The 57,185-nt window shown below is 59.9% G+C and carries 54 protein-coding genes (2 of these 54 running past the window's edge); 18 read left to right on the plus strand and 36 right to left on the minus strand.

All coding sequences use genetic code 11. The features are described 5' to 3' along the window. From AC1D11_RS13110 to AC1D11_RS13210, 21 genes are all read right to left on the minus strand, one after another. Window positions 1–980: the 5' portion of a phytanoyl-CoA dioxygenase family protein gene (locus tag AC1D11_RS13110; RefSeq protein WP_477651452.1), read on the minus strand. It extends 37 nt beyond the left edge of the window; 980 of the gene's 1,017 nt are visible here — the first part of the coding sequence; its start codon is at window positions 978–980; its stop codon lies off the left edge, out of view. After that, entirely contained in the window at window positions 977–2,422 is a 1,446-nt protein-coding gene (locus AC1D11_RS13115; RefSeq protein WP_477651453.1) for an ABC transporter ATP-binding protein, read from the minus strand. The genes AC1D11_RS13110 and AC1D11_RS13115 overlap by 4 nt, the downstream gene beginning before the upstream one ends. Next, on the minus strand, window positions 2,419–3,189 hold the full coding sequence (locus tag AC1D11_RS13120; protein ID WP_477651397.1) for an ABC transporter permease: 771 nt from the start codon (window positions 3,187–3,189) through the stop codon (window positions 2,419–2,421). Before AC1D11_RS13120 ends, AC1D11_RS13115 begins: the two co-directional genes overlap by 4 nt. A gap of 65 nt (window positions 3,190–3,254) precedes the next feature. Next, window positions 3,255–4,418 (minus strand): hypothetical protein, encoded by a 1,164-nt coding sequence (locus AC1D11_RS13125; RefSeq protein WP_477650756.1) that lies wholly within the window; start codon window positions 4,416–4,418, stop codon window positions 3,255–3,257. A gap of 7 nt (window positions 4,419–4,425) precedes the next feature. Beyond that, entirely contained in the window at window positions 4,426–5,379 is a 954-nt protein-coding gene (locus AC1D11_RS13130; protein ID WP_477651396.1) for a Gfo/Idh/MocA family oxidoreductase, read from the minus strand. A gap of 24 nt (window positions 5,380–5,403) precedes the next feature. Then, window positions 5,404–6,369: a Gfo/Idh/MocA family oxidoreductase gene (locus AC1D11_RS13135; RefSeq protein WP_477651395.1), complete on the minus strand. Its 966-nt coding sequence runs from the start codon at window positions 6,367–6,369 to the stop codon at window positions 5,404–5,406. Then, window positions 6,362–7,018, minus strand: coding sequence for an imidazole glycerol phosphate synthase subunit HisH (gene hisH / locus AC1D11_RS13140; RefSeq protein WP_477650452.1), 657 nt, complete (start codon window positions 7,016–7,018; stop codon window positions 6,362–6,364). Before hisH ends, AC1D11_RS13135 begins: the two co-directional genes overlap by 8 nt. After that, window positions 7,011–7,799: an imidazole glycerol phosphate synthase subunit HisF gene (hisF, locus tag AC1D11_RS13145; RefSeq protein WP_477651394.1), complete on the minus strand. Its 789-nt coding sequence runs from the start codon at window positions 7,797–7,799 to the stop codon at window positions 7,011–7,013. Before hisF ends, hisH begins: the two co-directional genes overlap by 8 nt. 4 nt (window positions 7,800–7,803) lie before the next feature. Continuing rightward, a complete protein-coding gene (locus AC1D11_RS13150) occupies window positions 7,804–9,126 on the minus strand; it encodes an N-acetyl sugar amidotransferase (protein ID WP_477651454.1) in 1,323 nt (440 codons plus the stop codon). Next, window positions 9,110–9,817: an acylneuraminate cytidylyltransferase family protein gene (locus AC1D11_RS13155; RefSeq protein WP_477651283.1), complete on the minus strand. Its 708-nt coding sequence runs from the start codon at window positions 9,815–9,817 to the stop codon at window positions 9,110–9,112. Before AC1D11_RS13155 ends, AC1D11_RS13150 begins: the two co-directional genes overlap by 17 nt. After that, window positions 9,810–10,868, minus strand: a complete 1,059-nt coding sequence (locus AC1D11_RS13160; protein ID WP_477651455.1) for a nucleotidyltransferase family protein — start codon at window positions 10,866–10,868, stop codon at window positions 9,810–9,812. Before AC1D11_RS13160 ends, AC1D11_RS13155 begins: the two co-directional genes overlap by 8 nt. Then, on the minus strand, window positions 10,865–11,539 hold the full coding sequence (locus tag AC1D11_RS13165) for an acetyltransferase (protein ID WP_477650813.1): 675 nt from the start codon (window positions 11,537–11,539) through the stop codon (window positions 10,865–10,867). Before AC1D11_RS13165 ends, AC1D11_RS13160 begins: the two co-directional genes overlap by 4 nt. Continuing rightward, the gene (gene neuB, locus AC1D11_RS13170; protein ID WP_477651280.1) at window positions 11,511–12,578 is read right to left on the minus strand and encodes an N-acetylneuraminate synthase; all 1,068 of its coding nucleotides are present in this window, start codon (window positions 12,576–12,578) and stop codon (window positions 11,511–11,513) included. The genes AC1D11_RS13165 and neuB overlap by 29 nt, the downstream gene beginning before the upstream one ends. Before the next feature lies 1 nt (window position 12,579). Beyond that, complete coding sequence (gene neuC / locus AC1D11_RS13175; protein WP_477650441.1) at window positions 12,580–13,749, minus strand: UDP-N-acetylglucosamine 2-epimerase; 1,170 nt, start codon at window positions 13,747–13,749, stop codon at window positions 12,580–12,582. Beyond that, a complete protein-coding gene (locus tag AC1D11_RS13180) occupies window positions 13,746–14,933 on the minus strand; it encodes a LegC family aminotransferase (RefSeq protein WP_477651279.1) in 1,188 nt (395 codons plus the stop codon). Before AC1D11_RS13180 ends, neuC begins: the two co-directional genes overlap by 4 nt. 1 nt (window position 14,934) lies before the next feature. Continuing rightward, window positions 14,935–15,936, minus strand: a complete 1,002-nt coding sequence (locus AC1D11_RS13185) for an NAD-dependent 4,6-dehydratase LegB (RefSeq protein WP_477651458.1) — start codon at window positions 15,934–15,936, stop codon at window positions 14,935–14,937. 99 nt (window positions 15,937–16,035) lie between these two features. Then, window positions 16,036–16,590, minus strand: a complete 555-nt coding sequence (gene rfbC, locus AC1D11_RS13190; protein ID WP_477650482.1) for a dTDP-4-dehydrorhamnose 3,5-epimerase — start codon at window positions 16,588–16,590, stop codon at window positions 16,036–16,038. Continuing rightward, a complete protein-coding gene (gene rfbA, locus AC1D11_RS13195; protein WP_477651278.1) occupies window positions 16,587–17,474 on the minus strand; it encodes a glucose-1-phosphate thymidylyltransferase RfbA in 888 nt (295 codons plus the stop codon). Before rfbA ends, rfbC begins: the two co-directional genes overlap by 4 nt. Continuing rightward, window positions 17,471–18,385 carry a dTDP-4-dehydrorhamnose reductase gene (rfbD, locus tag AC1D11_RS13200; RefSeq protein ID WP_477650484.1) on the minus strand — a complete coding sequence of 305 codons (915 nt, stop codon included), beginning with the start codon at window positions 18,383–18,385 and terminating at the stop codon, window positions 17,471–17,473. The genes rfbA and rfbD overlap by 4 nt, the downstream gene beginning before the upstream one ends. After that, on the minus strand, window positions 18,382–19,461 hold the full coding sequence (rfbB, locus tag AC1D11_RS13205) for a dTDP-glucose 4,6-dehydratase (protein WP_477651277.1): 1,080 nt from the start codon (window positions 19,459–19,461) through the stop codon (window positions 18,382–18,384). The genes rfbD and rfbB overlap by 4 nt, the downstream gene beginning before the upstream one ends. A 109-nt stretch (window positions 19,462–19,570) precedes the next feature. After that, the gene (locus AC1D11_RS13210) at window positions 19,571–21,556 is read right to left on the minus strand and encodes an SDR family oxidoreductase (protein WP_477647459.1); all 1,986 of its coding nucleotides are present in this window, start codon (window positions 21,554–21,556) and stop codon (window positions 19,571–19,573) included. Between the two features lie 263 nt (window positions 21,557–21,819). Here AC1D11_RS13210 and AC1D11_RS13215 point away from each other — a divergent pair, with 263 nt between their 5' ends. The 4 genes from AC1D11_RS13215 (at window position 21,820) to AC1D11_RS13230 (ending at window position 25,458) form a co-directional block, all read left to right on the plus strand. Continuing rightward, entirely contained in the window at window positions 21,820–22,323 is a 504-nt protein-coding gene (locus AC1D11_RS13215) for a phasin family protein (RefSeq protein WP_477647460.1), read from the plus strand. Between the two features lie 237 nt (window positions 22,324–22,560). Then, window positions 22,561–23,832, plus strand: coding sequence for a patatin-like phospholipase family protein (locus tag AC1D11_RS13220; protein WP_477647461.1), 1,272 nt, complete (start codon window positions 22,561–22,563; stop codon window positions 23,830–23,832). A 133-nt stretch (window positions 23,833–23,965) separates the two neighbouring features. Further along, window positions 23,966–24,625, plus strand: a complete 660-nt coding sequence (locus AC1D11_RS13225; RefSeq protein ID WP_477647462.1) for a TetR/AcrR family transcriptional regulator — start codon at window positions 23,966–23,968, stop codon at window positions 24,623–24,625. A gap of 59 nt (window positions 24,626–24,684) precedes the next feature. Beyond that, the gene (locus tag AC1D11_RS13230) at window positions 24,685–25,458 is read left to right on the plus strand and encodes a tetratricopeptide repeat protein (protein WP_477647463.1); all 774 of its coding nucleotides are present in this window, start codon (window positions 24,685–24,687) and stop codon (window positions 25,456–25,458) included. Window positions 25,459–25,797: 339 nt separating this feature from the next. Here AC1D11_RS13230 and AC1D11_RS13235 read toward each other — a convergent pair whose 3' ends face one another. The 4 genes from AC1D11_RS13235 to AC1D11_RS13250 form a co-directional block, all read right to left on the minus strand. Further along, window positions 25,798–26,538, minus strand: coding sequence for an HAD-IB family hydrolase (locus tag AC1D11_RS13235; RefSeq protein ID WP_477647464.1), 741 nt, complete (start codon window positions 26,536–26,538; stop codon window positions 25,798–25,800). Beyond that, entirely contained in the window at window positions 26,472–28,010 is a 1,539-nt protein-coding gene (locus AC1D11_RS13240; protein ID WP_477647465.1) for an ArnT family glycosyltransferase, read from the minus strand. The genes AC1D11_RS13235 and AC1D11_RS13240 overlap by 67 nt, the downstream gene beginning before the upstream one ends. 74 nt (window positions 28,011–28,084) lie before the next feature. After that, a complete protein-coding gene (locus tag AC1D11_RS13245) occupies window positions 28,085–29,035 on the minus strand; it encodes a lysylphosphatidylglycerol synthase transmembrane domain-containing protein (protein WP_477651456.1) in 951 nt (316 codons plus the stop codon). Further along, window positions 29,032–29,910: a decaprenyl-phosphate phosphoribosyltransferase gene (locus AC1D11_RS13250; protein ID WP_477647467.1), complete on the minus strand. Its 879-nt coding sequence runs from the start codon at window positions 29,908–29,910 to the stop codon at window positions 29,032–29,034. Before AC1D11_RS13250 ends, AC1D11_RS13245 begins: the two co-directional genes overlap by 4 nt. A 93-nt stretch (window positions 29,911–30,003) precedes the next feature. Between AC1D11_RS13250 and argE the strand changes: the two genes are divergently transcribed. Continuing rightward, the gene (gene argE, locus AC1D11_RS13255; protein WP_477647468.1) at window positions 30,004–31,227 is read left to right on the plus strand and encodes an acetylornithine deacetylase; all 1,224 of its coding nucleotides are present in this window, start codon (window positions 30,004–30,006) and stop codon (window positions 31,225–31,227) included. A gap of 127 nt (window positions 31,228–31,354) precedes the next feature. On the opposite strand, the gene AC1D11_RS13260 is transcribed toward argE, so the two are convergent. Both AC1D11_RS13260 and AC1D11_RS13265 read right to left on the minus strand, forming a co-directional pair. Then, window positions 31,355–32,509 carry an ABC transporter substrate-binding protein gene (locus AC1D11_RS13260; protein WP_477647469.1) on the minus strand — a complete coding sequence of 385 codons (1,155 nt, stop codon included), beginning with the start codon at window positions 32,507–32,509 and terminating at the stop codon, window positions 31,355–31,357. Window positions 32,510–32,678: 169 nt separating this feature from the next. Then, window positions 32,679–33,833 (minus strand): ABC transporter substrate-binding protein, encoded by a 1,155-nt coding sequence (locus AC1D11_RS13265; protein WP_477647470.1) that lies wholly within the window; start codon window positions 33,831–33,833, stop codon window positions 32,679–32,681. A gap of 52 nt (window positions 33,834–33,885) precedes the next feature. Here AC1D11_RS13265 and AC1D11_RS13270 point away from each other — a divergent pair, with 52 nt between their 5' ends. Together AC1D11_RS13270 and AC1D11_RS13275 are read left to right on the plus strand one after the other, a co-directional pair. Then, window positions 33,886–36,015 (plus strand): molybdopterin-containing oxidoreductase family protein, encoded by a 2,130-nt coding sequence (locus AC1D11_RS13270; protein WP_477647471.1) that lies wholly within the window; start codon window positions 33,886–33,888, stop codon window positions 36,013–36,015. A 6-nt stretch (window positions 36,016–36,021) separates the two neighbouring features. Continuing rightward, window positions 36,022–37,161 carry an aminopeptidase gene (locus tag AC1D11_RS13275; protein WP_477647472.1) on the plus strand — a complete coding sequence of 380 codons (1,140 nt, stop codon included), beginning with the start codon at window positions 36,022–36,024 and terminating at the stop codon, window positions 37,159–37,161. Window positions 37,162–37,212: 51 nt separating this feature from the next. On the opposite strand, the gene AC1D11_RS13280 is transcribed toward AC1D11_RS13275, so the two are convergent. From AC1D11_RS13280 to AC1D11_RS13295, 4 genes are all read right to left on the minus strand, one after another. Then, on the minus strand, window positions 37,213–37,683 hold the full coding sequence (locus AC1D11_RS13280) for a GNAT family N-acetyltransferase (RefSeq protein ID WP_477647473.1): 471 nt from the start codon (window positions 37,681–37,683) through the stop codon (window positions 37,213–37,215). After that, a complete protein-coding gene (locus tag AC1D11_RS13285) occupies window positions 37,680–38,486 on the minus strand; it encodes a methyltransferase domain-containing protein (protein ID WP_477647474.1) in 807 nt (268 codons plus the stop codon). The genes AC1D11_RS13280 and AC1D11_RS13285 overlap by 4 nt, the downstream gene beginning before the upstream one ends. 135 nt (window positions 38,487–38,621) lie before the next feature. Continuing rightward, complete coding sequence (locus AC1D11_RS13290; RefSeq protein ID WP_477647475.1) at window positions 38,622–39,695, minus strand: alpha/beta fold hydrolase; 1,074 nt, start codon at window positions 39,693–39,695, stop codon at window positions 38,622–38,624. A 307-nt stretch (window positions 39,696–40,002) separates the two neighbouring features. Further along, window positions 40,003–42,219: an O-linked N-acetylglucosamine transferase, SPINDLY family protein gene (locus tag AC1D11_RS13295; RefSeq protein ID WP_477647476.1), complete on the minus strand. Its 2,217-nt coding sequence runs from the start codon at window positions 42,217–42,219 to the stop codon at window positions 40,003–40,005. Window positions 42,220–42,370: 151 nt separating this feature from the next. On the opposite strand from AC1D11_RS13295, the gene AC1D11_RS13300 reads away from it, so the two are divergent. The 6 genes from AC1D11_RS13300 to AC1D11_RS13325 are packed head-to-tail and all read left to right on the plus strand — an operon-like array spanning window position 42,371 to window position 47,326. Beyond that, window positions 42,371–42,703 (plus strand): polyhydroxyalkanoic acid system family protein, encoded by a 333-nt coding sequence (locus tag AC1D11_RS13300; protein WP_477647477.1) that lies wholly within the window; start codon window positions 42,371–42,373, stop codon window positions 42,701–42,703. Window positions 42,704–42,721: 18 nt separating this feature from the next. Further along, complete coding sequence (locus AC1D11_RS13305) at window positions 42,722–43,669, plus strand: LysR family transcriptional regulator (RefSeq protein ID WP_477647478.1); 948 nt, start codon at window positions 42,722–42,724, stop codon at window positions 43,667–43,669. A gap of 33 nt (window positions 43,670–43,702) precedes the next feature. Then, a complete protein-coding gene (locus AC1D11_RS13310; RefSeq protein ID WP_477647479.1) occupies window positions 43,703–44,956 on the plus strand; it encodes a CaiB/BaiF CoA transferase family protein in 1,254 nt (417 codons plus the stop codon). After that, on the plus strand, window positions 44,953–45,909 hold the full coding sequence (locus AC1D11_RS13315; protein ID WP_477647480.1) for a hydroxymethylglutaryl-CoA lyase: 957 nt from the start codon (window positions 44,953–44,955) through the stop codon (window positions 45,907–45,909). The genes AC1D11_RS13310 and AC1D11_RS13315 overlap by 4 nt, the downstream gene beginning before the upstream one ends. After that, a complete protein-coding gene (locus AC1D11_RS13320; protein ID WP_477647481.1) occupies window positions 45,906–46,298 on the plus strand; it encodes a VOC family protein in 393 nt (130 codons plus the stop codon). The genes AC1D11_RS13315 and AC1D11_RS13320 overlap by 4 nt, the downstream gene beginning before the upstream one ends. Before the next feature lie 53 nt (window positions 46,299–46,351). Next, entirely contained in the window at window positions 46,352–47,326 is a 975-nt protein-coding gene (locus tag AC1D11_RS13325) for a Bug family tripartite tricarboxylate transporter substrate binding protein (RefSeq protein WP_477647482.1), read from the plus strand. 82 nt (window positions 47,327–47,408) lie between these two features. Here the strand turns inward: AC1D11_RS13325 and AC1D11_RS13330 are convergent, their stop codons facing one another. Beyond that, window positions 47,409–47,663 (minus strand): acyl-CoA-binding protein, encoded by a 255-nt coding sequence (locus AC1D11_RS13330; protein ID WP_457281267.1) that lies wholly within the window; start codon window positions 47,661–47,663, stop codon window positions 47,409–47,411. A 142-nt stretch (window positions 47,664–47,805) separates the two neighbouring features. On the opposite strand from AC1D11_RS13330, the gene AC1D11_RS13335 reads away from it, so the two are divergent. Next, a complete protein-coding gene (locus tag AC1D11_RS13335; RefSeq protein WP_477647483.1) occupies window positions 47,806–49,338 on the plus strand; it encodes a wax ester/triacylglycerol synthase family O-acyltransferase in 1,533 nt (510 codons plus the stop codon). A gap of 141 nt (window positions 49,339–49,479) precedes the next feature. Here AC1D11_RS13335 and AC1D11_RS13340 read toward each other — a convergent pair whose 3' ends face one another. Continuing rightward, complete coding sequence (locus AC1D11_RS13340) at window positions 49,480–50,247, minus strand: type III pantothenate kinase (RefSeq protein ID WP_477647484.1); 768 nt, start codon at window positions 50,245–50,247, stop codon at window positions 49,480–49,482. 79 nt (window positions 50,248–50,326) lie between these two features. After that, window positions 50,327–50,995 (minus strand): helix-turn-helix transcriptional regulator, encoded by a 669-nt coding sequence (locus AC1D11_RS13345; protein WP_477647485.1) that lies wholly within the window; start codon window positions 50,993–50,995, stop codon window positions 50,327–50,329. A gap of 90 nt (window positions 50,996–51,085) precedes the next feature. On the opposite strand from AC1D11_RS13345, the gene AC1D11_RS13350 reads away from it, so the two are divergent. Both AC1D11_RS13350 and AC1D11_RS13355 read left to right on the plus strand, forming a co-directional pair. Next, window positions 51,086–52,387, plus strand: a complete 1,302-nt coding sequence (locus AC1D11_RS13350) for a sensor histidine kinase (RefSeq protein WP_477647486.1) — start codon at window positions 51,086–51,088, stop codon at window positions 52,385–52,387. A 47-nt stretch (window positions 52,388–52,434) separates the two neighbouring features. Next, window positions 52,435–53,421 (plus strand): response regulator, encoded by a 987-nt coding sequence (locus tag AC1D11_RS13355; RefSeq protein ID WP_477647487.1) that lies wholly within the window; start codon window positions 52,435–52,437, stop codon window positions 53,419–53,421. A gap of 8 nt (window positions 53,422–53,429) precedes the next feature. On the opposite strand, the gene cqsA is transcribed toward AC1D11_RS13355, so the two are convergent. Both cqsA and AC1D11_RS13365 read right to left on the minus strand, forming a co-directional pair. Further along, on the minus strand, window positions 53,430–54,680 hold the full coding sequence (cqsA, locus tag AC1D11_RS13360) for an alpha-hydroxyketone-type quorum-sensing autoinducer synthase (protein ID WP_477647488.1): 1,251 nt from the start codon (window positions 54,678–54,680) through the stop codon (window positions 53,430–53,432). A gap of 225 nt (window positions 54,681–54,905) precedes the next feature. Further along, window positions 54,906–55,349: a rhodanese-like domain-containing protein gene (locus AC1D11_RS13365; RefSeq protein WP_477647489.1), complete on the minus strand. Its 444-nt coding sequence runs from the start codon at window positions 55,347–55,349 to the stop codon at window positions 54,906–54,908. 201 nt (window positions 55,350–55,550) lie between these two features. Here AC1D11_RS13365 and AC1D11_RS13370 point away from each other — a divergent pair, with 201 nt between their 5' ends. Together AC1D11_RS13370 and AC1D11_RS13375 are read left to right on the plus strand one after the other, a co-directional pair. Then, window positions 55,551–56,441, plus strand: coding sequence for a PPK2 family polyphosphate kinase (locus AC1D11_RS13370; RefSeq protein ID WP_477647490.1), 891 nt, complete (start codon window positions 55,551–55,553; stop codon window positions 56,439–56,441). Between the two features lie 151 nt (window positions 56,442–56,592). Beyond that, window positions 56,593–57,185, plus strand: partial view of a TRAP transporter substrate-binding protein gene (locus AC1D11_RS13375; protein ID WP_477647491.1) — the 5' portion only. The gene runs 517 nt beyond the window's last position; 593 of the gene's 1,110 nt are visible here — the first part of the coding sequence; its start codon is at window positions 56,593–56,595; its stop codon lies beyond the right edge, outside the window.

The following is a 57,185-nucleotide window of genomic DNA, read 5'->3' on the forward strand; positions in this document are numbered from 1 at the left end:
GCATCCGCGAATCTTCGCTCGAGGCGCGCCAATCGAAATGTCCAATGGTGCTTGGACGACTCGCGCTTGGCGAGCATGCGTTCGATCAAGGTATCGCCGTTTTTCTGATCAAGATGCTCGGCGTCATAACCGCCGGCGCTGAAACGAACTTGTGGAGGCAATAGCGCCAAAATTTCCGCCGATGGCTTGATCACCTTATCGGGGAATGCAAAAGAAGTCGGGTAAGCACCCAACATAACTTTAATACCAGTTCTTCCGTGAATGTTGGGCTCGCGCCCATGCCAAACATCATTAATAAAGATATAAAAATCGCCCTTTACGCCATAAGCGCCCGTTTCCCTGTTGACTACAACGCGACGAGCGAGCAGCCGGCTAAAGATGTTCCATCTTAGAAACAGAGACAGGCCAGGCACACCAAGTTTCTTCGTATATGGTGGACCGAACAAAGCACTCCAGCGCGGGCAAAATGGAAAGTGATGGGATCCTCGTACAAAAGAGGTTGCGCCATTACCTGGTCCAGGAACGTCCTCCAGGAAGATCGCTATGCCCAATTCGCCGGGGCTATCACGGTGCCATTCGTGAGGATTGGAGGCGACACCATAGGAAGGCCGAGGATCGGGCTCACCCGTCAGCCGTTGCACGTTATACCCGCGAAATTTTATCTTAGGCCCCGCCAGCTTTCTCAATACCTCACTGACATCGGCATCGGACAATATTTCTTCGACCATTGCGTCCAAAGTTGGGCTTTTGGCGTAGGCGTCGAGAAGAATGTGAGTTGGTTTTGTCAAGATACTGACGCATTCGCCGCTCCGACTCCAAGGTTCACTTATATTCAGTATGGCGCGCTGTTCCAGGTCGTTCGAAAAGAGAGTCGCCACTTCCTGCTTGGCCTGCTCAACCTTCGAAATTGGAAAAAACCCCTTGAACGTATAAAACCCCTCTGATTCGAGCTCTTGGATTGCTTCGGCATACGCATTCATATGACACTCCAATCTTTGACAGAGGCTGCCTGCGAGTATTTTGCCGACCACCTCAAGCGCGGTCGCAGGGGATAGTCGGGCCATTCGCGCACCCAATCTCCCCGTACAGCTCCTGTCGATTTATCATCGACTACCGTGAATGTCACCACATCTGGAACCGCTATATTGAATTGCGTAGTGGGATTGGTGCAAACCACAATTTCCACTCGATACAGCCCTTCATTGAGAAATTCCGGGGGCAATACACACGTTTCCTGGTGATAACCCGCAGACCGAATCTCGCACGCCTCCTCGATCAGGTTATCCATTGAAACAAGAAGCCTATGTCCGGTTAATGTCGAGAGGTAAACGTGGACATTCAGCTTCCACACTGGCCTGATAACTTCAAAGCCGACAACAATCGCGATTTCCTCATTAACAGTAAAGGTAGTTTTCATCACCCCGGAAACATCTGCGACGGCGATGCGGCGCAACATTACCGATTCATCGCCAAAAATAGGAGTCGATGCGCCTTCCCAGACTTTTTCGGATGAAGCTGTTTGCTCCAATACGTAGTCAGCAATGGCCTCATTGACTGTTCGTAATCCGTTATTTCGGTCAACTGCACTCACCGCCCCCTTCGCATCTTCCGATGTATCCAGTGGCATTAGATGCGCCGTGGCGAGTTGCCCGTGTGATAGCTCAAGTGCCTTGTTGCAAAGCTTGGAGATCGCATTCATGTCATGACTCACGAACAACAATGTGCGCCCCTGTCCCGAAACCTGCAGCATCTTATCCAGACACTTCTTCTGGAAACCCGCATCGCCGACCGCGAGCACTTCGTCCACAATCAGAATTTCTGACTCAAGATGCGCAGCCACGGAGAACGCCAACCGCATGTACATGCCCGACGAATATCGTTTAATCGGCGTATCTATCTGACGGCCCAGTTCCGAGAAGTCGACAATTTCGTCGAATATCTTGCGCACCCCTCGCGCCGACATACCGTTGATCTGGGCATTAAGAAAAATATTCTCACGTCCGGAAAGGTCTGGATGAAAACCGGTTCCAACTTCAAGCAAACTGATCAACCGGCCGTTGATGCGGACAACACCCTCACTAGGCGGTGTGATGCGAGACATGATCTTCAGCAGTGTGCTTTTGCCCGATCCGTTTTTTCCTACCACGCCGACGCGATCACCCTGCTCGATCGAAAAAGACAAATCCTTCAGTGCCCAAAACTCGCCGTCCGGGCAGCCCATAAACTGCTCGGGTGAAAGCACAAGGTTTGTATTAGGGGCCGCCGCATTGGTTTGAGCGGCCTTGTCTTCGCGCTTTGACTTCGACGCAAGAAATGGGAATTTGTCTTCTAGCAGCTCATAAAGGCTGTTTGCCGCCGGCTTGATCGCCGAGCCGATTCGGTAGCGTTTGGAAAGATTTTCCACCTGGACGGCATAAGTCATAACGCGTCCACCGTATCCTTGCCTTTATACACAAACACAGCAGATCCCGCGAATAACACCAAGGCGGCAATTAGCAGCGCTACGCCAAGCGACAACCAGTCGACCCCATGGCCATTAAGCGCGGCCCGGTAAGCCGTGATCACCACCGCGAAAGGATTGATCTGAAAGATCCAGCGTGCCCACTCAGGCGCCACCGTCACGGGATACATAATTGGATTCGCAAAATAGTAGAGTTGAATCAACAGCGGAATCATGTGCTTCACGTCCCGGTATCGCGCGTTGTAAGGCGCCAGCAAAAGTCCCAACCCCAGGGCCCAAGCCATTTGTATAAACAGCAGGAGCGGCATCAACAATACAAACTCCCAGCTCAACAACGAATAATAGGCGGCGAATATTAAAGACACCCCATACCCGACCAAGAAGTCAACGGTGCCATTGAGCGCATAAGAAGCACCGATGACGAGTCGCGGAAAATAAATCTTACTGATAAGTCCAGCCTGCGCCTCCAACGAAGATGTGGCTTGACTAAATACCGAAATGAATGCGTACCAAGGAACGATCGCAACCAAATAAAAAAGCAGATAGGGGAGACCGTCAGATGGAATTTTGACCATCATCCCAAACACAAAAGTCATGACACCTACGGTGATCAAAGGTGTCATCAAAACCCACAACGGACCAAAAATGGTCTGAAAATACTTGACTTTGAGATCACGCGAAGAAAACGCCCACACCAATCCTCGATATGCCCATAACTCTTGCAGCATGCCGAAGATTGTGAGAGGCGCATTGGCAGATATCACAGTTACTCTTGTCAACGAAAACTCCCAATTCAGGTTAAGCGAGCGACTTCCATCTCGGACAGATACAAATCATTGCTGCTCTTCATCCATACATGGCTGGACGGCGGAAAATGCCTGTCAATCATCAAATCGTGCATTGCGTGCAGCACCCCTTCGCGCTTCAAGTAGGTCAGGGAGACCGAAGCATAAGCAAACGAGATTATCCTTGCCTTTGGCCATATCCCGGCAAGTACTTCGATCGGAAATTCAGTAAGAATCTCGGGCAGCAGTTCGACTCGATTGTTCCGAGCGCTTTGCTCTGCGATCTTCAAGATTTTATGTCGAGTGGCAGCCGAATGTCCCTTGATCAAAAGCGCAGAGTCCAATGGAAGGAATTCGGCCAAAACATCGGCGTAGAGTTCCAGCTCGTTGGCCTCATCACAAAACCGCGACTCGGCGAAAGAGCCAACAAGCAGGATGGCGTCAGGTTGACGCGACAAGCTGACATCCCGGCCAGACACGACCTTGCCCAGAGCCTCGATCACTTGCTCAACTGTCTCTCGCGCCACCCTGAGTTGCGTTTTGCCCGGTAAAAAATCGAAACCAGGGTCATTTGGCAAGATCAGGACCGCAAAGCGCGCATCCAGCCTGCGATACCGAGGGCCGAGAACACGCCGACGGCGGTATCGCACAAGTAGGTTACGCAACCATGTTGCCGGCGCTTTGAGTACGAGTCCAACGTCACAGGGGTAAGTGATTGACTCAAAATATGCATTGCTATAAACCAATCCCCAAGCATCGCCGAAGCATATACGCTCAGCATCTGGACAGGCCCTCATAAGCATCTGTGCGGAAAAATCTGCGCTTATGTCGTGCGAGAAAAAAACATCCCGCACCGGCATATGTAGGTGCTGCTCTCGAAAATATTTAACCTTGTCCTCCACTCGCCTGCTGCTGGACAGCACGCCTGCAGTTTCCTCACGCGAGAAGAAAACAAGAAAGGTACCGGGAATGGCAGCCAGAAGTGTTTGGAAGGTCTGACGCCGCAACTCCCGCGCCGCAGCATCCACGGATGGCGCGCACCACACCACCACCATCACGGGGTCGTCTTGTGGCTGTTCTTTCGCTTGCCGATAAGTGCGAACCGCCGCAAGGGCAGGGATGAGCTGCGACGGATAGTAGAGACAAACTATACTGGCGAACTGGGTGGCCACCCCTGCCTCAACCGGCTTGTCCGCGGATCTTCAAATACCAGTCCAGCATCTTTACCTGCTCGCTTGAATCCGGTAGTAGCGTCGATCCACCCTGAAGAAATTCCCTGGTCTGCTTTAGAAGGCCGGGCTTGAAATTTTGGTCGTCGGCATCGTCAATGTCGACGAATTCCACCGCAACGCTTCCGATCTTTTGTATTTGAAGTTTTTCGAGAGGCTTGAAAATCAGCCGATGCCGACGCGTTAGCACTTCCAGCACCCATCGGCCAGGCGACTCCCAGTTCGCTTGATAGGAGAACAGCGCGCCGGAGGCCGTCTTCCCCGCACCCGAGAAAATGGACGCGGAGGGATGCCACGATACCCCTCCCGCAGTGAATGCAGCAAGTTCTACCGGCGCGCCGCCAAGATGAAAAGCCAAGTCGATCACATGCGTCGAGTTTGAAAGCAACCATTGCTCCTTGACTCCCTCCTCTTTTTCGATCGACGAGATTACGTGGCCCCACTCCGTAAATTCGAAATTGAAGGAGGTAACACCTCCATCTTCAGCGATGATCCGCCTAGCCGCGCTAACTGAGGCGTAAAACCGACGGTTATACCCCACAGACAGCGATGCACCGGCTCGCTGCGCATTCAAATGAACAGCGCGAATGTCTGCTGCGTCGAACCCCCCTGGCTTCTCGACCAGCAGCGACTTCACCCCGTGGTCAATGAGCAAAGAAGCAACTGCACCCACCCATTTTTCGCCGACCGCCACGATTGCATGGTGTGGCAACTTACCATCGTTCGCGGCCAGCCAGGCTTCAATTCCGCCAGCATGTACATTGAGGCCAGTTTCCGCCCGGAATTTAGCCGCCGAAGGCGCACCTCGCCCAACTATCACAGGAGTTATGCCGAGAGCGCGTAAAACCTTGGCGTACTCGACAGCCATCGGTCCAGAACCTACCAATAAAACATCGCTATTCATTTGCTACCGCCTCATCAGGATGAATCATGTGAACTGGAAGGTTGCAGCTTTCGGTGTTTCGATTTGCACCACGGCCAGCAACGGCTCAAGAAGTGCCAGATGAAGCTTTGCCGATACCGAATAGGGAGCCAACCCGCATTCGCCTGTCGCCAGCAAGGAATCCACAACACCGGCAGTAATTTGACTCTGATACGGAATTGGCGCAGCTTCCTCCAGCCAGGTCCATCCAGTAGCGTCCGACGAAGACCAAAGCTTTCCCTCAGACTCCCTGACAATATAACGTTGCGCAGCATTGAATATCTCGACAACTACGGGCGCGTTTCCATTTGGGTAGCATTCAACTTCGAGGCGGCTACCATCGGCAAACCGGGCAATCAGCGTGCCATTGAATTCCAGAAAACCGGCTCGTTTGCTTGCGATCGGCGTCTTGCCCAGGCCGTCTGTATCGAGCTCATAATCCGTGCAGCCCGTTAAATGGCAGACGTGATCGATATAGTGAATCGCGTTGGTCACGAGCCCAAACTGACTACCCGTGACCCGATAAGAAACCGGTGCACCCTGGAAGTTCGCCCGGATTTTTTCATATGCAGGCATGACCCTCATGGGGCAATTAACCCACGCGCGCGTTGCAGATCGGTCCAGCAGGCTGGCGACGGTGGCATAGTCTTCGCGAACGTCGAAAAGCAATTTCTCGAGCACAGCGAATTTAACTTGCGACATGCTCAACAGCTCCTGGACGACCTTGCGACGAACGTTGGAACTCGTTGCAACAATCACGATGTCGGTAGGCTCCCCGCCGGTCACCTTGGGCAGAAAATTTATCTGGTGAGTGTCGTTTTTTCCAAGGGCCTCGTAGCGCTCCCGCGCGACGGCAAGAGAGGCCGGTGAAGGATCAATGACTTCAATACGCAGCGGCGTTTTGACAGCCTGTAAGGCCTGCAAATGGCGACTGCCGAGTTGGCCCGCACCGATGATTTTTACGCTATGCAAACGAAATCTCCAAAAAACCCTTAATAATTTTCAGGCCGACGCCACCGCTTTTCTCAGGGTGAAACTGACAACCATAGACATTGTCTCTCTGCACCGCTGCCGAGATCAGACTTTTCCCATAACAAGTGTCCGCTAATCGACTTTCAGGACGCGCCGGCACGGCGGTAAACGAATGCACGAAGTAGCAATTTTCCCCAGGGGTGACTTCGCTGAGGATGGTGTCTTTCCAACTGGCGCGCCCACCAGGAAGCTGAAGCTCACTCCAGCCAATATGGGGAATCTTCATATCCCTCCCCGCCGCGTCCTGTGGAATTGCAACTGGCTCGATAGTGCCCTCAATAATATCCAAGCCCTCATGCTCTCCGAACTCAGTGCTTTTGGTAAAGAGCATTTGCATGCCAAGGCAGATGCCAAGAAGCGGACGACCTCCTCGTGCGTATGCTCGCAGCGGCTCTACCAGGCGGCGATCCCGCAACCCTTGCATTCCATTAGAAAAAGCACCAACTCCTGGCAGTACCAGCGTTTCCGCGCTGGCGATATCTGAAGGCTTGTCAGTCAGAAGCACCGACACATCAAAATGCTCTATCGCCCGCGTGACACTGAAAATATTACCGATGCCGTAATCGACGATGGTCACAACTTTAGCCATGAGCGATCACCTCTCCTGGAGAAAAGCGACGCACCGAGATTCCGGATTTCTCTGCATATGCTCTGATCTGTGGAAGCTCAAGACGGCGATAGTGGAGTACGTCAGCCATCGCGACAGCATCGGCTAGCCCATCGTCACATACCTGCTTGAAATGCTCAACCGTCCCCATGCCACCGCTTGCAATCACCGGAATCGGGCACGCGGCCGATACCGCTCGAACCAGTGCCACATCAAACCCTTTTCGCGTGCCCTCGCGATCCACTGATGTCAACAATATCTCGCCCGCCCCTCTCGATACGGCTTCTTGCGCCCACGTCACCACATCGAGACCCGTGCGTTCGCGGCCGTTGTCGGTAAAAACCTCCCAAGAGGACGACGCTATCTGCTTGGCCTCTATCGAGACAACCATGCATTGCGAGCCGAATACTCTAGACACTTCGGTAATCAGCTCCGGCCGTTTGACAGCGGCTGTATTGATTGCAACCTTGTCGGCGCCTGCGCGAAGCAATTCGCGCACGTCATCGACCGAGCGGACGCCGCCACCAACGGTCAGAGGTATGAATACGTCTCTGGCTGTGCGGCTAACAATTTCTTTCAGGCTATTGCGGCCATAGAGACTCGCGACGATGTCGATATAGATGAGTTCATCCGCCCCCTGCTCGTAGTAATGACGGGCATGGGACTGGGGATCACCAACGACACGTAACCCCTCAAGATGAATGCCCTTGATAAGATTGGGGCCCTTGATGTCGAGCCGTGGAATGAGTCGGATGCGCCCCATCCGCTCAATCCCCTTGCCAGACCTGATGACGTAAAGCCCATTTCCCGTTTTCAAACTTCCACAGATGGGGCGAGCGAAAAGTGTCCGCGAGATGCATGAAATAGTCCCTGTCCATGACGGGCTGTTCAAACATCCGCGAGGCTTCCGGGAATTCAGCGGCGGGAATGCTGAGATAACGGAATATCTCATCCGAGAAGCGCTCCGGATATTCACCGTCAAACCGCTTGGCCAACGCAACACCCTCTTCCCGTGTGATGTCGCCTGAACGAATTTCCTGCGCAGCATCGTAGGTAGCTCGGCCAATACCGAATTTCACAAACGTCGTGTAGTAATGAAAATCATCGATGCGATCGTCAATACTGTTGTACTTGCTATAAGTGCCTGGTGTGCGCTCGGGTGATGCCTGAAACCCTCCGTGCTCGACGGAATAGTAATAGCAGCTCTGCGGATGCCATTTGAGGTAATAGCCCAAATAGTGAACCTCTACCTTTTGCTCTTCGATCTGCGCGGGATTAGCCGGCAAATACGGCTGAAGCTCGTTCTCGTCAACACCAAACTCGCTTTTCAGGTCGGCCAATGAAGTGCCACCAAGAAATATCTTGGATTTGTCATCCGAAGTGAAATAGGACCAGTCGCGCTTGGCACTTTGGGTATCAGCAATTGGATTGCCATATTCGGCTTCGTTTTCCCCGTAGAACACAAGCGGAATTTTGTGCAGCAGTGCCATTTTGGGAGCGAGCGCTTTTTGCCCGAACATGAAGGGCTGGAACGGATGGAACAGATTTTCCACTGCTAGACGCGTGATCAGACGGTGGATTTTCCCGTTAGGCGTGCAAAGGAAATTATCGAAACCCGCATGCAACCAGCTTTGAAAATTTTTCCAACCCCAATCGGTATAGATGTGCGGGGCCCAGGTCACTGTCAGCGGGTGCATGCCGTATTTGAACTTCAGCATGTGCGCCGCATAGAAGCTGTCTTTACCGCCGGAGCCAGGTACCACGCAATCATAGGAGCCGTCCTTGCTCCGATGCCGGTCGCAAAGCTCCATAAGTTGCTTCTCGCGCAACGACCAGTCAATTTTGGTGTTCTTCTCCTCCGCCAGTTTGCAGGCATCGCAAACTCCATTTTCATCGAAATGAATCGTCTTTTTCTTGCTGTCTTTGGTGTGCCCGTATTCGACGGCGGAGTTAGGGCGCTGGTTCGAAATAATGCACTTCTTGCAAAACGCCACGTCGTAAGGAAGGCCATACCGGGTGTCTGCCGGATCCGGCACATCGCGTGTAAACGCGTCAATATCGAACAAACGGCGCTTAGGATAGCGAAACATTCTTGAAATCCCCCAAAAAAATTTGCAGCTGGATGAAGTCGGACTCGGTATCGATGTCCAAGGAGCGCTGATTTGGCATAACGTACGCAACAGTTTCGGCACTTAAAAAACTGCGGTTCTGCCTCAGCCAACCTGTTTTTGCCACATAGATGGCACCATTCAGAGAGTATACAGAGGGCAGATCCTGCCGACGAGTCGCCACTTGCGGCGGGAGGATGGGCTCGAGCGTGGAGTTATCTCGCAAAGTGAACATCCAGTAAGGACTTTCTTGCGATGCCGATACCGACACACATGCTGGAGCGTTTTGACCCTTGCACAACTCGATAGCTCGATCGATATCAAGCGCAGACCTCAGCGGCGAGGTAGGCTGAAGGAGAACCACCCACTCGAAGTCCGGAAAACGGTCTAGTGCGTCCACTACCACGTCCATGGAGGTGCTTTCATCTTGGGCCAGTCGGGCCTCTCGCACAAAAGGTACCTCGCATTCATACCGCCGCGCTTGCTCGATGATCGCCTCATCGTCGGACGACAGAATCACGCGATCGATACAAGCCGACTGTTTCGCAGCCTCGATCGTCCAAGCGATCAGCGGCTTACCGCCGACAACGCGAATGTTCTTGCCTGGCACCCCTTTCGATCCGCCACGAGCCGGGATGATCGCCAATGTTCCGCTGGAGGAGAGGTCACTCAAGTTGATCTCCAAGCGCACCCCACTCCCTCTGCGCACGCTCGAATTCCTCGATACGGCCGATATCAAGCCAATACTCGCGAAGGTGATAGGCGGCAGTGGGAGTCTTATCCATCAATAGCTTTTCAAAGAGCGTCGGCATGTCAAAAAAAACATCCGCAGGAATATGGTCGAGCGCTTCAGGCGAAAGGGTATAAATGCCGGCGTTGACATAGAACCGGTGCGTAGGTTTCTCATCGATGGATGTGATCATCGAGCCATCCATTCTCACCACCCCATAAGGAACCTGAAAGTCGTATTCACGTACCGCCATCGTCGCCGTCGCCGCATTTTCGTGATGAAAATTCAGCATGTTTTCGAAACGAACGCGCGTTAGCAAATCAGCATTCATTACAAAAAAAGGCTCTTCCGGTCGGAATGGCAATAGCGACAACGCACCGGCAGTCCCCAGCCGTTTGTCTTCTTCCAGATACTGAATCTCGACGCCCCATTTACTGCCGTCCTGGAAGTGGCTGCGGATGGAGTCGGCGAGGTAATTCACAGAGAGGAATATTTTCCGAAAGCCTTGCTCAGCAAAGCCTTCGACCACATTCTCCAGAATCGGCTTACCGCCGACCGGCAGCATGGGCTTGGGAGTGTTGGCGGTCAGTGGCAACAGACGGGTGCCGAGCCCCCCAGCCATCAGGACGACCCAATTCGGTCGCTCGACTACACCGGACAATTCATCAAGTGTGGCTAACCCTGCAACTCGCAACATGTCGTCAAGCAGGGGCACGTGGTGCAATACTTTGCGCCGCATCAGCGCCAGTAATTCGTTGCGAGGGGTATGAAAAGATGCCGTGGTCGGATGCAAATTCATCACTTCGCATGTAGGCGTAGCAAGTGCGACGCCGCGCAAGATGGCGCGACGGACATCACCGTCGCTCAAAACACCGGCCAGCGTTCCATCCCCGTTAAGCACCAGCGCGAGCTGAAGACCCGAACCATCTATTTTTGCAATTGCGTCCCCCAATAGCGTCTGCGGAGAGACGACTACCGATTTCCAGCTTTTCACTTTGACTTCCTTATTTTTGTGGTCGCGGGATTACCTGCTACAAACTGGCCGCGCGAGACATCGCGTCTTACCACAGCCCCAGCTCCAACCAACGCGCCATCGCCGATGTCGACACCGGGCAATATCGTAGCTCCGGCCCCGATCATCGCGCCTGCACCGACCTTCACACCCCCGCACAAAACTGCACCGGGTCCGACAAAGGCATGCGCCTGGATGACACAATCGTGATCTACGGAGGCGCGAGTATTGATCACCGCATTTGCGCCGATCCTTGCGTGGCATTGCAAAACTGCACCACTCATGACCTGGCAGCCCTCTCCGAGAACGACGTCACGCGCAAGCCAAACAGAGGGGTGCAGTACAGATGAGAAGTCGAAGCCCCGCGCCTTCCATTTCTCGAACATACGTGCGCGGAATTCCGCGCCTGCACCCATACTGATGCCGATACCATTGACCAGAAGAATATCGGAGGGCAGGAACCGCTCGAGAAAATCATCGCCGCCAAGGACGGGAATTCCGAAAATCAGCGAGTCGACAGCCTTTGCCGGATCAATAATCCCCACAACGCCTACACCGGTCGAAAGTAATGCGTCCAGCAAGACGCTGCCATGCCCTCCAGCCCCCAATAAATAGGTGCATCGCTCACTCATCAAGCACCTCGTCGGCGGCATAGCCGCGCGTAGCGGGCTTTCCCTGCATCTTCCAGAAATCGAACGGGGACATGCCGGCCGCCGGCCTTTTGCAGGCAACAGTCAACTTATCCCCCTTCGAAACAGCTTGCGCGGACACTAAGCTTTTGCGCGCAATAGTACGGTTTTTCCATTCCGTCGCCGTCGGTCGCTTGATGCCGTCCCCCATCGCCTGTTCTACGTCTCGGATTGCGGTCACCATTGCGGCCAGCTCGGCGGGTTCCAGGGACGCTTGATGGTCAGGCCCTGGTAGATTGCGGTCCAACGTGAAGTGCTTTTCGATGACCATGGCTCCGCGCGCCACAGCCGCCACTGGAATGTGGATGCCGCTCGTATGGTCCGAATATCCGGTCGTTAACCCAAACGCGAGCCGGATGGTATCCATAGCTCGCAGATTGACTTCGGCGAAAGGAGCGGGATACTCAGTTGTGCAATGCAAAAGCGTAACGCGATCTATCAAAGCCCTCTGTCCGGCGTCTGAGGCGAATGAAGCCTCAAAATCACCCGGCGCAGGAATAGCATGCGATACCTCGCAAAACCCGAAAGCCAAAACTCCCAGCGCGGCCTCAATCTCGGCCAGCGTGGACATACCAGTGGAAAGAATGACGGTTTCAGCGGCACGAGCGATCGCCAGCAGCAAAGGGGCATTTGTAAGGTCTCCGGAAGAGACTTTGATGTCCTTGATGCCAAAGCGCACCGTCAGCAGCTGAAGACTAGTTTCGTCGAACGGGGTAGAAAGAAACCTGACCCCCTTTTCTGCCGAATACGCGATCAACTGGTCGTGATCGTCCTCACTCAGCTCCAGCTTGCGTATCATTTCAAACTGAGATTCTGTCGCGGAAGTGTGGAGCACCTGATACTCTGCCTTTGGCGCTGCCATGGTGACGAGACTTTTGGCGGTGAAGGTCTGGAATTTCACGGCATCCACACCCGCCTTCGCTCCTGCGTCGATCAGTTGTTTGGCCATCTTCATGGAGCCGTTGTGATTAACTCCGGCCTCCGCGATGATAAAAGTAGACATGTCAGTCCTTGATTGCAATATCAAAAAACTCTTTGCGCACCATTGGCACCACTTTCTTGAGGGTGTCCTTGATCTTCCGACCCACGTCCCCCTGCCCATAAACGGAGGTTGTGTTGGAAAGTGTGGCGCGAAAGGCTGGCCCCAGAGCGAAGCGGACGGCTTCTGCGATGCTGTCAGCCGTCTCGGCCGCATCGACAATTGATTCCGCCTTGAGTCGTCCCTTTTGCCGATCTCCGATGTTGACAGTCGCCTTTTGCAGGGCTGGCGCCTCTGTCAATCCGCTGGACGAATTTCCGACGACGACATCGGCCTCACGCATAAGGCTGAGATATTTTTGCTGTCCCAATGAGACAAAGGCACGCCTGCGCTCAGGAACCTCCTGCACAAACTGGTCTATTAACCCGATCAGTGAACGCCCGCCGGTATCCGCATTCGGATAGGTGAGGACGATGGTTGCCTCCGGAAACTCACGGAGAGCCTTAAGCAACTCTAGCATCGCCCCCTCCGGCCCGCTCGCTGAAAGCGTCACCGGGTGGTACGTCACCAGCAGAAGTGGCGACCGAAGCTCAATCTGCAGGGCCGTCTCAAGCGCGGCGCGATTCAACCACGTTATCCCGGTCAGATGATCCAGCCCAGGCGCTCCATAATTAAACACCCTTTCGGGTTGCTCGCCCATCTGGATTACGCGCTGCCGATAGGGGTTCGCTGCCACGAAGTGCCATTGCGCCATTTTTGTGATGGCGTGACGTATCGCATCGTCATACGCACCTTCGGTAACTTCGCCGCCGTGAATATGAGCTATCGGCACTTGAGAGACCAACGCCACCTGCGCCACGGCAAGCATCTCGTAGCGGTCACCCGCTATGACGACCAGATCAGGTCGAAGTCGGTCCAGTACATCAGCGAAACCAATCACCCCCAAACCCATTGATTTGGCGATGGCAGATGAGGTGTCAGCCGACAGCAACATTTCCACTTTGGCATCGATCACAAACCCATCGTGTTCGATCTGGCGATAGGTCAATCCGAATTCGGGGGACAAATGAGCGCCAGTCACGATAAGTTGCAACTCGAGACAGGGATCCTGGCGAATCTCGTTCATCAGGGAGAAAAGCAAACCGTACTCGGCCCTTGTCCCCGTCGCCACGCAGATTTTGCGCAGCAGGCTCATGGCGTCAGCGTAGCCAGTTTCGCGCTGCTAGGTATGTTGATAATACTGGCTTCAAGCACTTCAGCAACCGGCAATTGAGCGCGCGGGCAATCAGCGTACATCGGCAATTTGTGCAACAACGTCCAAACCGGTCGGCAATGGTAGCCCTGCGCGTTAGCCTCGGTCAATAACTGGTCCCGCAGTTGCATATTGGCAGCGTCGAGAACAATCGCATTCAGCCAGAAGTTACTTACACAGCCTTTCTGCTCATCGACAAAATGAAACCCCGCGGCGTTTTCGTACGCAGCCTGATATTTCGCGGCAAGCAGACGTTTATTTGCAAGGAAACCGGCAAGGCTTTCGAGTTGGGCACAACCTAACGCAGCATTGATATTGGGCAGCCGATAGTTAAACGCAACTTCATCGTGAAAAAACTCCCATCGATGCGGTCGCTTGGCTGTGGTGGTGAGGTATTTTGCGCGACGAGCCATCTCCGAGTCATTCGTGACAAGCGCCCCACCGCCGCCAGTCGTCACAATTTTATTGCCGTTAAAACTCAGGGTTCCCACGCAACCAAAAGTACCAGTATGTTGCCCTTGATAACTGCTACCCAGCGACTCCGCCGCATCCTCAACAAAGGGAAGACCAAAACGCCCGGATACATCGAGCAGCCCGGCCAGATCGACAGGCCGCCCGAACGTGTGCATCGGAACAATGGCAGCAATACGTCGACCAGTCTCCTTATTTCGCAGTTCCCCCCCGGAGCGTTCAGCGATTCGCGCCAGGTGCTCCGCAAGTGCTTGCGGCGACAATCCAAGTGTTGTGGCATCACTGTCCACAAAGTGAGGTATTGCACCGCAATGCGACACAGCATTTGCCGTCGCAACGAACGACAACGACGGCACTAGCACTTCGTCGCCCCGCCGGACACCCGCAAGTTGCATCGCCACCTGTAGAGCCGCCGTGCCGTTGACAACGGCAACCGCATGGCGCGCTCCGGCAATCTCAGCCAGACGTCGTTCGAACTCATCGACATATTTGCCGACGGAAGACACCCATCCGGTATCAATGCATTCTTTGACATATGCCCATTCATTGCCACAGAATTCCGGCTCATGCAGCGAAATAGGAGTTGCAGGAGTTCCTAAAACACGGCTCAGGCCGGAAAGGAAAGATGTTGAGATGGATCCGGGCATATTAGGCATGTTAGATGTTGTATCTGTCGGCCTTGTATCGGGAGAGATTGGAGGTCTTGGTGAACCACTCGACGGTCTCAGCAATACCGCGCTTAAAGCCCTCCCGCCCCGCAAAAGCCGGTTGCCAGCCGAACAGGTTTCTGGCTTTGGCATTGTCGGCCCACAACCGCTCGACTTCAGAGTTTTCCGGGCGCATCCGGGCCTCGTCCGTGACTATCTCGATTTCCGTATTCATTACTTCGGCAATAAGTTTCGCCGTATCACCGATCGATATTTCGAAGTTGCTACCGAAATTGATAACCTCACCCAGCCCGCCATCGCTCTCCAACGCGGCGACAAAACCAGATACGGTATCTTTCACGAAGTTGAAATCGCGTGTAGGAGACACCGCTCCAAGCTTGATTTCTTTTCGTCCCGTGGCGATCTGCGTGATGATGGTCGGTATGACAGCACGAGCGGATTGGCGTGGACCATAGGTATTAAATGGTCGGGCAATAACCACCGGAAGATCGAACGACGCGTAATACGAATAGGCAAGTTGATCAGCGCCGATCTTGGAGGCTGAATAGGGCGACTGACCCTGCAGAGGATGGTCCTCGGTAATCGGCACAAATTTCGCCGTTCCGTAAACTTCACTGGTTGAAGTGTGCACCACTCGGCGCACACCCAAGTCTCGAGCGGCCTGCACAACATTCAACGTGCCTTTGACGTTGGTATCGATATAGGTGTCAGGCGAATGGTAGGAATAAGGTATGGCGATCAGCGCAGCGAGATGCAAAACCGCGTCGCAACCCTTCATCGCCATACGGACACCGTTGGGATCCCGTATGTCGCCCGAAAATACCTCGATGTTTCTCAGTATCGAGGCATCGATTTCATCCAACCATCCAAGCGAATTGAACGAGTTGTAAAGAACAAACGCGCGCACTTCGTGCCCGCGTTTGATAAGTTCTTCGGTAAGGTGGGATCCGATAAAACCGTCGGCTCCGGTGACTAGTACTTTTATAACAATCTCCGTTTGCTTGTCGGGGCAATTTTATCAGAGCCATGCAGCCCGGGGCCCGGCGCAAACGCGTGAATTTTCGTAGAACCAGTATGAGGGGGCTGCCCCTCAGGGCCGTTCCCGGAAAGTTTCGGCATCCCTTAGCGATGGTGCCGACGCGTCCTTTGCTGAAAGCACAGGCGGGGATGTGAGCGGCCAGTCGATGCCTACCGATGCGTCATTCCAGGCGACTGAACGCTCGAATTTCGGAGCGTAATAGTCCGTCGACTTGTAAAGAAAGTCTGCTTGCTCGCTCAACACCAGGAAGCCATGCGCGAACCCCGCCGGCACCCATAGCTGGCGGTGGTTGTGCTCGCTCAGCTCAACGCCGGTCCAGCGGCCGAAAGTTGGTGAATATTGCCGTACATCGACCGCCACATCAAATACCGCACCGCTGACGACCCGCACGAGCTTTCCTTGAGGTTGCTTGATCTGGTAATGCAGTCCTCGCAAAACATTTCTGGCAGACCGGGAATGGTTGTCCTGAACGAAATCGACGGTAACGCCAGTCGCGCTGCGGAAATCTCTGGCATTAAAACTTTCGAGAAAAAATCCGCGCCCATCGGAGAAAACCTGCGGTTCGATCACCAGCACGCCAGGCAAATCGGTCTGAATGACATTCATTGTGAAGTGTCTTCCCTGAGTATCCGCAGAAGGTATTGCCCGTAGCCGTTTTTCGACAGCGGCAAGGCAAGGGCTTCGAGCTGAACATCATCAATAAAGTGCTGCCTCCAGGCGATCTCTTCTGGGCACGCTATTTTCAGCCCTTGGCGATGCTCCAGCGTCGAGATGAACTGCCCCGCCTCCAGGAGACTGTCATGCGTTCCGGTGTCTAACCACGCATAGCCACGCTGAAGTATCTTGACGTCGAGTTCAGCCGCACGCATATACGCCTGATTTACAGAGGTGATCTCGAGCTCGCCACGCGCACTGGGCCGAATCGATTTGGCGATATCGACAACACGGCTGTCATAGAAGTACAGCCCTGTCACCGCAAAATTGCTTTTGGGATGTATCGGTTTCTCTTCAAGACTGATTGCCCGACCGTCGCGGTCAAAGGATACAACGCCATAGCGCTCTGGTTCCTGCACGTGGTAGGCAAAAACCGTCGCTCCCGAGGCTTGCGCATCAGCCGCCACAAGCACTTCCGACAGGTTGTGCCCATAAAAAATATTGTCGCCAAGGATCAGTGCACTTGACGAATTGTCAATAAATTTCTCCCCGATCAAGAATGCCTGGGCCAAGCCATCGGGACTGGGCTGCACCGCATACTGCAGGTTCAGCCCCCATTGAGAGCCATCACCAAGCAACTGGACAAAACGCGGGGTGTCTTGAGGTGTACTAATGACGAGGACATCGCGTATGCCAGCCAGCATCAAGGTGCTCAGCGGGTAGTAGATCATGGGTTTGTCGTACACCGGCAGCAATTGCTTGCTGATAGCAAGTGTTGCGGGATGTAGCCGCGTGCCTGAACCTCCGGCGAGAATGATTCCCTTGCGGCTACTCACGATTGCGATCCTGACATTGCTAACTCCTGAAATGTGCGGACAAGGCCGTCCCGCCAGTCAGGCATGACAAGCCCGAACTTCAATGCCAGCTTTCCCGTATCGAGGCGCGAATTATGCGGTCTTACAGCGCCTTGAGGAAAAGCCCCCGTGGGGACGCCGTGGATACTTTCTCTCGTCACCTTGAGCGGCATGTTCATCTCAAGGGCACGACCTACCAACCAATCTGCATAACCATGCCAGGATATTTCGCCCTTGGCCGCCAGATGGTATATCCCAGAGTCACCAGCGCTTGAGCTCTGGATTGCACGGTAAACAGCATGTGCTGTGACATCGGCAATCAAGTCCGCTCCCGTCGGAGCGCCTATTTGATCATCGATCACTTTCAACTGGTCTCGTTCAACCGCCAACTTCAGTATCTTTTTTGCGAAGTTATTGCCGCGCAAACCGTAAACCCAACTTGTCCTGAAGATCAAGTACTTCTCGCAATTGGCACTGATTAGCTGTTCACCATCCAGCTTTGTCTTTCCATAGATATTCAAGGGAGCCGGGATATCGTCCTCTGTCCACGGATCGTTTCCCGCCCCATTAAAAACATAGTCCGTTGAATAGTGAACCAGCCATGCACCGATCCGCTGGGCCTCCCGAGCCAACAACTGTGGCGCCAGTGCATTCACCGCGTGAGCCATATCGCCGTGCAGTTCCGCCTGGTCCACCCCGGTATAAGCCGCCGCATTCACAATAACGTCAGGTCGCAGTCGCCGCACAGTCTCGGCAAGATTGGTCAAGTCGGCCAAGTCGCCACAAAACTCCCTGCTATGGCGATCCAGCGCAACAAGTTTGCCAAGAGGAGCCAAACTTCTTTGCAACTCCCAACCGACCTGTCCATTTTTTCCGAGAAGCAATATCTTCACGATGCAGCACTCGAATTCTGGGAATATTGCCGACCCAACCATTCACGGTAAGCACCGCTTTGCACCCTGGCCACCCATTGCGGGTTTTGCAGGTACCACTGCACCGTCTTGCGTATTCCCGTTTCGAAAGTTTCGGCCGGCTTCCAGCCAAGCTCCTGCTCGAGCTTGCGTGCGTCGATCGCATAGCGCCGGTCATGCCCGGGACGGTCCTTCACGAAGCTGATCTGCGAGTGGTAGCTGCCGCCATCATGGCGCGGGCGCAATTCGTCCAGCAGCGCGCAGACTGTGTGGACAATGTCGATATTGGGCTTTTCGTTCCAGCCGCCAACGTTGTAGGTTTCACCGGGTTTACCGGCCTCCAGCACACGGCGCACTGCGCTGCAGTGGTCTTTGACATACAGCCAGTCGCGCACCTGCTGGCCGTCGCCATAGACCGGCAGCGGCTTGCCGGCAAGCGCGTTGACGATCATCAGCGGGATCAGCTTCTCGGGGAAATGATACGGGCCGTAGTTGTTGCTGCAGTTGGTCGTGACGACCGGCAATCCATAGGTGTGGTGGTAGGCACGCACGAGGTGGTCACTCGCGGCCTTGGACGCTGAATACGGGCTGTTCGGCTCGTAGCGATGGGTCTCGGTGAACGCGGCATCGGCAGGCGCGAGCGAGCCGTAGACCTCATCGGTTGAGACATGCAGCAGGCGAAACCCGGCTTTTGCATCGCCCTCAAGCGTGCTCCAGTACGCCCTGACGGCTTCAAGCAGGCGGAATGTGCCGACGATATTGGTCTGGATGAAGTCCTCCGGACCGAGGATCGAACGGTCGACATGCGACTCAGCCGCGAAATGGACCACCGCGCGCGGCCGGTGGGTGGCCAGCAACTGCCCGAGAAGGGCCGCGTCGCCGATGTCACCCTGCACAAAATGATGGCGGCTGTCGTCGTCGAGCGAAGCCAGGTTTTCCCGGTTGCCCGCATAAGTCAGCTTGTCGAGGTTGACGACCGGTTCTGCCGCAGATTGCGCCAGCCAGTCCAGGACAAAGTTGGAGCCGATGAAACCGGCTCCACCAGTTACCAAAATCATGGAATTGCCTTTTTTGACGTTGCAGGCAGCCGTGCAGGCCGCTCGCCAGGACCGGAATTATCCCATGGCAATCCGCGTACCGGGCCAAGCCGTCCCGGCTTGGCCAGCGTCAGAAATGAATCCCGCGCATCATCTGCTGCATCGCCACCGCTTCGGCCGACAGCGTCGGTTTGGCGCTCTTGTCGCCCTTGGCTGCCGATGAGTCGGGGAACATGCGAAAGCTGGTGTTCATGGCGATCTGGGCAATGCGCGGCACCAGCGCATGCATGAGCTGGCCGGTGATGCCCAGGCGCGTAGCCACGCGTACCGGCTTGAAGATGCAGGCCTGCGCAATCATGTCGGCGGCCTCTTCCGGAGACAGCGTGGGTACATTGTTGTACAGGTTGGTCGGCGCAATCATGGGCGTGCGAACCAGCGGCATGTTGATGGTGGTAAAGCTGATACCCACATCCGCGAACTCACTCGAGGCGCAGCGCGTCCACGCGTCCAGCGCGGCTTTGGAGGCTACATAGGCCGAGAAGCGCGGTGCGTTGGTCAGCACGCCGATGGAGCTGATATTGACCACATGGCCCTTGCGCTTGGCCGCCATGCCGGGTAACAGCCCCATGGTCACGCGCAGGCAGCCAAAGTAGTTGAGCTGCATGGTGCGCTCGTAATCGTGAAAACGGTCGTAGCTGGCCTCAATGGCGCGGCGGATGGAGCGGCCCGCGTTGTTGATCAGGAAGTCCACGCCGCCATGGTTGGCGATCAGCTCCTTGATGAAACGGTCGCAATCCACCATGTCAGCAATGTCGGCCGGGTAAGCCACGAAGTTATAGCCCTTGGCCTTGGCTTCCTTGCAGGCCTCATCAAGTTTGTCCTGGTCGCGCCCGCAGATGATGGTGATCGCGCCGGCATCGGCAAACTTGTGTGCCGCAGCCAGGCCGATGCCTGACGACCCACCGGTGACCAGCACCACCTTGCCGTTGACCGTGCCGCGCAGCGACCGGTCGATGTGCAGGTCGGGATCCAGGTGGCGTTCCCAGTAATCCCAGAGGCGCCAGGCGTAGTCTTTCAGGTTGGGGCATTCGATGTTCGAACCCTTGAGCGCAGCCATGGTGTCGCGGCAGTCAAAGCGGGTCGGGTAGTTGACAAACGTCAGCATGTCTTCCGGCAGGCCCAGGTCGGCCAGCACCGCATTGCGCACGCGGCGCACCGGCGCAAGTGCCATCAGGCTCTTTTTGACACCGCGCGGGATAAAGCCCAGCAGGGCGGCGTTCACGAACAGGTTCATCTTGGGCGCATGGGCTGCGCGGCTGAAGATGTCCAGCACATCACCGACGCGGTAACCCACCGGGTCCACCAGGTGAAAGCATTTTTTGGCAATGCCGGTTTTGTGGCTGAGGTGGTCCAGCGCATCGACAACAAAATCGACCGGAACGATATTGACCCGCCCGCCCTCCAGCCCCACCGCCGGCATCCATGGCGGCAGCAGCTGCCGCATGCGCTGGATCAGCTTGAAGAAGTAGTAGGGCCCGTCGATCTTGTCCATTTCGCCGGTGGTGCTGTCGCCGACCACCATGGCCGGGCGAAACACCGTCCACGGAACCTTGCATTCCTTGCGCACGATTTTTTCGCTCTCGTGCTTGGTCATGAAATACGGGTGTTCGTAGTTTTCGGCCTCCTCGAACATGTCCTCTCGGAACACGCCTTCATAGAGGCCGGCAGCGGCGATGGAGCTCACATGGTGAAAGTGGCCGGCGTCAATCGCCTTGGCAAATTCCACCGTATTGCGGGTACCGTCAATGTTGACGGCCACCTGGCTTTCCTCGTCGGCGCTCAGGTCATACACGGCGGCGAGGTGGTAAAAATGCCCGATCTGGCCCTTGAGTTTCTTGATGTCTTCGCTGCTGACGCCGAGCTTTTTGCTGGTCAGGTCGCCGTGCACGGCCACCGCACGGGCAGCAGGCACGCCCCAATACTCGCGCAGCGCCGCCACTTTGCCGGCGCTTTCCTTGCGGATCAGGAAATGAACGGTCGTTCCTTTTCGTTCCAGAAGTTTTTTTACCAGGCGCTTGCCAATGAAGCCTGTGGCCCCTGTAACGAAATAATGCATTTGTGTTTCCTCCGCTGAACGGCCAAGTCAAAAAGTGATTCTTGCTTAAACGGCATGACTCTCTATTCAGCAGAAACCCGCGCTCAGCCCGCCCGCGCGTGCTTTTCCATAGAGCCGCATGCCTAGAACCTGTCCACGGTTTAAACGGACCGCGTTCTAGAACACAGCACCTAAACACCGCCACGTGGAGGGCTTATATTTTCCCCATACGTGCGGCATACTGCCCGCGAAGTTCCATAACCACAAACTGTCTGGAGTAAACCATGGTCAAGAAACTGCAAAAAATGAGCGCCGACAAGAAGTCCGGCCCACAGCTGTCCGGTGCCGTCAAGGAGTCCGCCCAGCAAATCTGGCTGGCTGGCCTGGGCGCATTCTCCAAGGCGCAGGAAGAAGGCGGCAAAGTGTTTGAGACCCTGGTCAAGGAAGGCCTGTCCATCCAGCGCAAGACCCAGGCCGTGGCCGAAGGAAAAATTTCTGAAGCCACCAACAAGATGGCCAGCATGGCCACCGACATCCAGTCCAAGGCCGGCCACCAGTGGGACAAGCTGGAAAACATCTTTGAAGACCGCGTGGCCAAGGCCCTGAACAAACTCGGTGTGCCTTCGGCCAAAGACGTGGACGCCCTGATCGCACGCATTGACGAGCTCAACCGCAATGTGCAAAAAATGGGCGGCAAGCCAGCAGCGAAAACTGCAGCGGCAAAACCCGCAGCGAAAAAGGCGACCCGCCCCGCGGCCAAACGCCCTGCGGCACGCAAATCGGCTTAAGCACGGCGACCTCACAAGAAAGGGGACATGTCGTCCCTTTTTTTACGCCCGCGCGCAATCACCAGCACCCTGACTTTGCTGCAGAGCAGCAAATAGTTTCAAGGCCGCCGTCTACACTTTCCAGCCATGACCCAAGCGAAGCCCGCAAAAAATAAACGCCCTGCAAAACCACGCATCGCGCTAGCACTCTCGGGCGGCGGTCATCTAGCTGCTGCGCAGCCAGCCGACCCGGCAAAAATGACGAAACGGTCCGCCCCCCGGCCGCGCATTGCTCTGGCACTCTCTGGCGGCGGACCGTTGGGCGCCATTTACGAAATCGGTGCGCTGTGCGCGCTCGACGAATCCCTGCAGGGGCTTTCATTCACCGAACTGGACCACTATGTCGGCGTGTCCGCCGGCGGTTTTATCGCGGCGGGCCTGGCCAACGGCATGACGCCGCGCGAGCTGTGCGCTGCCTTCATTGAAAACGGCGATACGGTGTCGGAGGTGTTTGACCCGGCCTGGCTGATGGTGCCGGCGTACGGCGAATTTCTGAGGCGCGGCATCATGCTGCCCGGCCTGCTGGCGTCGGCGGCCTGGCGCGCCACCTTCGGGCGCAAGTCGCTGGTCAATGCGCTGGAGGCACTCGGCCCAGCCTTGCCCACCGGTGTTTTCTCCAATGACGAAATCGACACGCGCCTGGCCGCGCTGTTTTCCAAACCCGGCCGCACCAACGACTTTCGCCAGCTCCGCACGCGGCTGACGCTGGTCGCGACCAATCTGGACAGCGGGGACGCCGCGCCCTTCGGCCGCCCCGGCTGGGACCACGTGCCCATTTCCAAGGCCGTGCAGGCCAGCTCGGCCCTGCCGGGCCTGTTTCCGCCGGTGGAGATCGACAGCCACTACTACGTGGACGGCGCACTGAAGAAAACCATGCACGCCGGCGTGGCGCTGGACGACGGCGTTGACCTGATGTTCTGCCTGAACCCGCTGGTGCCTTTCAACGCAACCCGCGCACCCGCGCTGGCCATGAACCAGCGCGTCATGCGCCGCGGCCTGCCGCTTGAGAAGCAGGCCATTCCGCGCATCGTGCACGGCGGCCTGCCCGCCGTGATGAGCCAGACCTTCCGCTCGATGATCCACTCGCGGCTGGAGCTCGGCATGAAGCACTACGCGCACGCCTATCCCGGCACCGACATCGTGCTGATGGAACCCGACGCCCGCGACACCGAGATGTTCCTGGCCAATACCTTCAGTTACCGGCAGCGCCGCGAGCTGGCCGAGCACGCCTACCAGAACACCCGGCAGATGCTGCGCTCGCGCAAGACCACGTTGTCTGCCACGCTGGCGCGGCACGGCGTGTCGCTGAACCTGGACGTTCTGGAAGACCCCAGGCGCCACCTGGTGGCTGAAAGGCCTGCCGCCACGCGCGTGGGCCGCGCCATTGCCTCGCTCGAAGATGTGATGGAAGATCTGAGCCACGCGCTGCGGCCCGCTGCGCACAAGCTGCCCGCGTCAGCCCAGGCTTAACCCAAAGGTTTGCCAAAGGTGCATGCCATGCCGTTCACCTTGTTGCAAACCGCCGTGCGGATTGATGGACTTCCCTAGTGTCGCCCGGGGAGACGCTGGGTTAGAGTAAAGAACAACACGAGGTAGACAACTTATGGCGAAAAAAGCGCCGCGCCGTACAGCAGAGCGGATCCTGGAGGTCACCCTGGACCTGTTCAACCGCTTTGGCGAGCCCAATGTGTCGACCACGCTGATCTCCGCCGAGCTCAGCATCAGCCCCGGCAACCTGTACTACCACTACCCGGCCAAAGACGAGCTCATCAACTCGCTGTTTGACCGCTACGAAAAATCCCTGAGCGAGCTGCTCAATGCCAGCGACGGCGTGCGCGATGTGGAAGACGCCTGGTTCTTCATGCACACGCTGTTCGAGCTGATCTGGCAGTACCGCTTTTTGTACCGCGACCTCAACGACCTGCTGAGCAAGAACCGCCGCCTCGAAACCCACTTCCAGTGGGTGCTCAAGAACAAAACCCGTGCCGTGAAGGCCCTGCTGGACGGCATGAGCCGTTCCGGCGCCGTGACAATTGATTCGCGCGAGGTCGAGGCCACGGCCACCAGCATGGTGGTGGTGCTCACTTACTGGCTGAGCTTTGAGTACGTGCGCGACCCGCGCAACGCGCTGGAACCTGCCAACGCACAGGCCGCCCTGCTGCGCGGCGCGCACCACGTGCTCAACCTGCTGATTCCCTACCTGGAGCAAAGCCAGCGCGCGCACCTGCAGGCGCTGGTCGGTGCCTACAGCAACCCGGCTTGAATTCCGTCAAACTGCCGTCATTCATAACACCAACAATTTTTACCAAGGAGACAACACACATGGCCAAATGGACTGCCTTTCCCCACGCCGGCGACTACACATTTGATGCTGCCAGCCTGAAAAAGAGCTGGACCCGCCTGCACCAGGGTGACTGCGAGCCCCTGCCCAAGGATGCCGATGTGTTGCAGGCCTGGGCGCTGTTTCATAACGGCGACTTCCAGAAAGCGGCTGAGGCCGGCGCCAAGGCTGGCGGCGACGGCATCACAGTGGCCAACAAGGCCACCAGCATGTACGCCACCTATCTCGAAACCAAGGAAAAAGCCAAGCTGGACATGTTCATGGAAGTGGCCGCACGCGCCGAAGCCCAGCAAAAAGCCGACCCGAAGAACGCCAATGCCTGGTACTGGCAGGCCTACGCGCTGGGCCGCTACAGCCAGGGCATCAGCGTGGCCAAGGCGCTGGCCCAGGGACTGGGAACCAAGGTGAAGAATTCGCTGGAGCAGGCCATCAAGCTGTCACCCAAACACGCAGACGCGCACATTGCGCTGGCGGCCTTCCATGCCGAGGTGATCGACAAGGTGGGTTCGCTGATCGGCGGCATGACCTACGGCGCCAAAAAAGACATCGGCCTGGCGCTCTACAAGGACGCGCTCAAGCTGCACCCGGGCTCGGCCATCGGGATGATCGAATACGCCAACGGCCTCGTCATGCTGGAAGGCGACAAAAAAATGAAGGAAGCCACCAAGCTGTACGAACAGGCCGCGGCCAGCAAACCGCTGGACGCCACCGAACGGCTGGACGTGGAGATGGCCAAGGCCGAGCTCGAGGACTGAGCCGGCACCGGAAAGCCTCACCGCAACATTCCCGGCAGGGCCCGCGCGTCGCAAGGCGCACGGGCCCTGCCCGTTTTTTGCTACTGTTTTGATAGCTGCTTGCGCCCGTCAGTATTGGGCTTTAGGCCAAATCGATGCTCAAAAACAGGCCAAAAGACCTTCGCCGGTGCTTTGGGGCCGGTCTTGGTGATTTCCAGCGCCGCACAGCAGGTTTTGAGGCATTTTTTGAGTGCCAAACAGGGCTGCAAGGCACAAAGGTCGAGCGCAAGCAGCTATTAAAACCATAGCATCAACATGAACCAAACAACGTCTGGCGCCGGGCCAGACCGGCTCAAGCCCTCACACCGGCCGCGCCGCGTCCACCCAGGGCTTGCCCCGGTACCACGCATGCCTGGCCAGCCGCAGCATGGGCTTGTCGCCGGAGGTATCGCCATAGGCATACAGGGTGACGCCGTCCAGCGCTGTCTCCCCATAGCGCGCCAGTGCCCAGGCCTTCAGGCGCAGCACCTTCTGCTCGCCATGGCAGTTGGGGGTGCTCATGCGGCCAGTGAGGCGGCCGGTAAGATGCCTGCCCTCACCCTCGCCCACCACTTCCATTTCCGTGCAGAGCAGCGCGTCAAACCCCAGCTGGCGCGCCACTACCTGCAGGTAGATGTCGGGCGACGCGCTGACCATGACACAGCAATGCCCGGCCTCGCGGTGCCAGGCCAGGCGCGCCATGGCGTCCTCGCGCAGCTGGCCGGGAAAATCGTGGGCCAGCCAGCGGGCCGTCCAGCCCTCCATCTCGGCCAGGCTGCGGCCGGCCAGCGTGGCCTGCATCAGCCGGCCTTTGGCGACGTGGTTGGGCACCAGGCGCAGCGCATAACCGGCCAGCCAGGGGAAACAGCGGAGCAAGGCCCCCAGGAACCGCGGCCAGCCCAGGCCGCGCGCCAGGAACGGCATGAAGGTGTCGCGCCGGGTCAGCGTGCCGTCGAAGTCAAAAGCGGCAACGACAGGGCCGGTCTCGGCAGCGATCACCTCGCGCATCGCACCTGCCCGCAGTAGCGCACGCAGAACGGGCAGCCCGTCATCGGCAGCCATGAAGGAATGTTGAAGTAGCGCTTGAAGATTGTGCCCAGCACACCTTCGCGGTAGGCCTGGTATTTGAAGCCCGTGCCTTCGACCGCGTAAAAGGGCACGCCGTCCTGCTCGAAGCTGAGCACACGCACCGACTCGAAGTAAGGCGAAAACTCTTCCAGCTTCGGCTTGTCGGCAACGATGACACGCACCGTTTTGCCCTGGTAGAGCGAAAAGTCGACCAGCATGTCGTCCTGCCGCGCATGGAACTTGCCGACGCCGAACACCGGCATGTATTCGCGGCGCTCAAAACCGAAAATCGACGCGGGCGTGTAGGCCTCGCCCATCAGCACCACGCCGGGCACGGTGACCTGCTGCAGCATTTCGGCCGTTTTGTAGCTGCGGATGATTTGCGGATACAGCTTGGTCGTTTTCCAGGTATCCAGCGACGTCATGTACAGCCCGGCCACCGCCAGCACATGCAGGCCGGCAAACACGGCCAGCCCCTTGGCGCAGGCTTTGAGCCTGTCAGCCGGCAAGGCAAACGCCAGAAAAGCAAAGCCAAAAGGATAAAACGACAGCACCCAGTGCAGGCCGATCACCTTCTTGCCTGACAGCAGCGCAAAAAACAGCAGCGGCACCACCACCAGGCAGGCCAGCAGGCGCTGGCTTCGCGCAGCAGCCAGCAACGCCTGGCGGTAGCGCACAGCCATCCACACCGCCACGGGCGTGATCAGGTAGACCATCATGCCGATGTAGGTCAGCGGCTTGCGCCATTCGAACACCGCGTCTTCATTGCGGTTGTAGACGTTGAACATGATGTTCGACCAGCCGTGCGACATGTTGTAGGCGATGTTGATGGCCGGGCCGGGCAAGGCGCACAGCACCAGCAGCGCAAAACCCGCGAGCCGTTCACGCCGGTACAACACGAAGTAGACGAGATAACTGAAGCCGAGTACCACCGAGAAGTACTTCGACAGAAAAGCACAGCCCAGGAAGAAGCCCGACAGGGCGTAGAGGCCGTAGGCGGCACGGTCCAGCGCCGCACGTCGTTCGGCGCGCATCAGCGCGGCAACGGACAGCGCCGACCAGAAAATCAGTGGCGTGTCGGTGGTGATCAGGACGTTGAGCCAGTTCAGCGGCGCCAGCCAGAAAAACAGCACGGCCCAGGCAGCGCGCACCTTGCCCGCGGGCTTGAGCGCCCACCACAGCGCCGCGCCCAGCGCCAGCGGCAGCAGCACGATGGGCAGGCGTATCGACCAGAGGCTGTCGCCCAGCGTGGCGCGCATCAACGCAATCAGCCAGCCCACCATGGGCGGGTGGTCTGAATAACCCCACGCGGGGTACACCCCCCACCAATAGAAAAAGGCCTCGTCGCCGGTGACCGGAAAGGTGACGGCGATCCAGAACCGCAGCAGCAGCGACAGGAGGCCCGCACCCAGCAGCCAGCGGCTCAGCGAAACGGGAAAGGCGGCGGTGTCGTGGTTCTGGGGCATGGAAACTGGGAGAACGGGTAGGTCTGGCGGCTTTGCATGTTGCAGGCAAGGCCAGGAAAGAAGGCCCGCAGGGGCTAGCGAAAACTGATTTCCTTGCGGATGGCCGCACTATAAAGCAAGGCCACCACGCCAATCGCGACAGCCAGCCACAGGGTCAGCAGCCGCACCAGCACGGTAATGGCCAGCGCTGCAGCCGGTGTGGCGCCCTGTGCCACCAGCAGGCCGGTCAGCACGGCTTCGGTACCGCCCAGGCCCGCAGGCAGGGCAGACAACGCCCCGGCCACCATGGCGACCGCGTAGAACCCGGTGGCTGTCAGCAGGCCGAGGGGGACATTCATCTCGCGGCACACCAGCCAGACCGCGACGCCCTGGGCGGCCCAGGCCGTGAGCGTGAGGCCAAACCAGAGCAGCGGGCGCACCGCCAGGCACAACCAGGCCTCCTGCAGCCAGGCAAAGCGCTGGAACAGTCGTGCGCGGTGTTTGAACAGCAGGCCCACCACCAGTGCCAGCAGCAGAACCGCGACGGCCAGCAGCCCGGCCAGCCAGCCGGGCGACGACGGCATCGCACCATGGTTCAGGCCCCACCACACGGCGGGAAAACACAGCAGCAACAGGCACAGCAAATCGGCCAGCCGTTCGGCGCCGAAGATGGCCAGGCTTTGTGCGGTGCCCAACGGACGCTGCGCCAGCATCAGGCCGCGCACCGCTTCACCCACATTGCCGGGTGTCGGCGTAAAGGCATAACCGGCCAGATAGAGCCTCAGCCCCTGCAGCCAGCCGAAATGGCGCCCGAAGTGGGCCATCCAGAGCCGCCAGCGCAGGCCGCGCAGCAGATAGTTGAGCAGGCAAAGGCCTGCTGCCTGCACGCCCGTCCACGACCACAGCAATGCGAGCGACGCCCTGGGGCTGTCACCCCAGACCAGCAGCACGGCCGCATAAGCCGTGGCCACCACGCCAAGCACCAGCAACAGCCGCTTGAACGGCAAGGTGCCGCGCGCGGGCGGCGGAGCGCCCCCGGGAATCACAGGCGGCGGCTCAGGAAAATGGCCAGCCAGAGCGCGCCGGCCGCCAGGATCCACGGGTCCCGCAGCATGTCGCGCGCCACGTCTTCACCGCGGCCGCGGTGCACCTGGTAGGTGTAGCGCAGCATGCCGAAAATGACCACCGGCACGGTGTAGAGCAGGCGCTCGCCGTGCTGCAGCTGCGCCTCGGGGCTGGTGGCAAACAGGCTGTAGGTGGTGAGCGTGGCCGTCATGGTCGCGGCCATAAAGGTGTCGAGCAAGGCCGCCGGGTAGTGCGCCAGCACGGCGCGCTGGCTGGCTTCTTCATGAAAAGTTTCGGCCTTGCGTTTGGAAAAACCGAGGAACAGGGCCACAAAAATACCGGTGAGCAGCAGCCAGCGCGAAGGCGGAATGCCGACGGCCACGGTGCCGGCCAGCAGGCGCAGCATGAAGCCCGAGGCAATGATGGACACGTCGACCACCGGCACCTGCTTGAGCCGCCACGAATACGCCAGGTTGAGCACCGTGTACAGGCCCAGCAGCACCAGCAGCGTGCGGTTGCCCGCGGCCAGCAGCAGGCCCGCCACCAGCAACAGGCCCGCCAGCACCAGCGAAACCGGCACGGCGACTGCGCCGCTGGCCAGCGGCCGGTGGCGCTTGGTGGGGTGCAGGGCGTCGCTTGCGCGGTCATGCCAGTCGTTGATGATGTAGACCATGCTTGAGAGGCAGCAGAACGCGGCAAAGGCGTAGAAGACGCGCAGGTCCAGCGCGGTGTCCTGCCAGTTCTGGCTGAACACCAGGCCGGCAAACACAAAGGCATTTTTGAGCCACTGGTGCGGCCGCATGAGCCGTATCAATGCAAGCGGGGAAGAGGACAAGGAAGGGGACGAGGAAGACATCAGGATGGGCAAAAACGCCCCGGAGGAAAGCGACGTTGAAGCATACCTGACGGGACCGGCTTCACATATCAGGGAATGCGGCCAAAATAGGCCATGGATTCCGCACCTTCCTCCCCCATCCTCACGGCCTGCGCCCTGGTCCCTTCTCCTTCGCTTCCCTCAGTGTCACCCCGCGCCCTGCAACTGGTCCAGACACTGGTCCGCATGAACACGGTCAGCCACAACTCGAACCTGGCTCTGATCCATTTCGTGCGCGACGAGTTGCAAAAACTTGGCGTGGCCAGCCGCATCACCACCAATTCCGACAAAACCAAGGCCAACCTCTTTGCCACGCTGGGCGAAGGCAAACCGGCCGGCATCATCCTGTCGGGCCACACCGACACGGTGCCCTGGGATGGCCAGGACTGGACGCTGGACCCGCTGTCGGCCACGGTCAGTGACGGCCGGCTGTATGGCCGCGGCAGCTGCGACATGAAGGGTTTTATCGGCCTGGCGCTGGCCCACGCCGGTGATTTTCTGAACAGCCAGGCGCCGTTTGCAGTGCACCTGGCGCTCAGCTACGACGAGGAAGTCGGCTGCATGGGCGTGAAGGAGCTGATTGCCGACATGAAGGACGCGGGCATCAAGCCGCTCGCCTGCATCGTGGGCGAACCGACGAGCATGGTGCCGGCCACCGCGCACAAGGGCGTGTACCGCTACAAATGCTGCGTGCGCGGCAAGGAGGCGCACTCCTCGCTCACGCCGCAATCCGTCAACGCCATCGAGATGGCGGCGCGTGTCGTCGGCAAACTGCGCGACATGGCCGACGGCTTTGAAGCGAACGAGCCGCGTTACGAAGGCTTCGACGTGCCCTTCAGCACCGCCAGCGTCGGCCAGTTCCACGGCGGTATTGCCGACAACGTGGTGCCGCGCGACGCGGAGTTCCGCTACGAGTTCCGCAATCTGCCCACGGCGGATGCGGTTTTAATGCAAAAAGAGCTTCTAGACTATGCGGAACGGGCGCAACCAGCTATGAAAAAGATAGCACCTGACGCCGGCTTCAGCTTTGAGACGATTTGTGAAGTACCGGCCTTCCTCGGCTCCTCCGGCGACGCGGTGACCCAACTGGCGCAGCGCCTGGCCGGCACGAAAGAGACCACGCTGGTCGCTTTCGGCACTGAAGCAGGCCTGTTCAAGAACGCCGGCATTCCCACGGTGGTGTGCGGGCCCGGCAGCATCAACCAGGCGCACCAGCCGGACGAATTTGTGAGCCTGGAACAGCTCGCGCGCTGCGAGGATTTCATGCGCGGGTTGGTCGCTACGCGGCAAATTGCCTGATCGAACGGACTTCGCTAGTGGGCGGGTTTTCGCGCGGGCCACCGTGGAACCGGCTTTGCCGGGCCGCCAGTGGCGCCCCCCCTTGGGGGGAGGCGGCCGCAGGCCGCTTCGGGGGGGAGTCAGTACTTCAAGTCCTGATCCGGCCGTCGCCCGTCAGCATCGACATCTCCACAAAGTGGGACGCCACGTGGTCGGTCGGCGAGAACGACACGGAAAACCCGCCAAACGATTGGGTGCCAATGGCTTCCAGGCCGGAAATCAGCGACTCACGGGTCATCTTGGCGCCGCCGCGCTTGAGGCCGTCCACCAGAATCCTGGCGGCCACATAGCCTTCCATGCTCGAGAAATTAACCTTTGCGTCCTTGCCGGCCGCCTTCACTGCTTCGGTGAACTCGCGCACAATCGGCCGCGCTCCGTTGTAGGGCGAAGGCATGACCTGCGATACCACCACACCCGCGCCATCCTTGCCCAGCTCGTCGGCCAGCGCCTGCGTGCCGACAAACGACACGTTGTAGAACGTGCCGCCGTAGCCGGCCTTGCGGGCTTCGCGAATGAAGGCGGCGCAGGCTTTGTAAGCACCGATCTGCACCACCGCATCGGGGCCCGCGGCCACCAGCGTGGTGACGGCCTTGGCCACGTCCACCGTGTTGCGCTCCACCGTCGCCTGCGCCACCGGCTTCAGGTTCTGCGCACCCAGGGCCAGCGTGACACCGTCCAGCCCGGCCTTGCCGTAGGCATCGTTCTGGTAGAACACGGCTATTTTCTTCAGCCCCAGGGCGGTCAGCTGTTTGACGATCAGGCCGGTTTCGTCGTTGTAGGACGCGCGCACATGGAAGACATTTTTGTTGAAAGGTTCACGCAAAGCCATGGCACCGGTGAACGGCGCGATGAACGGGACTTTGTCCTTGATGGCCAGCGGCAGGGCAGCGATGCTGGTGGGGGTGCCGATGTAGCCGAACAGCGCAAACACCTCGTCGTCGATCAGCTTGCGGGTGTTTTCAGCGCAGCGGGCGGGTTCATAGCCGTCGTCGAGGTTGCGGATTTCAATCAGGCGCTTGTTGACGCCGCCCTGTTCGTTGACCTGGTCGAAGTACACCTTCGCGCCCTGGTAGAACTGGATGCCCAGCTGCGCAGCCGGGCCGGTGAAAGGGGCCGACTGGCCGAGGATGATCTTGTCATTCTGTGCGTGGGCCAGGTTGAAGCCGGCGAGCATGGACGCGCCTGCGACGACAGAGAACTTTCTGCGGGTGAGTGTGGGGGTAGATGTGGTTATGGAGGTCATTGCCTGATTTTCGCAACACACCTTACAGTTTGGTTACCCGTGAGGTAACAGAAGGCAACCTCGTGACATCAATCACCGTTTAGGGGTGGTATTTAGCCTCGCCAGCGTTGTTTTAGGCCCTAAATTCAGGAAACTGCCAGCTTTTGCAGACAGTTGACCCGTATCTTGCCTATTCTCGCACCCGTCCGGTCGCATCAATCAAACTGAGCTCCACCAGCTTGGAGCCCACGCGGTCCCCGTCAAAGTGCACCCGAAAACCACCCAGGCTCAGTTCCTGCATGGTGTCCAGCGCCTTGCGCAGCTTGACGCGGGTCGGGTCCTTGCCGGCCTTGCGCAGTGCTTCAACATAGGTCCAGGCCGCGATATAGCCTTCAAGCATGTAGACGTTGGGTTTGCCCAGTTTGGCCGCCGCAGCGTCGGTCTGCAGTTCACGGACCAGCACGCTCTTGGCGTTGTCTGATTTGGGCGTGACGCGCACCACCACCACACCCGCGCCAGCTGCGCCGAGCTGCTCGGCCAGCAGGCTTTCGCCAGTGCTTGAAAAGCCGTAGATGGGCCCGCGAAATCCTTTGGCGCGCAGGTCGCGTATCGCGCTGGCGGCGCCGGAAGCGTCGCTGATCACCAGCACCGACTCGGGCTTTTTGCCCAGCACCTGGTCAACGCTCGTGGCCACACTGCCGCCCGAGAGGGCCGACTTGGCCACCAGGTTGGCGCCCAGGCCGCCCATGGTGCGCTCGGCGGAGTCCAGCGCCGCCATCGACTCGGCATCCTTGCCGTGCAGGATGGCCAGCTTGCGCATGCCCAGGGTTTCAGCGTGCCGCGTGATCATGGCGGCTTCTTCCGAATAACCGGGCCGGACCGAATACACGTTGGGATAGAGCGAGCCGCGCAACTCGTCGGCGCCGGCCATGGGGGCGAACAGCAAAATGTCGGTGTCTTTCAACAGCGGGTTGACGGCCGTGACCTGTGGCGAGCCGTAGTAGCCGAACAGCGAAAACACCTTTAGGTCCAGCAGCTTGCGGGTGTTGGCCGCGGCGGTCTCGGGGTTGCCCGCATCGTCCAGCGTCGTCAGCTCGATCTTGCGGCCGTTGACGCCGCCGCCGGCATTGACGTGGTCAAAGTAAAGACGCGCGCCCTGGGCAAACGGCACAGCCAGCGTGCTGCCGGGCCCCGTCATGGCCAGGGACTGCCCCAGCGTTACTGCGGTTTTGCTGATGCCATCTTCGGCATAGACCCCCGGCGCCATCAGGGCGGTCAGTGCCGCTACCATGGTGATCCTGGCCAATACGCGGAATGAGCACATTCCTGTTTTTGTTGTTGTCATGTTGTCTCCTCATCCCCGGGGGCCGGTATGGCTGCCAATATAAAGTTGAACCATGAGCAATACCATCAGCATCTCCCCTAGGACCGAGGCGAAACCTGACACCGGGCTGAAGCCTGGCGCCGTGCAGGTGCTGGGCGCCTGCCCTCACGACTGCCCCGACACCTGCTCATTGCTGACCACGGTGGAAGGCGGCGTGGCCACCCGCGTGCAGGGCAACCCGGACCACCCGCATACCGGCGGCGTGCTGTGCAACAAGGTGTCGCGTTACACCGAACGCACCTACCATCCGGAGCGCTTGCTGAGCCCGCTCAAGCGCAGCGGCCCGAAAGGCAGCGGACAGTTCGAGCCGGTAAGCTGGGAAGCGGCGCTGGCTGACATTGCGGTGCGCCTCAAGCCCATCGCCGCACGCAATCCTGAAGCCATCGTGCCCTACAGCTACGCCGGCACCATGGGCCAGGTGCAGGGCGAAAGCATGGCCGGGCGCTTCTTTCATCAGCTGGGGGCTTCGTTGCTGGACCGTACCATCTGCGCTTCGGCGGGCAGCGAAGGCCTGACGCAAACGCTGGGCGGCAAGGTCGGCATGCGGGTGGAGTTTTTTGCCGAATCGAAGCTCATCATCATCTGGGGCAGCAACTCCATCGGCAGCAACCTGCACTTCTGGCGTTACGCACAGCAGGCCAAAAGAGACGGCGCAAAACTTGTCTGCATCGACCCGCGCAAAAGCGAAACCGCTGAAAAATGCCATGAGCACATCGCGGTGCTGCCCGGCACCGACGCGGCGCTGGCGCTGGCGCTGATGCATGAGTTGATCACCCACGACTGGCTCGACCACGACTACATCGCGCAGCACACGCTGGGCTGGCAAAGCCCGGACGGCGGGCTGCGCGAACGCGCGCTGCAGTGGCCGCCTGAACGCGCAGCACAGGTGTGCGGCGTGCCCGTGGAACAGATTCGCTCGCTGGCGCGCGATTATGGCGAATGCTTTGTCAAAAAGCAGCCCGCTGCGATCCGGCTGAACTACGGCATGCAGCGCGTGCACGGCGGAGGCAATGCGGCGCGCGCAGTCGCCTGTCTGCCGGCGCTGACGGGCGCATGGCGGCACCGGGCCGGCGGCGTGCTGCTCAGCAGCTCGGGCCTGTTCCCGGTCGACAAAGCCGCCCTGCAGCGGCCCGACCTGCTGCAGGGCCGCCAGCCGCGCACCATCAACATGAGCACTATCGGCAATGCCCTGCTGGAACCCGCGTCGCCGCAGTTCGGCCCGAAGATCGAGGCGCTGATCGTCTACAACAGCAACCCGGTGGCAGTGGCGCCGGAATCCGGAAAAGTGGTTCAGGGCTTCGCGCGTGAAGACCTCTTCACTGTGGTGCTTGAGCACTTCCAGACCGACACGGCCGACTACGCCGACTACATCCTGCCGGCCACCACGCAGCTGGAGCACTGGGATGTGCATGCCTCCTACGGTCACACCGACGCGCTGCTGAACCGCCCCGCCGTCGCACCGATGGGCCAGGCCAAACCCAATACGCAGATTTTTCGCGAACTGGCTGCCCACATGGGTTTTACCGACCCCTGTTTTGCCGAGAGCGACGAGTCGCTGTGCCGCGCGGCCTATGGCGACAAGGTGGATTTCCAGCAGCTGCAGGACAAAGGTTTTTCCACCCTCAAACTGCCCGATGCGCCGTTTTCCGAAGGCGGCTTTCCCACCGCTTCGGGGCGCTGCGAATTCTTCAGTGCGCGGCTGGCGGCCACGGGGGCCGACGGCCTGCCCGGCCATGTGCCCAACCATGAAGCGGCCGGCACGTCCGACCGGTTCCCGCTGGCCATGATCTCGCCGCCGGCGCGCAACTTCCTCAACTCCAGCTTCGTCAATGTCAAAAGCCTGCGCGACATCGAAACCGAGCCGGTGCTGGAAATGCATGCCGATGATGCCTTGCCGCGCGGCATCACCACGGGCGCCATCGTCAAGGTGTTCAACCAGCGCGGTGAATACCGGGTCAAGGCGGAAGTCTCCACGCGGGCGCGGCCCGGCGTGGTCAACGGCCTGGGCATCTGGTGGCGCAAGCTGGGCCTGGACGGCACCAACGTGAACCAGCTCACCAGCCAGCACCTGACAGACATGGGCCGCGGCCCCGTTTTTTACGATTGCCTGGTGCAGGTGCAGCGCGACGCTGAGACAGCCTGAGGCACAGTGACCCGCACGCGCACCAAGACACTGACCGGCCTGGCCGCCGCGCTGGCCGCTGCCGCGCTGTGCCTTACGGGGTGCGCCGACCTGGGTTATTACTGGCAGTCCGTCAGCGGGCACATGCAGATGCTCAACGCGGCCCGGCCGGTGGATGACTGGCTCGGTGATGCGCAAACATCGGCCTCATTGAAAAACCGGCTGGAACTGTCGCAGCGCATCCGCAGCTTTGCGGTGGCCGAGCTGAAACTGCCCGACAACGCCAGTTACCGCCGCTATGCCGACTTGCGCCGCAGCGCCGTGGTCTGGAACGTGGTGGCGGCGCCGGCGTTTTCGCTCACGCTCAAAACCTGGTGCTTCCCGGTCACAGGCTGTGTCGGCTACCGCGGCTACTTCAATGAGGCCGAGGCGCGCGCCGAAGCGGCGCGGCTCAAGGCGGAAGGCCTGGAAGCCAGCGTTTACGGCGTGCCCGCCTATTCCACCCTGGGCTGGATGAACTGGGCCGGTGGCGACCCTTTGCTCAACACCTTCATCGGCTACCCGGAAGGCGAACTGGCGCGGCTGATCTTCCATGAACTGTCGCACCAGGTGGTGTATGTGCCGGGTGACACGATGTTCAATGAATCGTTTGCCACTGCGGTCGAGCGCCTGGGCAGCGAGCGCTGGCTGGCCACGCAGGCCGGTGACGACGCGCGCAGGGCCTACGCCGTATTTGACGGCCGGCGCCGGCAGTTCCGCGCGCTGGCACTGGCCACGCGCCGGGAACTGACCGAAATTTATGATCAAAATGATGCCACAGCCCAATCAGGACGAGCGCAAGCAGCTAGCAAAATGATAGCGTACCAGCGCTTTCGCGACGCCTATGCCGAACTCAAGGCATCATGGGGCGGCTTTGCCGGCTATGACCTGTGGGTGGCGAACGCCAACAATGCCTCGTTTGGCGCACAGGCTGCGTACGACGACCTGGTGCCGGGCTTTGAAGCATTGTTCGAACACGAGGGCCGTGACTGGCAACGGTTTTATGATGCAGTCAAAAAGCTGGCCCGGCTACCCAAGGATGAACGGCGCAAGGCACTTGAACACAACATGGTGAACCTTGCGCAGGCACACAGTCACCCACGCAAGGCCGGACAGACCAAAGAGTAGTTCAACCTGGGCAGCGTCCCAGCACATCCGGCGAGGGGCGTATCTACAGGCTTACACGCACATGATCGTGAGGCGGTGTCCCTGATGTTCCGTATGTTCGACGACTTTCCAGCCGAGCCGGGCATACAGGGCTTCGCTGTTCGGCGTAAACAGGTAGACCTTGTCTTTGCCCATGCCGGCGGCCTCCCGAACCACATGCCGGACCAGCGCCGACCCTATCCCCTCGTTCCTGTGCTCGGGCGCTACATAAACACTGGACAGCCAGGGAGACAAGTGGGAATGGGTAATCGTTTTTGGCAGCAAGCTCGCCGACCCCAGAAGCCGGCCTTCGCAAACCGCCACAAAGGTCATCGGCAACGCGCCCTTCTGCGCGGATGCCTTCAGCCTTTGCTCGCGCTGCTCAACCGTAACCGATGTATTGAGATAGCCGAATTGCGCCTGGTGCCACGCGGCCAGCGCCGCGAGATGCTGCGGGTAGTCGGCAAGATGGCCAATGCACACAGGAGATGCTGCGTGCCTCATGCCAGTTGAACCCAGGCAGCAACAGACATGGGCGGCACGGTCACGGTGTGCTCGCCCCGGCCCGCCAATTCGCGGGCCAGCAACGCGTCGACGTCGTGGTGATCCGCATCGGCACGCCCAAGCTTGCGGGCCATGGGAGTGACCGACCTGACGGCTTCCAGGGGCAGTTCAATCGAACGGGCGCCATACTGGGGAGGCGCTGAAGTCTGTACATGCACACTGCCGTAACGCATCAAAATACTCGGCAGCCTCGCGGCCATGTAGGGGTTGATGCCCGCGTCCAGCATGACGTCGCCTATGAACACAATGGCCTGATGTGTTTGCGGCGAAGCCGGCGGCCAAACGCTGCTGTGTACACCGCGGAAAAAATCCATTTCCAGAAACGCCAGCGTCCCTCCCGGTCGAACCCATTTCGCCACCCGTGCAACGGCGGCCTCGGGACTTGCGACATACAGCAGGAAGTACCGGCCAACAATGGCGTCAAACGTCCCGACCGGCTCAAAGTTGTCAAGCTCAGCCAAAACAAACTTCACGTTCCGAAAACCCGCGTTAGCGACGCGCAACGCGGCAGCGTCAAGCTGGGCCTGGTCCCGGTCTATTGCCACCACTTCGCCGCCGGGCCCCACACGGCTCGCCAACAACAAGGTCACGTCGCCGCTTCCGCAGCCCAACTCCAGAACCTGCGACTCGGGTTTGACACCGGCCCCTGCCAACATGTTCTCGGTAAGCGGCAATATCGCCAGCGCCTGCATTTTCAATCTGTCGCGCTCTTTTTTACTGCTGTGCAGCGGATAGTTTTTCATTCTTCAGGGAACCTGTATTGCTTGGCGGGAGGGCAGTATCCAACCCATACCAGGCGCAGAACAGTGTGTGAACTACGGTATCCGAAGATACAACCACGGTAAGCCGTACCGTAGGTAAGCTGGACCATGACCCAGCTAAAAGAGCCCGTATTGCGCGGCCCGGTGCGCTGCTTCAGCCCGCGTCTTGCTGCCCAGGGCCTTCAGGGCAGCGCCCACATGCATTTCAACCGTACGCGGGCTCAAGGACAGCGTGCGTGCGATCTGCTTGTCGGTCTGCCCTTGCGCTACCTGCCTCAGCACATCGGTTTGACGCACCGTCAGCCGGAAAGGCTGGGCAGGTGCCGCGGCGCCTTCACCGCCCGCGAGGAAATCAAGCACGGTGGTGCGCACCCCGGGCCACGCAGGCTCCTCAGCCAAAGGAATGTTGTTGTGCGACTCAACGGGAACAAAGCGTGAGGCAGGAATGAGTGCTGCCAGCCTCTGGCCCTCGTCCATCGGGTACAAGATGTCGTGGCGGGCATGCATCACCAGGCAAGGAGCGTCGATCCGCTTCGCGCTTTCGCTGAGGTCCAGATCGTAAAACGCGAGGACGCTCTGTGCAGCGATGGCGCCGTTCATGCGCTGGCTGACGATTCGGTCATGGGCTTCAAGCTGCTCAGCCGAAGCTTCCGGAAGAAATTGCGCGGTGAATATGCGCCGGAAAGACACCGCAAACTCGCTTCGCCCATCCAGTCCGGATTCATATACCTGCAACGCCGCCATGGCATCGGCGCGTTGCGCAGCAGTCAATTCGCGCCGCAAACGTCCACGAACCGCTCCGCCATAAATCATCAGGCGTGTCAGCCGGTCGGTATGGCGCGCCGCATACTCGATTGCGGCATACGACCCGGTACACACCGCCGCCATGGAAAAGCGCGTCAGACCCGCTGCATTGACGACCGCCTCGATGTCTTCCACCCAGGCATCGAGCGACATGCGTTCAGGCCTGCGCTCCGAAAGCCCACACCCCCGCATGTCCAGCCTGACCACAGTGTGGCGAGCGGCCAGCGCGTCCATCCAATGCTTGCTCGCGGGTCCAGGTAACGCCAGGTCGTTGTCGGTGTATTGCAGGGTGACCCATACCACGGGCGGCCCACTGCCGGTTGCAGTGAAGGCAATGGTCGTTCCGTCGGCGCTTTTGCAAAAATGAATGGGATGCGGATTCTTCAAAGGAGGGGACCGTTACAAAAACGTGCCTGACAAACACTGTCCGCCCCGTTTGACGAGGTTCTTTGCGCCAGATGCCGGGCACGGCAAAGGGGAGGTGCACTACTAAGCTAAGGCCAAGTATCACACCACAAGGCCGCATGATGAATGGGAGCGAAAGCGGTGCTCCAGCTTCGAAATACGGCCTGAACGTGAAGGCCGTACCTCGCAAGCGTTTTATGATGCAGCGAAGCGACTCGCCAGGCTGCCCAGGGCGGAGCGACTGAAAGCCCTGAAACCCCGAAGCCTCTGAACAGGGATGAGGCCCGGTTCAGGTTAGCCGCAGCAACTGCGCACCCAGCGCAGACACCGTTTCAACATCATCGTAGAGCGCATCCCTTCGTTGGGTGATCTGGCTTCTCAACTGCTGCCTGAGCGATTCATCCGCGCAAAGCTGCGCCACCTTGTCCACATAACTTTCGCCCGAACGGGCAATCCACTCGCTCATGCCGGCTTCGCGCAGTATGCCGCTGGCAAAGCGGGAACGCAGGGTATCGCCTTCCCAGGCCACGATGGGTGTTGCCCTTTCCATGGCCTGCATGGTGGTGTTGAAACCGGAAAACCCGATGCTGTCCAGGTACACATCCGCCCGGTCGAGCAAGCCGAAAAAATCCGCCTGGGACTGCCAGGGAATAAACCGCACATGCTCGTCAAAATTCATGCCCGCCGACACAAACGCCTTGCGTAGCCGGGCTTCCAGCATGTCCGACAAAAGCGTCGGCGTGGTGCGGAAAAAAACCAGCTTGCAAGGCGCGCACCGCCTGGCGACCTCCAGCAAAATGGCATCACGATCCGGCGCGTATTTGAATGGCATGCCGGCACACAAAAGGATTTTCTGCCCGGGCAGGATGCCCAATCGGGCAAGGTCAACCGGACCGGGCCGCGTACCAAAAGGTCGGTAGCAGCAGCCCAGCCGGGGCAAGGCCAGAAGCGTCTCGGTGTAATGGCTGGCGGCATCTTCAGGCTCAAAAGCAGCAGCACTGACATAGGCGTCCATGGTGGGAAGGCCCGTGGTGACCGGGTGGCCCCACCCCGCCATCTGCACCCTGGCCAGCTTCATGGAAGCCAGGCGTAGCGAGGTGGTATCCATGCCGATTTCGGGGTAAATCACGGCATCCAGCCGGGCACCTGATATCGCCTTGGCCCAAGCCCCCCAGTCGCCCAACGCATGATGCAGCTGGTTGACGCGCGCCGCCGCCCACTGCGTTTCGGCATCGCGCTGCTCTCCGGTGTGGAACAGATGGATTTCGAATTTCTCCGGGTCGAGGTGCTCCACCCAGCCCCGGACAATGGCATGCCAGACCGAGTGACTGCAGATGTGCGCAGAAACGATGCCGATGCGGCACTTGGCACCGCCAGACCTTGCCGGCGGCGGCAATCCCGCTTTGCCTGCCCATCGCTGCATGAGTTTTACGCAAAGGGCGCCATACTCACTCACCACCTCGCGGTGGTTTCCCGGCACATACGCCAGATAATAGGGTTGCTGAGCACCAACGGCATGGTACGCATTCGGAGGGCGGTGTGCGGTGATCCAGCTTTCAAGCTTGCGGATTTCCTGCCGGAAACTTTTCACACCCTCTGCCGGCTCGTCGGCCGCTTGCGGAACAGCGGGCAACTGCGCCATGGCCAGACCCCAGCGCGCACGCTCAAAGTTGCTGTTCAGCGCAATGGCGGCCTTGTAAGACTCACGTGCCTGCGCAGCACTGCCCTGCCGCATCAGGGCATTGCCCAGCCAGTAATGGGCCTCGGCCTGCCGCCCGTCCCCGGCCAACGTTTGCTGGAGCAGTACCAGAGCCTCGTCCCACTTGTGCTGATCTATGCGCAGCATGGCAAGATTAAACGACGCTGGCGTGAGTTCAGGGTTCAGTTGCAGGGCGCGTGCGAGATGAACAGCGGCCTCGTCCCTGCGGGCCAGGTCCTTCAGCAACCCTCCCAGATTGGCGTGTGCCTCGGCGTATGCAGGCTGCACGGCAACAGCCTGGCGGTAGTGCTCTTCAGCAGCCGGAAAATTCTCGCGCCCCATCCACAGGTTGGCCAGGTGCAAATGGGCTTCGGCGAATTTTGGCTCGAGTACCAAAGCTTCCTGGAGCCACCGGACGGCTTCGTCCTCGCGGCGGCCGGACAGCGCCATCAGCGCGAGCTGAAGCCTTGCTTCCGCATTTTCCGGGTCCATACCCATGGCTCGTTGAAGCGCGGAGCGGGCGGCGCCGTGGCGCCCGAGTGCAGACAAAGCTTTGCCCAGTGCATTTTGAAAGCGGGGATCCGAAGGGGAATTCACGGCGGCCCGCTCAAGAACGGGAAGTGCGGTGGCCGCAGAGCCCGCATCAACGGCGATCAGCCCCTGGACCAGCAGGCCCTCGCTGTGGGCCGGATCGGCGGCAAGAACCTGTGCAGCGGCATCCGCAGCCTGGGCGGTCAGCCCCGCCCTGTACAACTGCCATGGACCGACCGGTTTTCTCGTGTATTTTGAACGCAGCCAATCAAGCATGGGTCGACGGGGAAACCGGGGAATAAAGGAAAAATAAAGTATAGCGCCGCAAGCACGCCCGCATGACACTGTTGTACGCTTCACTTTTGCTCCGCCGGACATGGCATGTCGCAGGCGATATTTCGACCTATAAGACAGGAAAGAGACACTCATGGCAGACATCCACATCACCCGCGAACACGGTATGGGCCTGCCCTCCGCGCGCAAGATCGCCTTCGCATGGGCCGAACAGGCCGAAGAGAAATTCGACATGGAATGCACCTACGAAGAGGGCAAGGACGAAGACCTGGTCAGCTTTACCCGCTCGGGCGTCAGCGGCACGCTGACCGTCACCAAAGACCGTTTCGAACTCCAGGCCAAGCTGGGTTTCCTTCTCGGCGCCTTCAAGGACAGGATTGAAGAGGAAATCGTGAAAAACCTGGACACCCTGATCGCGAAGAAGCCCGCGGCCAAAAAAGCCACCACCAAAAAGAAAGCGGCCTGAGTTTCCAGGCCCGCCCTCGTGAGCTACAACCTCGCCCGGTTTGATCTGGTGTCGGTGCGCCTGGCGGTGGCCTGTGCCCAGACAGGCAGCCTGACAGCCGCAGCACGCGACTCGCACCTGGCGCTGGCAGCCGCCAGCCGGCGCATCCGCGAACTGGAAGACGCATTGGGCGATGTGCTGTTCGAGCGCCATGCGCGCGGCCTGCTGCCCACCGCTGCAGGCCGTGTCTTCGTCAAGCACGGCCTCACGCTGCTGCAGACCATGGAGCAGCTGGGCGGCGAACTGGCCGACCTGCGGCGCGGCATCGCGCGCCACATACGCCTGTGCGCCAGCAGCGCCGCCATCAGCCAGTTTTTGCCGCCGCTGCTGGCACGTTATGGCGAGTTGCACCCGCAGGTGCACATTGACCTGGAAGAGCAGGTGTCGGAAGCCGTGGCGGCTACCTTGCGTGAAGGCCGGGCGGATGTGGCGGTGTTTGTGGAAGGCCCGGACACCGCCGGGCTGGACACGCGGTTGTTCCGCGAAGACGAGCTGGTGCTGATCCTGCCCGCCGGCCACGCGCTGGCAGGCAGCAAGACACCGCTGGCCTTTGTCGATGCGCTCGACGAGGAATGGATCAGCCTGACCGCCGGCGCCGCCATGCTGCAAAAGCAGCAGCAGGCTGCGCTGTCCGCCAACCGGCCGCTGAAACTGCGCATGCAGGTGCGAAGCTTTGACGCCGTGTGCCACATGGTGGCCTCCGGTCTGGGCGTCGCCATCCTCCCCAAAGCCGCCACACTGCCCATGGTCAAAAGCATGAAGCTCGACTGGCGGCCGCTGGCAGACGCATGGGCCCAGCGCCGCCTGCTGACAGCCACCATCGCAGGCCAGCCCGATGCAGGCGTCGCCTCGCTGGTGGACTTCCTGAGCCCTAAAAGCGCCTCGCCTTCGCAAAACGCGAACCCCCGGACCCCAAAGCGCAAATAGACGGAGCCAGCGCGCGGCGGCACACTGCCCGCCATGCCCTCCTCAGAAAAATCCCTTTCGGCTTCTTCAGTTCCTGCCACGCAAAGCCCCCTCGCCGGGCTGAAGGTACTGGAGCTCGGCCAGCTGATTGCCGGGCCCTTTGCCGCCAAGACGCTGGCGGACTTCGGCGCCGACATCATCAAGATCGAAACGCCGGGCGCGGGCGACCCGCTGCGCAAATGGCGTTTGCTAAAGGACGGCACTTCGGTGTGGTGGCAGGTGCAGTCGCGCAACAAGCGCTCGGTGGCGCTGGACTTGAAGAGCCCGGAGGCGCAGGCCATCGTGCGCCAGCTCGCGGCCGACGCCGACGTGCTGATCGAGAACTTCCGCCCCGGCGCCATGGAAGGCTGGGGCCTCGGGCCCGACGAGTTGCTGGCACTGAACCCGCGCCTCATCATGCTGCGCATCAGCGGCTACGGCCAGACCGGCCCCTACCGCGACAAGCCGGGCTTTGGCGTGGTGGCCGAGGCCATGAGCGGCCTGCGCCACCTGACGGCCGAGCCGGGCCGCGTGCCGGTGCGTGTGGGCGTGAGCATCGGTGACACGCTGGCCGCGCTGCACGGCGTGATCGGCATCCTGCTGGCGATGCAGGAACGCCAACGCTCCGGCAAGGGCCAGGTGATCGACGTGGCGCTGTATGAAGCGGTGTTCAACTGCATGGAAAGCCTGCTGCCCGAATACAGCGCCTTTGGCGCAGTGCGCGGCGCGGCCGGCAGCGCCCTGCCCGGCATCGCGCCCAGCAATGCCTATCTGTGCAAAGACGGCGGCTATGCGCTGGTGGCGGGCAACGGCGACAGCATCTTCAAACGGCTGATGGCCACCATGGGCCGCAGCGATCTCGGCAACGACCCGGCGCTGGCTGATAACGCCGGCCGCGTGGCGCGCGTGGAAGAAATCGACGCGGCCATCGGCCAGTGGACCCTGGGCCTCACGGTCGATGAAGTGCTGGCGGAGCTCGACAAGGTCTCGGTGCCCGCGGGCCGCATTTACACCGTGGCCGATATCGCGGCCGACCCGCACTACCTGGCGCGCGGCATGCTCGACGAAGTTCAGATGGACGACGGAAGCACGCTGGCAGTGCCCGGCATCGTGCCCAAACTCTCGCGCACACCGGGCGGCCACCGTCGCAATGCGCCGCAGGTGGGGCAGGACACCGTTGCGGTGCTGCGCGAGATCGGACTTTCAACCGAACAGATTCAGGCGCTAAAGGACAAGGGCATCGTGGCCGGGAAGGACGTCAGCGCATGAACACCGCAAAACGAATTTACTTTAATGAGGTCGCTACGCGCGACGGCTTCCAGATCGAACCCTCTTTCATTTCCACCGATGACAAGGTCGCGCTCGTCGATGCCCTCAGCGAATGCGGCTACGCCAAGATTGAAGTGACATCGTTTACCTCGCCCAAGGCCATTCCCATGCTGCGCGACGCCGAAGAGGTGATGGGCCGCATACGCCGCGTGCCCGGCGTGGAATACACCGCGCTGGTGCCCAACCTGCGCGGGGCGGAGCGAGCGCTGGAGTCGCGGGCCGACGAACTCAACCTGGTGATGTCGGTATCGGAAACCCACAACCTGGCCAACCTGCGCATGCCTCGCGAGAAAAGCTTTGCCGCACTCTCCGACGTGATCCACCATGTCAATGGCCGCACGCCCATCAATATTTCACTCTCCTGCTGCTTCGGCTGCCCGATGGAAGGCGAGGTACCCGAGGAAGAAGTGCTGCACTGGAGCGACCGCTTTGCCGCCTTCGGCGCAGACCGCGTGCGCGGCCTCACGGTCTGCGACACCACCGGCATGGCCCACCCGGCGCAAGTGAGCCGCATGGTGGAAGCGCTGCAACGGCGCTTTGAAGGCCTGCAACTGACCCTGCACTTTCACAACACACGCGGCATGGGCCTGGCCAATGTGCTGGCCGCCGTGCAGGGCGGCATCACGCGCTTTGACGGCTCCCTGGGCGGCCTGGGCGGTTGCCCTTACGCGCCCGGTGCCAGTGGCAACATCAGCAGTGAAGACGCGGTGCACATGCTGGATGCCATGGGCTACGACACGGGCATGGACATTGAAAAGCTGCTGGCCGTGGCGCGGCAAATGCCCGGCATCGTCGGCCATGAAGTGCCCGGCCAGGTGGCCAAGGCCGGCCGCATCACGGACCTGCATGCACCGCCGCCTTATGTGGCTGAACTAAGAGCGGCCTCAGCGTGATCAAACAATTGGATCATCTGGTGTTAACCACCGCAGACGAAGAGGCCTGTGTGGATTTCTACACCCGCGTGCTGGGCATGACGCTTGAAAGCTTCACGGGGGGCACGCCGTCCGTAGAGCGCAAGGCCTTCAAGTTCGGCCAGCAAAAAATCAACCTGCACGTCAAAGGTAACGAGTTCGAGCCCAAGGCTCACCTGCCGGTGCCGGGGGCGCTGGACCTGTGCTTTCTGGCGAGCATCCCGCTTGCCGACGTAATCACCCGCCTTGAGCGCGAACGCTGGCCTGTGATTGAAGGCCCCGTGCTGCGCACCGGCGCCACACAAAAAATCCGCTCGGTCTATGTGCGCGACCCGGACCTGAATTTGATAGAGATTTCCGAAACGGCCTGAAAAAACGGCAGCCCTTAAAAGCAATCCTAAAACTACAACTGGAGACAAACACCATGACTTTCATTTCCCGCAGAACACTGCTCACCGTGGCCGGGCTCAGCACGGCAGCCTGGCTCAACCCCGTGCGCGCGCAGCTCGCCGGCAAACCGATCACGCTCATCGTGCCCACGGCAGCCGGCGGCACCACCGACATTGCGGCGCGCATGCTGGCCGAGCCCTTGGGCAAGATTTTGCAAACCTCGGTGATCGTGGACAACCGCGGCGGCGGCAACGGCAACATCGCCGGCCAGATGGTGGCGCGCGGCCCGGCCGACGGCACCAGCCTGCTGGTGCAGTACTCAGGCTACCAGTGCATCACGCCGCTGATCCAGCCGGTGCCCGGCTTTGACCCGGCAACCAACCTGAAACCGCTGGGCCATCTGATCGATGCACCGCAACTGCTGGTGGTGCGCGGCAACTTCCCGGCCGACAACTTTGCGGACTTCATCAAGTACGTCAAGGCCAACCCCGGCAAGGTCAACTACGCGTCCAGCGGCAACGGCTCGCTCCAGCATGTGACGACCGAGCTGCTCAAGGACCTGACCAAGACGTTCATGGTGCACATCCCCTATCGCGGCACGGGCCCGGCGCTGAACGACCTGCTGGCCGGCACGGTGGACTTCACCATCACCACGCCACCGCCGCTGCTGCCGCACATCCGCGCGGGCAAGCTCAAAGCCCTGATGGTCACCGGCCGCGCGCGCCTGGCAGCGCAACCCAATGTGCCGACGGCCATTGAGGCCGGCGTGCCGCTGGTAGCGTCATCCTGGTTCGCCGTCTATGGGCCGACGGGACTGTCGGCCGACCTGCAAGGACGCCTCTCGCTGGCGATAAAACAGGTGGTGGAGTCGGAAGGCTTCAGGAAACGCGCCGAAGAGCAAGGCGCGAAATCGGTGGTCATGACCGGCGCCGAGCTGGCCACCCTGGGCGACAACGAGCGCAAGATGTGGGGCCGGATCGTGAAACTGGCGAACATTAAAGCCGACTGAAGTCTTTGACAGCCAGCAAAAAGCGGCACAGTCCCGGCGCAAATTACGCCGGGACTGTGCCGCTTTTCTGTGGAAGAGAGTCTTAGCTCAGATCGGCGATCAAATCGATGTACTGCTGCATCGCATCGTCCTGCGAGGTGCCCTTGAGGTTGTTCCAGGCGTCCCACTTGGCGCGCGCGACCATGTCGCCGAAGCCGGGCTTTTTCTCGGCGTTGTCGCCGATGCTGCCCTGCTTGTAAAGCGCATAAATCTTCAGCAGCGTGGCGTTGTCAGGGCGCTCGCTGAGGTTTTTCGAATCGGCCATGGCTTTGTCGAAGGCGGCTTTCAGGTCTGACATGAAGAATCTCCGTTTTTAGAAGTGGGTCACCAATGAGGTGCTTGGGGTAACTGCCCGGTATCTTAGCTAGGCCGTTCCTTGCAAAATAGGGAACTTACCCCATCCGGGGTAAGTTCGCATCAGTTTTGCATCGGGAGTGCTCATGGTTACACGCGTTACCGCCCAGGCCGCTGGCCGGAAAGTGGCAAAAAACGTCCAGAAGAACGTCAAGCGGGCTGTCTCGGGAACCCTGGGTATTTCGGGGGAGCGCATGAGCAAGGTCGACACGGCCTGGCTGCGCATGGACAACGACGCCAACCTCATGATGATCGTGGGCGTGTGGCAGCTGGCGCCGGGCGTCAAGTACGCCGCCGTCTGCGAACGCATCGAAAACAGCTTGCTGAAGTACGACCGCTTCAGGCAGCGCGTGATGGAAGACGCCGCCGGCGCGACCTGGGTGATGGACCGCAACTTCGACCTGGCCAACCATGTCGTGCAGGAGAAGTTGGCCAAATCGGCCAACCAGGAGCAGGCCCTGCAGGACCGTGTGGCCGTGCTTGCCACCCAGCGCCTCGACCCGAAACGCCCGCTGTGGCAAATCCACCTGATCGAGGACTACACCGGGCCGGACGGCGTGAAGGGCAGCGCAATGATCGTTCGCATCCATCATTGCATCGCGGACGGCATTGCGCTGATCTCTGTGACCATGTCGCTGGTCGATGGCGGCACGCCGCCGCCCGAGCGACGCAAAAAGACTGCGGCGGCCGCCGGCACGGAAGACTGGATTGCCGACACCCTGCTCAAGCCCTTCACCGACATCACCGTGAAAGCGTTGGGCGCCGTGGGCGAAGGCGCGGCGCGTTCGCTGGGCATGCTGGGCGACCCCAAAAAGGGCATGGAAGACGGCATGCACAATTCCATGGACATGGCCAAGGTGCTGATGCAGGTGCTCAAGGATGGCGCCGCGCTGGCTCTGATGCCCGACGACTCCAAAACCCGGCTCAAGGGCAAGCCCGGCGGCGCGAAGAAGGTGGCCTGGTGTCAGCCGATTCCGCTGGACGAGGTCAAGGCCGTCGGCAAGGCGCTCAACTGCTCGATCAACGACGTGCTGCTCAGCTGCGTGGCCGGCGCCTTGGGCGAATACCTGAAAACTTTCGGTGACGATGTGGCAGGCCAGGAGATCCGCGCCATGGTGCCGGTGAATTTGCGGCCGCTGGACCAGGCGCACAAGCTGGGCAACCGCTTCGGCCTGGTGCCGCTGGTGCTGCCCATCGGGGTGGAGAACCCCATCGAGCGCGTCTACGAGGTGCGCAGGCGAATGGCCGCGCTCAAGGGCAGCTACCAGCCGTTGCTGGCTTTCAGCCTGCTGGCGGTGGCGGGCCTTTTGATCAAGCCGGCGCAGGACGTGATGCTCAACCTCTTTGCCAAGAAAACCACGGCGGTCATGACCAACGTGCCGGGCCCGCGCGAAAAACTCAAATTCTGCGGTTCGACGCTGGAGCAAAGCATGTTCTGGGTGCCGCAGTCGGGTGACGTGGGACTGGGCGTGTCCATCTTGAGCTACGGCGGCGGCGTGCAGTTCGGCGTGATCACCGACAGCACCCTGTGCCCGGAACCGCAGCGCATCATCGACGAGTTTGTGCCGGAGTTTGCCAAACTCTCCATCGTCACGCTGATGCTGCCCTGGGGGGAATGAGCGCTCGCTGCGCGTCGCAGCTGCCAGGAGGTTCCGCTCGATTTCTTGAGGATTCCATGGCCTCAGCCCAATAGGGGCGGGCGCAAGTAGCTACTTTTTTAATAGCACACCCCGTGACAACCGCGACGCGCGGAAAGGCCGTCAGCTGGCAAAACGCTGCGAGGCAATGGCCAGCAGTCCGTCGAAGATGAGGCTGTCGACCAGCTCAAACTTCACCGACATGCTGGGCGCCATCTTCCAGCCGGCGCCGCCGGTCATGATGCATTCGGGTGTTTCGCCGCAGTGGCGGGTGACGTTTTCCACCATGCGGTGTATCGCACCGGCAATGGCGAAGGTGCCGCCGCTGGTCAGCGCATCGCTGGTATTGGTGGGAAAGTCGCGCACCTCGCCGGTGGGAACGTGCAGACCGGCCGTGCCGGACTCCAGCGCGCGCAACATGATGCCGTGGCCTGGAAGAATAAAGCCGCCCAGGAATTTACCGGAAGCGTCGATCGCCTCGACCGTCACGGCGGTACCTACCATGACAACCACGCAAGGCTTGTTGACGCCGCGCGCCAGCAGCCGGTGACGCGCACCGATCATGGCCACCCAACGGTCAGCGCCCAACCTGGCCGGATGGTCATAGCCATTGGTGACACCGGCCTCGTGCGGGCTGGAAACGACCCAGTGCGGCGCCACGTCCCAGAGTTCCATCTGCTCAGCCACACGCCGCTTGATGGCGTCGCCGGCAACGATGCAGCCGAGGATGCGCGACGGAGGTTGCATGCCGCCCCACTCTTCTTCGGACAGCTTGTCGATGTTTTCCAGAAACACCGCGCCCTGCGCCAGCAGCTTGGCCCTGGGCACAGGGGCTTCATACTGGGCCCATTTCAGGCGGGTGTTACCCACGTCAAGCGCTAGAAAGGTCATTTGGCGGATTATGAACAGGTTTGAAGCGCACCTGCAGGCGCAGGCCTACAGGTTTTCCAGTAGACGCGGCAAAGAACGCTCAGATCAATCCGAACCAGCACGCGCGCTGGATGGCGGCCAGCTTGTTGTCGACCTTGAGTTTGGTCATGGCATTGGAGAGGTGAAAGTTCACCGTGCGTTCGCTGCAGGCCAGCAACTCGCCGGTCTCGCGTGCCGTCATCCCCTGGAAGGCAAGGCTCAGGCATTCGAGTTCGCGCGGGCTCAGCGGGCTGCGCGCTTCGGCCAGCGCGCGCTTGAGCAGCGGCCAGATGTTGAGGGCCGACCAGGCCAGCAAGGCCGCCTCGCTGCGGTCATGCCACTGGCGCGGGCTGAAGAGGTAGCATTCAAAGGCCCGCCCCACCGTCAACGGAAAGGCGATGCGCACCACGCTTTGGTAACCGTGAGCCAGCCACAGCCGGCGCCAGCGGCTCAGGCTTTCGAAAGCGGTTTTGGAAATATCCTGCCAGGCGACAAGAGGTGCGTCGGAGTCGCGCCACGGGGCGCCGAAGTCCCGGCTCTCTGCCAGGGCCTCGGCGGCATCCAGCAGGCGCGGAGGGTGAATGGCCAGCACCAGCCGGTCCTCCTGCCCCCCGAACGGATCGGGACCCAGCACCATGAGCGCTTCGACCGAGAACTCGCGAAGGGCGCACAGCCAGTCGCTGATGACGCCGTCCAGGCTGACGCTGTCAAAGTTGGCAGGTAACAGCATTAGCTTGACGAGATGAGAACCGGGACAATACAGTCAAATGTCAAATGCATCATCAGTCAGGTTCCCGTTTGTGCTGGAGAAGTTCTTAACGTGAGGAGCGCCCGCTTTCACGCGTGGCTTGCGCGGCGTCCCCTGCTTCAGTGGCTGCGCGAGGAACTGATCCTTGCGCCCCTGGAGCCCATTTTGCATCCATCCCCGCGGCGGCTGTGGTGGCTGGGTCTTTCTTTTTTTTCGGGCAACGCCCTGTTCGCCTGGATCTGGTCGGTCTGGCTGCCGCAGCCCTATGAAAACCTGCCGCTGCGCGTCGTGGCCAGCGTGCTGGGCTACAGCCTGATGACCAAACGCGTCAACCATGACCCGGGAAGCCGGCTGGCGCAACGGGTGTTTGGTGTGGTGTTCTGGCTCGAACTGCCGGTCCTGTTCAGCTGGATGTACCTGTGCAACGGCAGCAATACCGTGTGGCTGGCTACCCTGGCGGCCATGGTGCTGATCTACTACCATGTCACTGACTGGCGCCTGGCGACCCTGGGCACCATCACCGGTGGAGGGCTGGCCTGGGTCATGTTCCTGTACGTGGGGCCGGCAGTTCCCGCCCTGCCGGAAGACCAGCGCACCGTGCATGCCGTGGTATTTGCGTTTGCCTGGTCGATCGCGCTGGTGCTGAACCTTTCCTCGGCCAACCTGCGGCGGGAACAGCTTTCCAGCACGCTCACCACCATCGGCATCATGGCGCACGAGCTGCGCACGCCGCTGTCGACGGCAGCCCTGCTGGGCGATGCGATCCAGCTGGAGGTACAGCGCCAGCCCGACAACCCGCGCGCGCTGCAGCTGGACAAGCTGGCGCTGCGCCTCCACGCACTGGTTCGAAACATGAACCACCAGATCGACACACAGATCGCGAATGCCAAGCTGCTGCAGCTGCCGCGGCATACCGAACACGTCGTGGCCGGCAAATTGGTCCAGGACGTCGTGGCGGCGTATCCCTATCAGTCGAGTCGCCAGAGGGAATGCGTGCGGGTGCTTGTTCACGATGACTTCACCTTCCGTTCTTCCGCCACACAGTTTTCCCAGGTGCTGGACAACCTCATCAAGAACGCGCTGCATTCCCTGATGGCGGCTGACTCGAAATACCCGCACGGCGCCCTGCGCATTGAAGTCGGCAGGACGCAGGCGCGCGGCCGCATCATGGTGACCGATGAGGGCATGGGTATCGACGCTGCCTTGCTGCCGCAGATTTTCAAGCCGTTCTTCTCGAGCAACCGCGGCACGGGGCATGGCTTGGGCCTGGCCTTTTGCCAGCAAGTGGTACAAAGCGCAGGTGGCACCATTCATGTGAAATCAGAGTTCGCCGTGGGAGCTGCTTTTACCATCGAGCTGCCGATTACGGCCTGATACCTTGCACATGATTTGCTTTTGACAACCCGCGCTAGACTGACAACATGTCCTTTGCACTTTACCGCCGTCCCGGAGGCGTGGTTTTCCTGGACGACGACCCGGATTATCTCGAAATGCTCGCGGAAGTCATGCCGCTGGACTGGCATGTACGTCTGTTCCTGCGCCCGGTGGCGTGTATAGACCTGCTGCTCCAGGAGCCGGTGCGCTGGGAAGCTGATGCCTGGCGCCAGCAGGAAATCATCAATCGATGGCGCGAGGGGACGGCCCTGATCCCGCAAATCCTGCAGTACTGGCGGGAAGACGGCACGGCGCGATTTGCGCTCACGCAGGTCTGCGTGGTGGACTATTCCATGCCGGCCATGAGCGGGCTGAGGGTGTTGAGTGAGCTGACCGGCTGGTCGGGTTCGCGCGTTTTGCTGACAGGCCGGGCTGACGAGCAACTTGCCGTGTCGGCCTTCAACCGCGGGCTGATCGAACAATTCATTCCCAAGCAATCTCCGGAGATCCGGCTGCGCCTGACCGATGCGGTGCAGGCGCTGCTGCGGCAGCCCGATCCCCGGCACCAGCAGACCTGGCGGGCGACGCTGTCCCGCGCGCAGCATGCGCTGTTGTGCGAACCATCCGTCGCGCAGGAGCTGGAAAACCTGGCACTGCGGCAAGGCTGGATCGAGCATGTGGTGATTGGTGCGCCCTTCGGTGTGCTGGCCCTTGACCGTAAAGGCAGCGTCAGCTGGTTGCAGCTGGAACCCGCCGGGAACCTGCCAGAGCTTGCCGAAATGGCGGCATCGCAAGGCTGGGATGCCGCGACCGTGAAGGACGTGGCGGCGGGCAGGAAACTCATCGACCTGGAACTGCAGCTGGCGCTGGGCGCCGGCCACAAACCCCAGCCGCGCCAGGCCTTCGCCATCGCTTCCGGTCCGGCCGCGCTTCATGCGGCGCTTTTTGCCGTCGGCGAGCCTTTTAACCCCGGCTTCATGAGCAGCCACGAGCGATTTATTGCCACCTCGGGTGAAAGACACCTGCAGGACTGACCCCGGCATCACGCCTCCTGGCCGGCCCGTGCGCGCCGTGCAATCGGCCAGTCCCATGGTTTCACGATCGGCGCGATCTCGCGTGCGACCGCTTCCACATGGTCCAGTTCGGAATCCATCAGCCCGGCATTCAAGGTCAGCCTCATCATGGCGCGTTTGCTGCTGGTGGCCGGCGCGCAGAACATCGACGAAAACACGTTGCGCTCCTCCAGCCGGTCCCGCAGCACCATGGTGTCGGATTCCAGCCCAACCTCCAGCGCAATGATCTGCTGGCTGCCCTGGTGGATGGGATAGCCCAGCTCGCTCAAGGCAGAGCGCAATCTGCGCGTGTGTGCGTGAAGCCTTGCGCGGGCATCGTCACTGTTGCGGATCACCTCCAGCGTGGCTGCAAGGCCGGCAATCTCGTGCGGCAGCAGGCTGGAGCTGAAGATATTGGGAAAGCTTGAACAGAGAATGTAATAGCGCATGTGCGCCGGCGCGGTAAAAAAGCCGGCCCGGCCCGCAAAGGCCTTGGCAAGGCTGGCGGTGATGAAGTGCACGCGGCTGGTAAGGCCCAGCTCGGCACACAGCCCGGCACCTTCCGGGCCGTGGGTGCCCAGCGAGTGCGATTCATCCACCAGGATCATGCAGCCGTGCTGCTCGGCCACATCGACAATTTCGCCCAAAGGACAGATGGCGCCCGTGGTGCTGTACACGGAATCGACCACCACGATGCCCGGACCGTTCCTGGCGATCATCCGGGCGAGATGAACCGGATCATTGTGGCGAAAAGCGAAAGCCGGGGCGCGCGCCGCATGGGCGCCTTCCCACAACGATGCATGGGCCAGCGTATCAAGGTACACAGGGGTCTTCGCATCGGCAATCGCCTGCAGCAAGCCGACATTGGCCGCATAACCCGATTGGCAAATGAAGCCGTCGTCCTTGCCGACCCAGGATGCCAGGGCCAGTTCCAGCGTGTGTGTTGGATGCTGGTTCAGGTGGAAGACACCGGACTGCACCACAAACTCCTGCTCCTTGCGCAAGGCTTCCACCTGCGCGTGAACGATGTGCGGATGGCCGGTGACGCTGAGGTAGTCGTTGCCGTCCAGCCGGATGGCATTGGAGTCCGGCGTTTTGCCATGAAGCATGAACTTTCCGCTCCACTGGTGATTCCAGCGCGGCGTGAAGTCACGGGATATTCGCTGGCATAACTGGGCCCCAAGGGCAGGGTTGGGAAAATGCGCGGTGTCAGGGGAAAGTTTGCGTTCGAGTACTTGCATGGGGGCTCCGTTAAAAAAGGGGAACCCCATTGAAAGCGCTCAAACAAATTGATACGCCTTACCCCCTGTCAGAACTAACAGGGGGTAGCTCACTACATCAAATTTCAGGCAATGTCATGCGAACTATTCACCTCATTTTTGTAAAGTAAATGCGCCGTTCACTTACATATATAAGTTACCAAAGGTGCGTATGGGCCCTGCTTCGATTAACGTCCTTAACGGGATTCAGCCCTGCTTCCAGGGCAAGCCCCGGAAGCGCCAGCCGCCCTTGCGGCCGCGTTGCCCGTGTTCATCGGCATCGCCTTCAAACCCTTCGAGGATGTTGTAAGCCTCCATACCCAGTTCGGCAGCACGTTTGGCCGCAGCCACCGAACGCACGCCGCTGCGGCACAACAGCACCGCTTTCTTGCCGGCGGGCACTGCGGCTTTCAGCCCCTCGTCGAATCCTGCGTTCATTGCCATGCCCGGCCATTGCTTCCAGGCCAGGGGCACAGAGCCGGGCACATAACCCACCCATTCACGTTCGGCGTCAGTTCGTACATCCACCAGCACGGCTTCGCCCGACTGCATCCAGTCAAAAGCCAGCTGTGCAGAAATATCGCCGGCATAACCGGAAGCAGGCTGGACACCAGGTTGCGCGGAACCATTTGCAGAAGTGTTTTTTTCCATCACAGGGCCTCTCAGTTCGGGGTGTTGATCAACAGGTATATCGGGCATGCATGCATCGCATGGCGGCGACCCTAAACCTGCAGATCAAGTTTATCCCCCTGCAACCACACGCAGACAGTGAGGACATAGGCAAGCCGCGCATCCCCCTGGCGCAGGTGTGCCATGCACAATCACCCTACCGATGAACTGCAGGAGACCCCGATGCCCCGCAACGACGCCGACACACCTTCTCCACAAAAGGTACAGCCTGGCAAGGCAAGCTTCAAGGCTCTGGCCAAAACCATAGCCCCCTGGCAACCCTCTCCGTCGAAGCCCAAGGGATTTTCCCTTGCCAGCCTTGACCCGGCAGCCAAGCCTTTCTCGACGGGCGACAAGCTACGCGACAAAGCCACCGTCGAAGCATTGGCCACAGAGATCGACGGATTGCAAAACCTGTTTTACGCGGACAAACGCTACAAGCTTCTTGTGGTCCTGCAGGGAACGGACACCTCAGGCAAGGACGGGACATTGCGCGGCGTCTTTGGACGCATCAGCCCGCTGGGCGTACGGACGGTCAGCTGGAAGGCCCCGACGGAAGATGAGCGGGCGCATGACTACCTGTGGCGGATTCATCAGCAGATGCCGGGCATGGGAGAGATCGTGATTTTCAATCGCAGCCACTACGAAGATGTATTGGTGCCGCCCGTCAACGGATGGATCACATCGGCACAAACAGCACAGCGGTTCCGGCACATCAACGACTTCGAACGCATGCTCTCGGAAACCGGTACGGTGATTCTCAAGTTCATGTTGCATATCAGTCCCGATGAGCAAAAGCAACGACTGCAGGAGCGACTGGATGACCCCGCCAAACACTGGAAATTCAGCGCGGGGGACCTGGAGGTCCGCAAACAATGGAAGCAGTACCAAAAGGCTTACGAAGCATTGCTCCAGGCCACCAGCACCCCTTGGGCCCCCTGGACCGTGGTGCCAGCGGACTCCAAGACGCATCGCAACCTGATGATTGCCACCCTCGTCCGGGCCAGGTTGCAGGAACTGAAGCTGCGCTTTCCGCCAGGCGATCCGGCCCTCAGAAGGCTGAAAGTCACCTGAGCTCCTCGCGGGTTCTGTCGGTCGGGCACAAACGGGTTCACCCTGAGAAGAGGCAACAACCTGTAGCGTTGGTGGAAACCCTCTTTGTAAGGAATGAGCAAGACGGAATGATGAGTCCTCTTACCTTTTTCGAAACAACAGGAGACAAGTCATGACCGAAAGCAAAAGCCCCCGCAGGCGCGGCCTGCTGAAAGGCGCCGCGATTGCCGCCGGCGCCCTGTCCGCCCCCATGGTCGCCATGGCGCAGACAACGTCCCTTCGCTTCCAGAGCACTTGGCCGGCCAAGGACATCTTTCATGAATACGCCAACGATTTCGCGAAGAAAGTCAATGACATGGCCGGCGGCCGCCTGAAAATTGAAGTGCTTCCATCCGGCGCCGTGGTGCCGGCCTTTCAGCTACTCGAAGCTGTGAATAAGGGAACCCTGGACGGCGGACACGGCGTGGTGGCTTATCACTATGGCAAGAACAATGCCCTGGCGCTGTGGGGTTCGGGCCCGGCTTTCGGCATGGACCCGAACATGGTCCTGTCCTGGCACAACTACGGCGGTGGCAAGGCCCTGCTCGATGAAATCTACAAGGCCATCAACATGGACGTGGTGTCATACCTCTACGGCCCCATGCCCACGCAGCCGCTAGGCTGGTTCAAGAAGCCGATCGCCAAGGTGGGAGACATGAAGGGCCTGAAGTTCCGCACGGTCGGACTGTCGGTCGACATCTTCACAGCGATGGGCACCTCCGTCAA

The sequence above is a fragment of the Polaromonas sp. P1_E11 genome (assembly GCF_056405995.1).

What these genes read in the sequence shown, in the direction of transcription:
- AC1D11_RS13220 (WP_477647461.1), top strand. Translation starts at nt 22,561, where the DNA reads ATGACGAAACGGTCCGCCCCCCGGCCGCGCATTGCTCTGGCACTCTCT.
- AC1D11_RS13345 (WP_477647485.1), bottom strand. Translation starts at nt 50,995, where the DNA reads ATGCTGTTACCTGCCAACTTTGACAGCGTCAGCCTGGACGGCGTCATC.
- neuB (WP_477651280.1), bottom strand. Translation starts at nt 12,578, where the DNA reads ATGTCTACTTTTATCATCGCGGAGGCCGGAGTTAATCACAACGGCTCC.
- AC1D11_RS13325 (WP_477647482.1), top strand. Translation starts at nt 46,352, where the DNA reads ATGACTTTCATTTCCCGCAGAACACTGCTCACCGTGGCCGGGCTCAGC.
- AC1D11_RS13265 (WP_477647470.1), bottom strand. Translation starts at nt 33,833, where the DNA reads ATGACAACAACAAAAACAGGAATGTGCTCATTCCGCGTATTGGCCAGG.
- AC1D11_RS13355 (WP_477647487.1), top strand. Translation starts at nt 52,435, where the DNA reads ATGTCCTTTGCACTTTACCGCCGTCCCGGAGGCGTGGTTTTCCTGGAC.
- AC1D11_RS13150 (WP_477651454.1), bottom strand. Translation starts at nt 9,126, where the DNA reads ATGTTTCGCTATCCTAAGCGCCGTTTGTTCGATATTGACGCGTTTACA.
- argE (WP_477647468.1), top strand. Translation starts at nt 30,004, where the DNA reads ATGGATTCCGCACCTTCCTCCCCCATCCTCACGGCCTGCGCCCTGGTC.
- AC1D11_RS13180 (WP_477651279.1), bottom strand. Translation starts at nt 14,933, where the DNA reads ATGCCTAATATGCCCGGATCCATCTCAACATCTTTCCTTTCCGGCCTG.
- AC1D11_RS13335 (WP_477647483.1), top strand. Translation starts at nt 47,806, where the DNA reads ATGGTTACACGCGTTACCGCCCAGGCCGCTGGCCGGAAAGTGGCAAAA.
- AC1D11_RS13250 (WP_477647467.1), bottom strand. Translation starts at nt 29,910, where the DNA reads ATGTCTTCCTCGTCCCCTTCCTTGTCCTCTTCCCCGCTTGCATTGATA.
- AC1D11_RS13285 (WP_477647474.1), bottom strand. Translation starts at nt 38,486, where the DNA reads ATGAAAAACTATCCGCTGCACAGCAGTAAAAAAGAGCGCGACAGATTG.
- rfbC (WP_477650482.1), bottom strand. Translation starts at nt 16,590, where the DNA reads ATGAATGTCATTCAGACCGATTTGCCTGGCGTGCTGGTGATCGAACCG.
- AC1D11_RS13230 (WP_477647463.1), top strand. Translation starts at nt 24,685, where the DNA reads ATGGCCAAATGGACTGCCTTTCCCCACGCCGGCGACTACACATTTGAT.
- AC1D11_RS13165 (WP_477650813.1), bottom strand. Translation starts at nt 11,539, where the DNA reads ATGCCGCCGACGAGGTGCTTGATGAGTGAGCGATGCACCTATTTATTG.
- AC1D11_RS13210 (WP_477647459.1), bottom strand. Translation starts at nt 21,556, where the DNA reads ATGCATTATTTCGTTACAGGGGCCACAGGCTTCATTGGCAAGCGCCTG.
- AC1D11_RS13340 (WP_477647484.1), bottom strand. Translation starts at nt 50,247, where the DNA reads ATGACCTTTCTAGCGCTTGACGTGGGTAACACCCGCCTGAAATGGGCC.
- AC1D11_RS13120 (WP_477651397.1), bottom strand. Translation starts at nt 3,189, where the DNA reads ATGCTGCAAGAGTTATGGGCATATCGAGGATTGGTGTGGGCGTTTTCT.
- hisF (WP_477651394.1), bottom strand. Translation starts at nt 7,799, where the DNA reads ATGGGGCGCATCCGACTCATTCCACGGCTCGACATCAAGGGCCCCAAT.
- AC1D11_RS13225 (WP_477647462.1), top strand. Translation starts at nt 23,966, where the DNA reads ATGGCGAAAAAAGCGCCGCGCCGTACAGCAGAGCGGATCCTGGAGGTC.
- AC1D11_RS13270 (WP_477647471.1), top strand. Translation starts at nt 33,886, where the DNA reads ATGAGCAATACCATCAGCATCTCCCCTAGGACCGAGGCGAAACCTGAC.
- AC1D11_RS13260 (WP_477647469.1), bottom strand. Translation starts at nt 32,509, where the DNA reads ATGACCTCCATAACCACATCTACCCCCACACTCACCCGCAGAAAGTTC.
- rfbB (WP_477651277.1), bottom strand. Translation starts at nt 19,461, where the DNA reads ATGATTTTGGTAACTGGTGGAGCCGGTTTCATCGGCTCCAACTTTGTC.
- AC1D11_RS13365 (WP_477647489.1), bottom strand. Translation starts at nt 55,349, where the DNA reads ATGGAAAAAAACACTTCTGCAAATGGTTCCGCGCAACCTGGTGTCCAG.
- AC1D11_RS13240 (WP_477647465.1), bottom strand. Translation starts at nt 28,010, where the DNA reads ATGCCCCAGAACCACGACACCGCCGCCTTTCCCGTTTCGCTGAGCCGC.
- hisH (WP_477650452.1), bottom strand. Translation starts at nt 7,018, where the DNA reads ATGGCTAAAGTTGTGACCATCGTCGATTACGGCATCGGTAATATTTTC.
- AC1D11_RS13310 (WP_477647479.1), top strand. Translation starts at nt 43,703, where the DNA reads ATGCCCTCCTCAGAAAAATCCCTTTCGGCTTCTTCAGTTCCTGCCACG.
- AC1D11_RS13370 (WP_477647490.1), top strand. Translation starts at nt 55,551, where the DNA reads ATGCCCCGCAACGACGCCGACACACCTTCTCCACAAAAGGTACAGCCT.
- AC1D11_RS13300 (WP_477647477.1), top strand. Translation starts at nt 42,371, where the DNA reads ATGGCAGACATCCACATCACCCGCGAACACGGTATGGGCCTGCCCTCC.
- AC1D11_RS13235 (WP_477647464.1), bottom strand. Translation starts at nt 26,538, where the DNA reads ATGGCTGCCGATGACGGGCTGCCCGTTCTGCGTGCGCTACTGCGGGCA.
- AC1D11_RS13330 (WP_457281267.1), bottom strand. Translation starts at nt 47,663, where the DNA reads ATGTCAGACCTGAAAGCCGCCTTCGACAAAGCCATGGCCGATTCGAAA.
- AC1D11_RS13295 (WP_477647476.1), bottom strand. Translation starts at nt 42,219, where the DNA reads ATGCTTGATTGGCTGCGTTCAAAATACACGAGAAAACCGGTCGGTCCA.
- AC1D11_RS13115 (WP_477651453.1), bottom strand. Translation starts at nt 2,422, where the DNA reads ATGACTTATGCCGTCCAGGTGGAAAATCTTTCCAAACGCTACCGAATC.
- AC1D11_RS13280 (WP_477647473.1), bottom strand. Translation starts at nt 37,683, where the DNA reads ATGAGGCACGCAGCATCTCCTGTGTGCATTGGCCATCTTGCCGACTAC.
- AC1D11_RS13130 (WP_477651396.1), bottom strand. Translation starts at nt 5,379, where the DNA reads ATGAATAGCGATGTTTTATTGGTAGGTTCTGGACCGATGGCTGTCGAG.
- AC1D11_RS13315 (WP_477647480.1), top strand. Translation starts at nt 44,953, where the DNA reads ATGAACACCGCAAAACGAATTTACTTTAATGAGGTCGCTACGCGCGAC.
- AC1D11_RS13215 (WP_477647460.1), top strand. Translation starts at nt 21,820, where the DNA reads ATGGTCAAGAAACTGCAAAAAATGAGCGCCGACAAGAAGTCCGGCCCA.
- neuC (WP_477650441.1), bottom strand. Translation starts at nt 13,749, where the DNA reads ATGAGCCTGCTGCGCAAAATCTGCGTGGCGACGGGGACAAGGGCCGAG.
- cqsA (WP_477647488.1), bottom strand. Translation starts at nt 54,680, where the DNA reads ATGCAAGTACTCGAACGCAAACTTTCCCCTGACACCGCGCATTTTCCC.